At 50.1% G+C, this 57,671-nt stretch carries 53 protein-coding genes, 2 tRNA genes and 1 pseudogene (1 of these 56 running past the window's edge); 12 read left to right on the forward strand and 44 right to left on the reverse strand.

Going from position 1 to position 57,671, the window contains the following annotated elements; all coding sequences use genetic code 11:
* Positions 1–290 precede the first annotated feature (290 nt).
* A complete protein-coding gene (locus G3I67_RS09765; RefSeq protein WP_163654808.1) occupies positions 291–1,163 on the reverse strand; it encodes an NYN domain-containing protein in 873 nt (290 codons plus the stop codon).
* A gap of 606 nt (positions 1,164–1,769) precedes the next feature.
* Positions 1,770–1,846 (reverse strand) — tRNA-Met (locus tag G3I67_RS09770).
* A gap of 216 nt (positions 1,847–2,062) precedes the next feature.
* Between G3I67_RS09770 and G3I67_RS09775 the strand changes: the two genes are divergently transcribed.
* The 3 genes from G3I67_RS09775 to G3I67_RS09785 are packed head-to-tail and all read left to right on the forward strand — an operon-like array spanning position 2,063 to position 4,754.
* Positions 2,063–2,929 (forward strand): amidohydrolase family protein, encoded by an 867-nt coding sequence (locus G3I67_RS09775; RefSeq protein ID WP_163654810.1) that lies wholly within the window; start codon positions 2,063–2,065, stop codon positions 2,927–2,929.
* A 9-nt stretch (positions 2,930–2,938) separates the two neighbouring features.
* Positions 2,939–3,739 carry an SDR family NAD(P)-dependent oxidoreductase gene (locus G3I67_RS09780; protein WP_163654812.1) on the forward strand — a complete coding sequence of 267 codons (801 nt, stop codon included), beginning with the start codon at positions 2,939–2,941 and terminating at the stop codon, positions 3,737–3,739.
* A gap of 49 nt (positions 3,740–3,788) precedes the next feature.
* Positions 3,789–4,754, forward strand: coding sequence for a Bug family tripartite tricarboxylate transporter substrate binding protein (locus G3I67_RS09785; RefSeq protein WP_163655186.1), 966 nt, complete (start codon positions 3,789–3,791; stop codon positions 4,752–4,754).
* An 8-nt stretch (positions 4,755–4,762) separates the two neighbouring features.
* On the opposite strand, the gene G3I67_RS09790 is transcribed toward G3I67_RS09785, so the two are convergent.
* From G3I67_RS09790 to G3I67_RS09845, 12 genes and pseudogenes are all read right to left on the reverse strand, one after another.
* Positions 4,763–6,016, reverse strand: coding sequence for an ArgE/DapE family deacylase (locus G3I67_RS09790; RefSeq protein WP_375539313.1), 1,254 nt, complete (start codon positions 6,014–6,016; stop codon positions 4,763–4,765).
* Positions 6,013–7,275 (reverse strand): annotated as a pseudogene (locus G3I67_RS09795) (hydantoinase/carbamoylase family amidase); the annotation flags it as partial. The gene G3I67_RS09790 and the pseudogene G3I67_RS09795, both read right to left, overlap by 4 nt.
* 42 nt (positions 7,276–7,317) lie before the next feature.
* Positions 7,318–8,007 (reverse strand): GntR family transcriptional regulator, encoded by a 690-nt coding sequence (locus tag G3I67_RS09800; protein ID WP_163654816.1) that lies wholly within the window; start codon positions 8,005–8,007, stop codon positions 7,318–7,320.
* A gap of 152 nt (positions 8,008–8,159) precedes the next feature.
* On the reverse strand, positions 8,160–8,603 hold the full coding sequence (gene cynS / locus G3I67_RS09805) for a cyanase (protein ID WP_163655190.1): 444 nt from the start codon (positions 8,601–8,603) through the stop codon (positions 8,160–8,162).
* A gap of 49 nt (positions 8,604–8,652) precedes the next feature.
* Positions 8,653–9,468 (reverse strand): ABC transporter ATP-binding protein, encoded by an 816-nt coding sequence (locus G3I67_RS09810; protein WP_163654818.1) that lies wholly within the window; start codon positions 9,466–9,468, stop codon positions 8,653–8,655.
* Positions 9,469–9,525: 57 nt separating this feature from the next.
* Positions 9,526–10,368, reverse strand: coding sequence for a nitrate ABC transporter permease (gene ntrB / locus G3I67_RS09815; protein WP_163654820.1), 843 nt, complete (start codon positions 10,366–10,368; stop codon positions 9,526–9,528).
* 3 nt (positions 10,369–10,371) lie between these two features.
* Positions 10,372–11,739 (reverse strand): CmpA/NrtA family ABC transporter substrate-binding protein, encoded by a 1,368-nt coding sequence (locus G3I67_RS09820; protein ID WP_163654822.1) that lies wholly within the window; start codon positions 11,737–11,739, stop codon positions 10,372–10,374.
* A 224-nt stretch (positions 11,740–11,963) separates the two neighbouring features.
* Positions 11,964–12,818, reverse strand: coding sequence for an endonuclease/exonuclease/phosphatase family protein (locus tag G3I67_RS09825; RefSeq protein WP_163654824.1), 855 nt, complete (start codon positions 12,816–12,818; stop codon positions 11,964–11,966).
* A complete protein-coding gene (locus G3I67_RS09830) occupies positions 12,815–13,663 on the reverse strand; it encodes a carbohydrate ABC transporter permease (protein ID WP_163655192.1) in 849 nt (282 codons plus the stop codon). The genes G3I67_RS09825 and G3I67_RS09830 overlap by 4 nt, the downstream gene beginning before the upstream one ends.
* A 24-nt stretch (positions 13,664–13,687) precedes the next feature.
* Complete coding sequence (locus tag G3I67_RS09835) at positions 13,688–14,560, reverse strand: carbohydrate ABC transporter permease (RefSeq protein ID WP_163655195.1); 873 nt, start codon at positions 14,558–14,560, stop codon at positions 13,688–13,690.
* A gap of 48 nt (positions 14,561–14,608) precedes the next feature.
* Positions 14,609–15,889, reverse strand: a complete 1,281-nt coding sequence (locus G3I67_RS09840; RefSeq protein WP_163654826.1) for an ABC transporter substrate-binding protein — start codon at positions 15,887–15,889, stop codon at positions 14,609–14,611.
* Positions 15,890–15,914: 25 nt separating this feature from the next.
* Positions 15,915–16,931 carry an ABC transporter ATP-binding protein gene (locus tag G3I67_RS09845; RefSeq protein ID WP_163654828.1) on the reverse strand — a complete coding sequence of 339 codons (1,017 nt, stop codon included), beginning with the start codon at positions 16,929–16,931 and terminating at the stop codon, positions 15,915–15,917.
* Between the two features lie 99 nt (positions 16,932–17,030).
* On the opposite strand from G3I67_RS09845, the gene G3I67_RS09850 reads away from it, so the two are divergent.
* From G3I67_RS09850 to G3I67_RS09870, 5 genes are all read left to right on the forward strand, one after another.
* Positions 17,031–17,765 (forward strand): cytochrome b/b6 domain-containing protein, encoded by a 735-nt coding sequence (locus G3I67_RS09850; RefSeq protein ID WP_163654830.1) that lies wholly within the window; start codon positions 17,031–17,033, stop codon positions 17,763–17,765.
* Positions 17,766–17,838: 73 nt separating this feature from the next.
* On the forward strand, positions 17,839–18,615 hold the full coding sequence (gene pcaD / locus G3I67_RS09855) for a 3-oxoadipate enol-lactonase (RefSeq protein ID WP_163654832.1): 777 nt from the start codon (positions 17,839–17,841) through the stop codon (positions 18,613–18,615).
* A gap of 58 nt (positions 18,616–18,673) precedes the next feature.
* Positions 18,674–18,949 (forward strand): muconolactone Delta-isomerase, encoded by a 276-nt coding sequence (gene catC, locus G3I67_RS09860; protein WP_163654834.1) that lies wholly within the window; start codon positions 18,674–18,676, stop codon positions 18,947–18,949.
* A gap of 85 nt (positions 18,950–19,034) precedes the next feature.
* Complete coding sequence (locus G3I67_RS09865) at positions 19,035–20,360, forward strand: TAXI family TRAP transporter solute-binding subunit (RefSeq protein WP_163654836.1); 1,326 nt, start codon at positions 19,035–19,037, stop codon at positions 20,358–20,360.
* Positions 20,353–21,144, forward strand: a complete 792-nt coding sequence (locus tag G3I67_RS09870; RefSeq protein ID WP_163654838.1) for a bestrophin-like domain — start codon at positions 20,353–20,355, stop codon at positions 21,142–21,144. The genes G3I67_RS09865 and G3I67_RS09870 overlap by 8 nt, the downstream gene beginning before the upstream one ends.
* On the opposite strand, the gene mqo is transcribed toward G3I67_RS09870, so the two are convergent.
* From mqo to G3I67_RS09895, 5 genes are all read right to left on the reverse strand, one after another.
* Entirely contained in the window at positions 21,138–22,628 is a 1,491-nt protein-coding gene (mqo, locus tag G3I67_RS09875; protein WP_163654840.1) for a malate dehydrogenase (quinone), read from the reverse strand. The two genes, G3I67_RS09870 and mqo, sit on opposite strands and share 7 nt — an antisense overlap.
* Positions 22,629–22,641: 13 nt before the next feature.
* Entirely contained in the window at positions 22,642–23,037 is a 396-nt protein-coding gene (locus G3I67_RS09880) for a cupin domain-containing protein (RefSeq protein WP_163654842.1), read from the reverse strand.
* Positions 23,038–23,251: 214 nt separating this feature from the next.
* The gene (locus G3I67_RS15005; RefSeq protein ID WP_163654844.1) at positions 23,252–24,037 is read right to left on the reverse strand and encodes a CocE/NonD family hydrolase; all 786 of its coding nucleotides are present in this window, start codon (positions 24,035–24,037) and stop codon (positions 23,252–23,254) included.
* 25 nt (positions 24,038–24,062) lie between these two features.
* Positions 24,063–25,766, reverse strand: coding sequence for a N,N-dimethylformamidase beta subunit family domain-containing protein (locus tag G3I67_RS09890; protein WP_163654846.1), 1,704 nt, complete (start codon positions 25,764–25,766; stop codon positions 24,063–24,065).
* Between the two features lie 34 nt (positions 25,767–25,800).
* The gene (locus G3I67_RS09895; RefSeq protein ID WP_163654848.1) at positions 25,801–26,235 is read right to left on the reverse strand and encodes a hypothetical protein; all 435 of its coding nucleotides are present in this window, start codon (positions 26,233–26,235) and stop codon (positions 25,801–25,803) included.
* Positions 26,236–26,522: 287 nt separating this feature from the next.
* On the opposite strand from G3I67_RS09895, the gene G3I67_RS09900 reads away from it, so the two are divergent.
* Both G3I67_RS09900 and G3I67_RS09905 read left to right on the forward strand, forming a co-directional pair.
* Positions 26,523–27,161, forward strand: a complete 639-nt coding sequence (locus G3I67_RS09900) for a TetR/AcrR family transcriptional regulator (RefSeq protein ID WP_163654850.1) — start codon at positions 26,523–26,525, stop codon at positions 27,159–27,161.
* Positions 27,162–27,473: 312 nt separating this feature from the next.
* Positions 27,474–28,058 (forward strand): hypothetical protein, encoded by a 585-nt coding sequence (locus G3I67_RS09905; protein WP_163654852.1) that lies wholly within the window; start codon positions 27,474–27,476, stop codon positions 28,056–28,058.
* Positions 28,059–28,148: 90 nt separating this feature from the next.
* Here the strand turns inward: G3I67_RS09905 and G3I67_RS09910 are convergent, their stop codons facing one another.
* The 6 genes from G3I67_RS09910 to rpoD all read right to left on the reverse strand — a co-directional run bounded on the left by G3I67_RS09910 (position 28,149) and on the right by rpoD (position 34,625).
* On the reverse strand, positions 28,149–28,343 hold the full coding sequence (locus G3I67_RS09910) for a host attachment protein (RefSeq protein ID WP_163654854.1): 195 nt from the start codon (positions 28,341–28,343) through the stop codon (positions 28,149–28,151).
* 267 nt (positions 28,344–28,610) lie between these two features.
* Positions 28,611–29,786 carry an NAD(P)/FAD-dependent oxidoreductase gene (locus tag G3I67_RS09915; protein ID WP_163654856.1) on the reverse strand — a complete coding sequence of 392 codons (1,176 nt, stop codon included), beginning with the start codon at positions 29,784–29,786 and terminating at the stop codon, positions 28,611–28,613.
* 3 nt (positions 29,787–29,789) lie between these two features.
* Positions 29,790–31,790 carry a LodA/GoxA family CTQ-dependent oxidase gene (locus G3I67_RS09920; RefSeq protein WP_163654858.1) on the reverse strand — a complete coding sequence of 667 codons (2,001 nt, stop codon included), beginning with the start codon at positions 31,788–31,790 and terminating at the stop codon, positions 29,790–29,792.
* 53 nt (positions 31,791–31,843) lie between these two features.
* Positions 31,844–32,140, reverse strand: coding sequence for a twin-arginine translocation pathway signal protein (locus G3I67_RS09925; protein ID WP_163654860.1), 297 nt, complete (start codon positions 32,138–32,140; stop codon positions 31,844–31,846).
* Between the two features lie 80 nt (positions 32,141–32,220).
* Positions 32,221–32,299 (reverse strand) — tRNA-Ile (locus G3I67_RS09930).
* Between the two features lie 13 nt (positions 32,300–32,312).
* On the reverse strand, positions 32,313–34,625 hold the full coding sequence (gene rpoD / locus G3I67_RS09935) for an RNA polymerase sigma factor RpoD (RefSeq protein ID WP_311197082.1): 2,313 nt from the start codon (positions 34,623–34,625) through the stop codon (positions 32,313–32,315).
* Between rpoD and G3I67_RS09940 the strand changes: the two genes are divergently transcribed.
* Positions 34,570–35,232, forward strand: coding sequence for a hypothetical protein (locus G3I67_RS09940; RefSeq protein ID WP_311197083.1), 663 nt, complete (start codon positions 34,570–34,572; stop codon positions 35,230–35,232). The genes rpoD and G3I67_RS09940 overlap by 56 nt on opposite strands.
* Positions 35,233–35,298: 66 nt before the next feature.
* Here the strand turns inward: G3I67_RS09940 and dnaG are convergent, their stop codons facing one another.
* From dnaG to ndk, 18 genes are all read right to left on the reverse strand, one after another.
* Positions 35,299–37,425: a DNA primase gene (dnaG, locus tag G3I67_RS09945; protein ID WP_163654865.1), complete on the reverse strand. Its 2,127-nt coding sequence runs from the start codon at positions 37,423–37,425 to the stop codon at positions 35,299–35,301.
* Positions 37,426–37,525: 100 nt separating this feature from the next.
* Positions 37,526–37,738: a 30S ribosomal protein S21 gene (gene rpsU / locus G3I67_RS09950; protein WP_028817338.1), complete on the reverse strand. Its 213-nt coding sequence runs from the start codon at positions 37,736–37,738 to the stop codon at positions 37,526–37,528.
* A gap of 77 nt (positions 37,739–37,815) precedes the next feature.
* On the reverse strand, positions 37,816–38,379 hold the full coding sequence (locus G3I67_RS09955; RefSeq protein ID WP_203583608.1) for a phosphoribosyltransferase: 564 nt from the start codon (positions 38,377–38,379) through the stop codon (positions 37,816–37,818).
* 7 nt (positions 38,380–38,386) lie between these two features.
* Positions 38,387–39,682 carry an adenylosuccinate synthase gene (locus tag G3I67_RS09960; protein WP_163654867.1) on the reverse strand — a complete coding sequence of 432 codons (1,296 nt, stop codon included), beginning with the start codon at positions 39,680–39,682 and terminating at the stop codon, positions 38,387–38,389.
* 75 nt (positions 39,683–39,757) lie between these two features.
* The gene (locus tag G3I67_RS09965) at positions 39,758–40,933 is read right to left on the reverse strand and encodes an ATP phosphoribosyltransferase regulatory subunit (protein ID WP_163654870.1); all 1,176 of its coding nucleotides are present in this window, start codon (positions 40,931–40,933) and stop codon (positions 39,758–39,760) included.
* A 144-nt stretch (positions 40,934–41,077) separates the two neighbouring features.
* Complete coding sequence (hflC, locus tag G3I67_RS09970) at positions 41,078–41,950, reverse strand: protease modulator HflC (RefSeq protein ID WP_163654872.1); 873 nt, start codon at positions 41,948–41,950, stop codon at positions 41,078–41,080.
* Between the two features lie 12 nt (positions 41,951–41,962).
* On the reverse strand, positions 41,963–43,270 hold the full coding sequence (gene hflK, locus G3I67_RS09975) for an FtsH protease activity modulator HflK (protein ID WP_163654874.1): 1,308 nt from the start codon (positions 43,268–43,270) through the stop codon (positions 41,963–41,965).
* Entirely contained in the window at positions 43,236–44,342 is a 1,107-nt protein-coding gene (hflX, locus tag G3I67_RS09980; protein WP_163654876.1) for a GTPase HflX, read from the reverse strand. Before hflX ends, hflK begins: the two co-directional genes overlap by 35 nt.
* Positions 44,343–44,420: 78 nt before the next feature.
* Positions 44,421–44,660 carry an RNA chaperone Hfq gene (hfq, locus tag G3I67_RS09985; RefSeq protein ID WP_163654878.1) on the reverse strand — a complete coding sequence of 80 codons (240 nt, stop codon included), beginning with the start codon at positions 44,658–44,660 and terminating at the stop codon, positions 44,421–44,423.
* A 164-nt stretch (positions 44,661–44,824) separates the two neighbouring features.
* On the reverse strand, positions 44,825–45,898 hold the full coding sequence (hisC, locus tag G3I67_RS09990; RefSeq protein ID WP_163654880.1) for a histidinol-phosphate transaminase: 1,074 nt from the start codon (positions 45,896–45,898) through the stop codon (positions 44,825–44,827).
* Between the two features lie 38 nt (positions 45,899–45,936).
* Positions 45,937–47,337, reverse strand: a complete 1,401-nt coding sequence (der, locus tag G3I67_RS09995; protein ID WP_163654882.1) for a ribosome biogenesis GTPase Der — start codon at positions 47,335–47,337, stop codon at positions 45,937–45,939.
* Between the two features lie 4 nt (positions 47,338–47,341).
* Positions 47,342–48,502: an outer membrane protein assembly factor BamB gene (gene bamB / locus G3I67_RS10000; RefSeq protein ID WP_163654884.1), complete on the reverse strand. Its 1,161-nt coding sequence runs from the start codon at positions 48,500–48,502 to the stop codon at positions 47,342–47,344.
* Positions 48,503–48,507: 5 nt separating this feature from the next.
* Positions 48,508–49,140, reverse strand: coding sequence for a YfgM family protein (locus G3I67_RS10005; RefSeq protein ID WP_163654886.1), 633 nt, complete (start codon positions 49,138–49,140; stop codon positions 48,508–48,510).
* A gap of 4 nt (positions 49,141–49,144) precedes the next feature.
* A complete protein-coding gene (hisS, locus tag G3I67_RS10010) occupies positions 49,145–50,434 on the reverse strand; it encodes a histidine--tRNA ligase (protein ID WP_163654888.1) in 1,290 nt (429 codons plus the stop codon).
* Between the two features lie 67 nt (positions 50,435–50,501).
* Positions 50,502–51,791, reverse strand: coding sequence for a flavodoxin-dependent (E)-4-hydroxy-3-methylbut-2-enyl-diphosphate synthase (ispG, locus tag G3I67_RS10015; protein ID WP_163654890.1), 1,290 nt, complete (start codon positions 51,789–51,791; stop codon positions 50,502–50,504).
* The gene (locus G3I67_RS10020) at positions 51,788–52,213 is read right to left on the reverse strand and encodes a helix-turn-helix domain-containing protein (protein WP_163654892.1); all 426 of its coding nucleotides are present in this window, start codon (positions 52,211–52,213) and stop codon (positions 51,788–51,790) included. Before G3I67_RS10020 ends, ispG begins: the two co-directional genes overlap by 4 nt.
* Positions 52,210–53,409: a 23S rRNA (adenine(2503)-C(2))-methyltransferase RlmN gene (gene rlmN, locus G3I67_RS10025; RefSeq protein ID WP_163654894.1), complete on the reverse strand. Its 1,200-nt coding sequence runs from the start codon at positions 53,407–53,409 to the stop codon at positions 52,210–52,212. Before rlmN ends, G3I67_RS10020 begins: the two co-directional genes overlap by 4 nt.
* A 42-nt stretch (positions 53,410–53,451) precedes the next feature.
* Positions 53,452–53,877 (reverse strand): nucleoside-diphosphate kinase, encoded by a 426-nt coding sequence (ndk, locus tag G3I67_RS10030; protein ID WP_163654896.1) that lies wholly within the window; start codon positions 53,875–53,877, stop codon positions 53,452–53,454.
* Positions 53,878–54,189: 312 nt separating this feature from the next.
* On the opposite strand from ndk, the gene G3I67_RS10035 reads away from it, so the two are divergent.
* Entirely contained in the window at positions 54,190–57,063 is a 2,874-nt protein-coding gene (locus G3I67_RS10035; RefSeq protein ID WP_163654898.1) for a valine--tRNA ligase, read from the forward strand.
* Here the strand turns inward: G3I67_RS10035 and trmD are convergent.
* Positions 57,035–57,671, reverse strand: partial view of a tRNA (guanosine(37)-N1)-methyltransferase TrmD gene (trmD, locus tag G3I67_RS10040; protein WP_163654900.1) — the 3' portion only. 152 nt of this gene lie beyond the right edge of the window; 637 of the gene's 789 nt are visible here — the last part of the coding sequence; its start codon lies off the right edge, out of view; it ends in the stop codon at positions 57,035–57,037. The two genes, G3I67_RS10035 and trmD, sit on opposite strands and share 29 nt — an antisense overlap.

Here is a 57,671-nt window from a genome sequence, read left to right on the forward strand (position 1 = left end):
CCGTTTGGCGGGCGGTAAAGGCTCGGGCTTAGTGTCATCCAAGTTAAGTCCCCATTTAAGTTTACGTGGGGACCTATTTTGAAGATTTAGTGCACTAATAAAAAGACGGTATTAACCGGACCGTTACCGCGCAGATTATTTTCCCCTATAAAAGATTTATTCAAAAAGAATCAAACGACGCTTATAGGGAAAATAGTTACTTTCCTCTATAAAAGCATCAAATGAATTCATCAAATGGCACCAGCACAAAACGTTGGGCATTTCGCAGGGACTAGGGATTTGGCTATTTCTCAAAGAGCGGGTAACTGAGCACGAAATGCGCGTCTTAAATCTGTTTTTTCAGATTCCGTCAGGCTTCTGTTGTAGTGCCCACGTGCAGATGTTAATAATTCAGTATCAATTTCTTTTGGAATGCGCTTGGTTGTTTTATTTAATGCAAGCAATTGATTTGCATTAGGTCCGGACTTAATTTTCGTCATTGCATCCCGAGCTAAATCATCAGCGGTGATTCTGGAAGATTTGCCTGTTTCGGATGGAATTAAATCTACCGGTGGTGTTTTTACAATAGCGCCTTGCCCTGTTGTTACAGTTTGTCCGGAAAATTCTGAAGTTTTAGGCGTTGACGTGGTGCTAAGTTTCGCAAATGTCTGAACATCGCTAGCACTCCATGCTCGCTTTAGGTCAACTTCCGCTGCCAAGATTGGAGACGTTGCTTTTGAGGACCCAATACTTAGCAAGTGCACTCGCAACCCCATGCCTTGTGCTGCTATGACACCTGGTGCTATATCCGAATCACCAGATAACAATACTGCATGGGTTATTGCGCGCTGTTGAGTCAGGCTAATTAGGTCCGCAATTATTAAACCGTCGACACCCTTTTGCTGACCAGTGCCATTTCTAGTTCCTAAACGGAGCTTGAAATCGTCAAGTTGGTCTATAGCCTCATGTTCTTTTGTCTTTCCATTTTGACCTGGACCGTCGTACCAATAGACTCTAAGCAGGTGGCTAGCTGGAATTTGGCGTTCAATTTCTTGAATCATCCTGTTTCTAAGCGCAGGATAGTCAATTTGAACCTTAGAACGGGCAGTGTATTCCCCTTCAATTAGGTTCCCTACTTGAACCCGAAAATAACCAGCGTCTAAAAGTACAGCAATACGGTTCATAATTGCGCCAGAAAGTAAAAAGGGCGCCTAAGCGCCCTCGTAAGGTGTTTTTGGACACCAATGGTATAGGTGCTTTTGGGCACCAATGTAAAACACCGCATCACTGCAGTGGACTCAAAGATTACAACTTAAAGCAACGCCAGTCAACTAAATTGGTTTACAACAATCAGCTATGTTCGGCGAAACCTGCACAGCGCCTACATAAGGAAAAATTGCATAGCAAATAGCCAATATTTGAATTCCTTTTGAAAAAAAGGGAAAAAATCTCTGACTGTCTTGGATGGCGGTCTAGGATTTACAGGCTCACAGACTTTTCACCAGCCCCCTTATCAATAGTCCACGACGACAGAGGCAAGTTGAGGCGCGACCGGCACGAAGACAGACACTACCGGTAGAAGGTTTGGGTGACTCGCCAATATGAAAGGCGCTAGGCAATGTGATTTACATTTATCGAATTGGGTTACATAGTGGTTACACAGGATTTGAGCCGTTTAAAAACCGTCATTCAAAATCGCTAGAGAGCCTCATGAATACTAGGTTTATTTTATGTAACCAGCAAAATAAGAGGGTCTCAAAGCATTTCTGCCTTGAGACCCTTGGTATTTTTGGTGGCGCATCCCTGATTCGAACAGGGGACCTGCGGATTATGATTCCGTCGCTCTAACCGGCTGAGCTAATGCGCCGTGTGCATGTGACACACAATTCTTAAGTTTTGCTTTAATTTCATGCCCCAAAAGGCAAAAAAATTACAAAACCATCGAAGACAGCGATTCTAGCACTTTTTTTACTGTTCCGCAGTAGCGTACAAAGGTGTTGCGCCAAGTGCGCCGCATGTCAAAATGAATCGATAAAACATCAGAATTGACTATAAAGCCAAGAACAAAAGGGACAACACAAGAATGACTGCCCCCATCCTCACGTACATGCCCGACCCATCGTCAACCAAATTAAAACTACCGGCGGGATCTTGCGACTCGCATGTTCATATTTTCGGTCCCGCAAAACAATTCCCTTACGCACCTACCCGCAGCTTTACGCCAGTAGATGCGCCAAAGGAGGCATTGTTTGCATTGCATAAAAAACTGGGTATCGATCGATGCGTCATTGTCAATACGCTAATCCATGGACTGGACAATAGCGTGGTTGAGGATGCAATGCGTGCTGCACCGGGCCGTTACCTAGGCGTTGCGCTGGTTAAAGTCGATGTATCGGATACCGAACTCAAGCGTTTGGCAGCAGCCGGATTCAGGGGGGTGCGGTTTCATTTCATGCCAGGCCAAGCTGTGGATGAAACGCCTCAGGAAATCATCGCACTAAGTAAACGCCTTGCGCCCCTTGGCATGCACATACAAGTACAGTTACATGCTATGTATGCAAAAGAACTCATGCCGATTCTGAAAGAATCACCCGTACCAATTGTCATGGATCACATGGGTCGTGTTGATGCAAAGCTTGGCATTGAGCACGAATATTTTCAAGATTATTGTCGCCTGCTCGACCAGCCTGGCTTCATGGTCAAGGTCAGCGGCATCGATCGAATAGACTCTCAGCCACCGTACAAGCTCGGAATCGAATTCGCCCGCTATTTGGTGCGCAATTTCACCGAAAAATGTATTTGGGGTACCGATTGGCCTCATCCGAATCACACGCATATTCCAGATGACGGTATGTTGGTCGATTCATTGGCAAAGATCGCGCCTAAGCCCGATATTTTGCATCAGATCATGGTGGACAATCCACAACGCTTATATCGCTTTACAGCCTGAGGATTCGCCATGGCCGGTCGCATTGAAGGGAAAGTCGCATTGATCATCGGCGCAGGTTCGGTTGGACCGGGCTGGGGCAATGGTCGAGCGATCGCAACAAGATTTGCAGAGGAAGGCGCGAAAATTTTTGGCGTAGATTTCAAGCTTGAGCGAATGCAGGAAACCATTGAAAAAGTTCGCGCTTGCGGTGGTGAAATCGAGACCGGATTTTGCGACGTGACCAAACATCAAAGCATCATCGACACCGTAGCGACTTGCGTAAAAAAATTTGGACGTATTGATATTCTGGTTAACAACGTCGGCGGATCTGCAGCGGGTGGGCCAGTGGAAATGTCTGAAGATGTTTGGGATTCGCAGGTCGACACCAATCTCAAAAGCGTATTTCTCGCCTGCAAGCATGTGCTACCGATCATGGAAGCGCAAGGAAGCGGAGCAATCGTCAACATGGCATCCACCTCTGGGATACGCTGGACAGGATCGGCACAAGTCGCTTATGCCGCAACCAAGGCCGGCGTCATTCAGATGTCGAAGGTCATTGCAATTCAATACGCAAAGAAAGGGATACGCGTCAATACAGTCGTACCTGGTCAATTGCACACACCGATGGTAGAGGTGCGTCTTGCAGGACAACGTGCCGGCGGTGATGTCGAAAAACTTTTGGAACAACGCCAGGCACGGATACCCCTACCCTTTATGGGTGATGGGCGTGATACTGCGAACGCTGCGTTATATCTTGCCTCAGATGAGGCGCGCTTCATAACTGGCACTGAAATTGTCGTGGATGGCGGAATGTCTGTACGCTGCGGCTAGAATCTGAAGGTGAGGCAAAATGATTGCACGCAAATTTGATTGTTCGATGATGCACAAAACGCTACGAGTCGTCATCACGTCGATCTCAGCGGGATGTCTATCACTTGCAGCCCTCGGTGCAATGGCTCAACAAAAAACGACACGCATGATTGTCGCGTTTCCGCCTGGTGGACCCGTAGATTTTGTAGCGCGTAGCATCAGCGAAACGCTTGGGAAAGAACTCGGACAAACAATCATCGTGGAAAACAAACCCGGTGGCAATGGCATCATCGCTGCTGACTTTATTATCAAGTCACCTCCTGACGGATCCGTGATTTGGTTCACAAGTGTAGGGGCAGTCGCGATTAATCCCGCTTTGTACCCAAAACTTCCATACGATCCGCAAAAGGATCTGGCACCAATTTCCCTTGTCGCTCGCAATGACGAACTACTAGTTGTCAATCCGTCCAATCCGGCAACAGGCCCCAAAGATTTCGTGGAAAACGCAAAAAAACAGCGCACAACCATGGCTTCGTCCGGCACCGGAAGCGTGCCTCATCTTGCATCGGCATTATTGGCCGATGCCACAAAAGCCCAGTTAATGGACGTGCCTTATAAAGGCGCTGCTCCTGCCATCACGGATGTCATGGCAGGTCATGTGGATGCATTTTTTGGCGATGTGCCCGGATTGATCAACAATGTCCGTGCTGGAAAATTGAAGCCAATCGCAATGGCAGCAGATGCGCGTCACCCTTTATTGCCGGACGTAAAGACGTTCAAGGAGATCGGCATTAACGGGGTCGACTCCGATAATTGGTACGCGATCTTCACGACAAAAGGTACACCACCGGCCGAAATCAGCAAAATTCAACAAGCGTTGGTCAAAACACTGACCAACGATGCTGTTAAACAGAGACTATTGAATTCAGGCACCCTCCCCGCCAGCTCGACACCGCAAGAGTTGGCAGATCTGCTGAAAAAAGATTCAGCCAAATGGGCAAAACTCATCAAGGACAAAAATATTAAGCCGGAATAAATCGGGTTTTATTCCACTATCAAATCCGCACATGTTCGTGCGATCACTTTAGTCGCGCGACGTAGGTCTTCCAGGTCAAGTCTTTCATCCGGTTGTTTGGCGTGACTTTCTTCGACCGTACGGGGTCCGGCACCATACATCACGACCGGGATACCTGCTTCGCAATACAAGCGGGCGTCGGCATAAAGTGGCGTACCACAGGCCTCGATTTTTTGTCCAAACAGATGTTCGGCATGTTGTTTCAATGAGGACACGAGGGCATCACTACCCGGGAGGGGTTTTAAAGCGCGTGCCAACAGGATTCGGCGCGTTTCAACCTTCACGCCGGGAATCGTCTTCCACACTTGATCGATCGTTTCGCGAATGCTTTGTTCGACGACTGTCGGATCCTCCTCGGGAATCATACGACGATCCAGTTTGATCACTACTTTGCCGGGGATCACATTGGTATTGGTTCCGCCTTCGATCAAACCAATATTAATGTAAGGATGATTAATGCCTGGCACTTTGCTTTTGACCGATTTGTATTCATCGTTCAACTGGTACAGGGCATTCATAATTTTGACCGCAGCCTGCAGAGCATCTACGCCGGAGGTGGGAACAGCAGCGTGTCCCATCTTGCCATGCACGGTCAATTCGAGTTGCAGGCATCCGTTGTGTGCCGTGACGATCTGATAACTGAATCCAGCCGCAATGGCCAAATCGGGTTTGGTGAGATTATTCTTAAGCAACCAACCCGGCCCTAATTCGCCGCCGAATTCTTCGTCATAAGTGAACTGTAATTCGATTCGTCCCTTTAACGGCACACCCATGGCCTCAAGCGCACGCACCGCAAACACATAGGTCGAGAAATCACATTTACTAACGGCAGCGGCACGTCCGTAAAGCTTGCCATCATGTATTTCGCCTGAATAAGGCGGATACGTCCAGCCCTCTCCCGGAGGAACGACATCGCCGTGCGCGTTCAGAGCAAGCACTTTGCCGCCATCAGCATATTGACGTCGGACGATGAGATTCGTGATGGACTCCATTCCGGCAGCTTTGACTTCGGCATCTGGCACCGCGCAAGGTTCGGCAGTCATATCGTAAGCCGCTAGTAATTTGGAGGTGTGCAATGCATGTGGCGTATTGTTGCCGGGAGGCGTATCGGTCGGCACACTGATCAGAGATTGTAAAAACTGAATCTGCTCATCAAAATGCGCATCGATCCATTGATCCAATTTTCCATAAAGTTCGGTTTGATTGTTCTGGTTCATAGTCATTTGGAGAGTTCGTCGGATAAATCATTGATTAAACGAGAAAATGCTTGCACAGCAAGATCGGCATCTTCAGCAGAGATGATCTCGAGCGGATTGTGACTGATGCCACGATTGCCTCCACGCACAAACAACATAGCTTGCGGCATGATTTCATGCAATTTCATGGCGTCGTGACCTGCGCCACTGTTGAGTTTGAAAACAGGAATATCAAGCGATTGCACAGCCTTCTCCCAACGCGACTGCCATACTGGATCGGAAGGTGCAGCCGATGCTTTCATAATCACTTCGTGCTCAAAACTAACGTTTCTACGTTTCGCGATTAATGTTGCCTGTTCGAAAATATCCGATACCAAGGCGTCGCGTTGCGCATCCGTTGGCGCCCGCATGTCAAGCGTGAAATCACACTGGCCCGGAACCACATTGATCGATCCGCCAGGCACCTGCATTTGTCCTACAGTTGCCACTGAGTCTCCATCAGCCAAAGCACGCTTTTCAGCCATCAGACTGATTTCGGCCGCTGCCAGTAAAGCATCCTCGCGCATATGCATAGGTGTTGTGCCAGCGTGCTCGGCTCGACCGACTATATGACAGGTAGCGCGCAATCCGGCATTGATAGAGGTGACCACACCAAGCGGCAAGCCCTTTTCGACCAGTACGGGACCTTGTTCGATATGCACCTCGATAAAACCAAGGTATTTGGATTGATCTCGTTTAAGGGCTTGTATTGCCATTAAATCGCCCGGCAAACCTGCATCAATCATCGCCTGACGCATAGTGACACCGTTGCGATCGGTTTGCTCTAGCCATTCCGGCTTAAACGAACCGGTCAACGCGCCCGAAGCCAGAAAGGTAGCGGAAAAGCGCTGTCCTTCTTCCTCGGCAAATCCAACGACCTCAAGATGAAATGGTAAACGTCGTTTGTCACGCACAAGTTGCGCCACGCAGGCGATTGGAACAAAAATACCTAACCGGCCATCAAATTTACCGCCATTGCGCACCGTGTCGTAATGGGATCCTGTCAACAAGATGGGAACAGTCGAAACCGTCGATTCGGTAGTTGCGGCACGATACAGTCCGACTACATTTCCGACAGCATCTCGCGATACCTCATCGAAACCGACTTCACGCATCAAGCTTTCGAGAAATTGCGCGCAATCAAGATGAGCACCCGTCAAATACGTAACAGTCAATTGATCTTTTTCGGCCCATTCTGGTTCGCTAAAACGTGCGAGCAGATCCGACCAGTCTAGAATCATTCGACCTGCGCTTTTCTCCGAATCTTTAGATTTCATATAGATTGATTCCTATTGGTGCGCCACATCTTCAGGCAACAAAGCCAGGCGCATATCCGTCAAGGCAGAATCCAGTTGCAAACTGGCCTCAACGTTGCGCAGATGTTGATCCATCAACTCTCCAGCCAGATCGACTTGTTTAGCCTCGATCGCCGCAAGTAATTCAAGATGTTCGTTTGAAGAATGTTGCGCCGAAAAATTCGTCTGATACAGCATTGCCGCAAGCGATGTTCTGGACACGAGTTGAGATAAGAGTTCTGCCAAAACCAGATTGCCGGTCATCATGGCGATCTGAACATGAAAATCTGCCAACATTCTTGTGCGGCCTCGCACATCCACATACTGACATGCGCTCTGCTCCTTTTGCAGATGATTACTTAATTGTCTTATATCACCTGGGCGTGCGTTTCGAACAAACTCCCTGATCATCGGAATTTCGATGAGTCTTCGTGTTGCAAAAATCTGGCGCGTTTCTTCAACCGATGGCGTAGCGACAGAAGCACCTTTGGCGGGTTCGAGCTTGATCAGTTTTTCACGCTCCAGCCTAATCAATGCCTGCCTCACAATCGTGCGTGATACCCCAAACATCGTAGCCAGGCTTTGTTCGACCAATTTGGTGCCAGCAACAAGTCGATGCTGAATAATTGCATCAGTGATGGCTGCTGCGACTTTATCGGTCACACTGACATTTTCTTTAACCATCTCAAGCACATCTAAACATGAATGAAAGAGAGAATCTGTTTCAATTTGGATTTCATTATGACAATCCTAAAGATAAAATTTGTATACAAAATCGTATACAAAATATTTGAAAATAGCGATAGGGAAAACCCGATCGCTATAACTCATTGAAATCAATAAGTTTTATATGGCAAAAACTTACCGGACAATACCACATTGACTCGATCACCTTTGGGATCAGGCTCTCGCTTGATATCCATCGAAAAATCAATCGCACTCATGATGCCATCGCCAAACTCTTCATGGATGAGTTCTTTGATTGTGGTCCCGTATACGTTGATCATTTCGTACCAGCGATAAATCAGAGGATCGGTAGGTACTGCCGTAGGCAACGACCCCTTGTAAGGAACGGCCTGAAGTAATGCAATCGCCTCTGGGGGCAAAGAAAAAATCTTTCCGACAATCGTAGCTTGCTGTTTGTTCAATGTCATCTGACCCATGCATGCCGCAGTCACCCATTCCTTGGATAATTTGACCTTACCGGCGACATCAGCCCATTTGATTCCTTTCTGAACTTTTGTGTAATAAATCAGATCCGTTACATCTTCACGGGTCATTGGTTTTGTTACTGAACGATTAGTTGCCATGTTTAGCTCCTTTTAAAAATCATGCCGCGGCATAGGTCTTTGACCGATGAACCAAAAAATCAATCAAATGATTGCGTAACTTGTAGAAATCAGGTTCATGGTGCATCGTCGTGCGCGTGCGATCTTTTGATAGCGGGTTTTCGACGATTTCAGCCAGAACGGCGCGGGGCCCATTGCTCATCAGAAAAATCTTGTCCGATAGCAAAATAGCCTCATCCACGTCGTGCGTGATCATGAAAACCGTTTGCTGTGTCCTTCTGACTATGCCAACCAACTCATCCTGGATGTTGCCGCGAGTCAGTGCATCCAATGCACCAAACGGCTCGTCAAGCAATAACATCTTGGGCTGGATTGCGAATGCCCTAGCGATGCCCACTCGCTGCTTCATGCCTCCCGACAATTCTGAAGGTTTCTTATCCTCCGAACCTTGCAAGTGAACCATGTCTATAAACTGTTGCACATGCTGGTCGATTTGTTTTTTTGTCCAATCCGGCCATTTAGATTTGACAGCAAAGGCGATATTGCCCCTCACTGTCATCCAGGGCATGAGAGCATGCGACTGGAACACAACACCTCGATCCAAGCTAGGTCCTTTGATTTCGCGACCATCGATAAAGGCATGACCGTCTGTCGGTTCTTCAAGACCGGCTAGCACATTCAGAATCGTTGTCTTGCCGCAACCCGAATGACCAATAATGCACACAAAATCGCCACGCGATATTTCAAAGTTCACATTGTTGAAAACAATCAGTTCGTCCGTTCCGTTCGCTTTTGGATACGCCTTACGCAATCCTTGAATTTGAATAAAATTCTCAGTGAATTTTGATTCTGTCATGCTGTCGTCCTGTCTGATGAATTCTTTAACTATCGTGTTGATGCGATATCGGATGTATCAATATTTATAGGTTACGTATTTCTGTAATCGGGCGAATCCCATATCGAGCAACATCCCGATCACACCGATTAGAAACACCGCCACCAGAATGTTCGAGATCGAAAGGTTGTTCCACTCATTCCACACGAAGTAACCAATTCCAGTACCGCCCACCAGCATCTCGGCAGCGACTATGACAAGCCAGGCGATTCCGATCGAAATCCGCATCCCGGTCATGATGGTTGGCGCCGCGGCAGGCAAGATCACCCAAAAGGCTTTACGTAAAGGAGATACTTCAAGCGTGCGCGCCACGTCGATCCACTCTTTTCGGACAGCCGCAACACCAAAGGCGGTATTGATCAACATTGGCCACACCGAGCAAATGAAAATAACGAAAATCGCCGATACGCCGGAATCTTTCAATGTGAACAATGCCAAAGGCATCCAGGCCAAGGGTGAAATCGGTTTGAGCAACTGGATAAAAGGATCAAGCGCATCAAAGATCACTTTTGACATGCCGATCACAAATCCAAACGGTATCGCAACAACCGCTGCAAAACCAAATCCCAGAGCCACCCGTGCAACTGACCACGCCAATTGAATCCCGATACCCTTGTCGTTTGCGCCCTTGTCATAGAATGGATCGGATAGCTGTTCAAACAATTTCTTTCCAACTTCGAGTGGTGCCGGAAATGCAGACTTTTGTCCCGTGGATGCTGCAGCACCAACTAGCTTGGCATATTCATCATCGACAATTTGTGTGCCACTCGATGGCATTGAGGCAACCTGCCATACCGAAATAAAAATGACGAAAATCAACAAAGACAATAGAAACGAACGCAATTTTTCACTTTTCAACATGACTCAACTCCGCTTGATACCAAAACCATTCAGATACTCTTTAGGCTTAGCCGGATCGAATGTTTTTCCCATAATCACAAAGCTTTTGGTGGTGGCACTTGGCGGCACCAATCCGGCCTGTTCCATCAAACGCTTCGCATCTGTTGCTAAAAATATTTCGCTCGCGACCTTTTGATAATCGATTTCGGTTTTCAATTGACCCCAGCGTTGCATCTGCGTCATGATCCATACCGCAAATGACTCCCAGGGAAACGGATCAAATCCAACACGATCAGGTACTTTCTTGACGCTTCCCAGACCATCCGCATAGGTGCCGGTCAGCACCTGCTCAACTACGGTGAGCGGCTGATTTAGATAGTTGGGCGTTGAAATCGCGGCAGCAATTTCCTTTCGATTTTCTGTTTTTTGCGCATAGGCGGTGGCCTCAACCAGTGCACGTAGCAATGCTGCGTAGGTATTCGGATTTGTGGTGACAAACTCCTTACTCGCCGCGAACGCGCAACAAGGATGTCCATCCCAAAGTTCTTTGGATAAAAGATGAATAAAGCCAACTCCATCGTAAACGGCACGCTGATTAACAGGATCGGGGGCTAAGAATCCATCAATATTGTCTGCACGCAAATTGGCAACCATTTCAGGTGGAGGCACAACACGGATCTGCACATCACGATCCGGATCCAAGCCATTTTCAGCCAAGTAATAACGCAGCAAGTAGTTGTGCATCGAATAATCGAAAGGAACTGCCAACTTGAATCCTTTCCAATCCTTTGGATTACGCTTATCTTTGTGTTTAACGGCAAGCGTGATGGCCTGACCATTGATATTCTCGATAGCTGAGACCGCAAATGGCGTAGCACTCGCCCCTATCCCAAGTGACATGGCGATCGGCATAGGTGACAACATATGCGCAGCGTCGTATTCTTTATTTAGCGCCTTATCGCGTATCACTGCCCAACCGGCTGTTTTCACGACTTCTACATGCAAGCCCTGCTTTTTGTAAAAACCCATCGGGTCGGCCATGATGATTGGTGTAGCACAGGTGATCGGTATGAATCCGACTTTCAGTGAAGTTTTTTCCAGCTTGGCACTCGACTGTGCGAATGCTTCTTTGGCGACAGCCAACGGAAACACCGTTGAGATAGCCGCCATCGCGGTCGGCGTACCGACCGCCTGTAAAAAGCGACGGCGCATTGCATCTTGCGGAAATAGTGCTCGCATGACACCCTGCTCGACAATGCGTGAAAACCGATTTTCTTCTGAAGAAATGTTCGATTCGATCAGACTCTTCTGATGCTCCGCATCGCTTGCATGCTGGCCACAAGCACAACGAAGACGAATATTGGAATCAAATGGATTTGAAAAAATCGACATGGCACGCACCCCTTTTGAAATAGATATTGGGGTATACGCAAGTACCGTGCCAGGTTGATCAGATCACCTAAATACGCAGCGGTATACAGGATTGCACGCAACCCTGCATGCACAAATCAACTCAATGCACCTTTAGTGTGCACTCCTTGATTAGTTAGAATTCAATTCGCACCACTTGCGGGCAAACAAAGTTCTTTTGCACGCTCGGTCTTTCGGCATGAGAATTATTCGCCAAGCTCAAGCATCACCGGTTGATGATCGGACACCTTGGTTCCTTGATCAACAGCGAAACGTTTTACTCTATGCTTAAGTGATTCGCTGACAAAAAAGAAGTCGCAACCAACCGGTTCGGGACCATACTTTCGGTCATAAATGCGGAAAGTCGCAGGATGTGGTGCCCCTGCATTGAGCACATTCCAGGCATTGTGAAGCGAATGCACGGGATGTGGTCGTATCATATCTGCATGCTCGACACTGCCCTGCTCAAAATTGAAATCACCACAAAGGACAGTATCAGTAGTCAAGGGCTTGGGTTGATAAGGCGTACCCTCCTCGGTTACTGACGGAAAATCCGCTAGTGCGCAACCTTGTAAGTGCAAGTCTCGGCAAGCAACCGCCTGCGCATGTCTCATCACCTGGCTGTAATACTCGAGATGCGTAGTCATGATTCTGACCGGCCCCCATGGCGCCTGCACCGTCATCACCTGGCAGATTCTTTGCATGCTGGGCGTCGGATCTGAAATCACTGGGTTCGGATAAGGCAATGGCACATGCTCGATGGACTTAACCGCAAGCCTGGTGGCAATCAGGTTGCCGAATTTCTGTCGATAGGACCCGCAAGGCGACAATTCATCGATCGCCGCGCTGAAATAAACCTGAAATCCAGGCAGCAACTGTTGAACCTTTGCAGGCTGGTCCATATCTGTCAGGCCGCTTAGAGCAGGATAATTGACTGCAACCTCTTGCATACAAATCACGTCATAGTCGGCTAGCTCTCGCGCGACGCGTAAAACACGCTCAACTGAAACGACCTCATCCAGGCCTTTGAACCATTGCGTATTCCAGGTAACGATTTTCATTTGATCCCCGCGCGCATGAAAGACTGAACGAATTGACGTTGAAAAATCAGGAAACCAATCAATAAAGGAGCCGATGTCAGTAACGTGGCGGCAGTGATGATGGACCAGTCAATTCCTTGATCGGTGGAAGAAAAAACCTGCAAACCAACAGTTAAAGGTCGGGACTGAACAGAATTGCTCACCACCAGCGGCCAGAGAAAGTTGTTCCAGTGATAACTAACCGAGACAAGCGAAAATGCCAAATACACCGGCTTAGCGAGAGGAATATAGACGTGTCGAAGCACTTGCAATGCACTGGCTCCTTCCATCACCGCAGCCTCCACAAGCTCGCCCGGAATAGTCTTGAAGGTTTGTCGCAACAGAAATATCGCAAACGCAGACGCAAAATATGGCAGCCCCATGCCGAACAAGGTATCAACCAGACCCAAATGATTCAAGGTCTGATAATTGCGCACAATCAGAATCTCCGGCATCACCATCAGTTGAATCAACACCAGCGAAAATAAAATGTTTTTACCAAGAAATCTGTATCGCGCAAAAGCATAGGCCGCCAAAGTACAAACAACCAACTGGATCGCCAGAATACCCGTGACGAGAATCGTCGTATTTAAAAAATAACGCGCAAACGGAGCTGCGTTCCAAGCCGCAACAAAATTAGCCATCGTCAGAGGAGCATCCGGCACGAAGCGGGTTGCAAACTCGGATGGATGAATCGCTGCCCAAAGCGAATAAAGCAAAGGCATAATCCACAGTAGCGCAAGCAACCAGGCGGCACAGGTTGACAACCAGGGCCACACGGCAGATGGTTTGCCCCGATTGACTGCCGCAGATGGAGAAAGAGTCATCGCCATGAGTGAAACATCATTTCATTAGTAGTGCGTTTTACGATCAAGCACGAAAAACTGAAACAAACCGATTGAGGCCAAAATCAACAACAGAACAACTGTCAATGCAGAGGCCAGTCCCTGATCCCAAAACTTGAAGCCAACCTCGTACAAATAAAACAGAATCAGCGAAGATGCGTTATCCGGACCGCCCTTGGTCATCACAAAGATATGATCGACCATCCTGAATGCATTGATCAATGCGTTTACCAATACAAAGATTGTCGTCGGCATCAACAAAGGCCACTGAATTTTTCTGAAAAAATACCAGGCGCTGGCACCTTCGATATTGGCGGCCTCTTTATAACTCGGACTTAACGACTGTAAGGCTGCCAAATAAAAAATCATGAAAAATCCGGCTTCTTTCCAAATAGCCACGACCGTTACCGCACCCAGCGCTAGATCGGGATCGCCCAACCAATTACGGCTTTGTGCGCCAAATAGTCCGAGTACCTGGTTGATCAACCCATAGCCGGGGGTATAGAAAAAAATCCAGATATTTGCCACCGCGATCATAGGCAGCACAGTGGGCAAAAAATATGACATGCGTAAAAATTGCCGGCCTGCGATTTTGTCATTCACCCATAATGCCATTGCGATGGACAACCCGATCGAGGCAGGAATCGTCGCCAGCGCGAACCAGAGATTATTCTTGACCGACTTCCAGAAAATCGGATCGTCCAGCATCACCTGATAATTTTCCAGACCGACATACACGGATGGACGTGTTCCGCGCGGAGTCGACATAAAACTATCGATCAACGTCGCGACGGCCGGATAATGCGTAAATCCCACCAATAAAACCATGGCGGGAAGCAACAACAAATAGGCCTGAATAGTTCGTAAATCGCGATTCATCATATGGCGCGGCACCGATCAGCCGGTGCCGCCTTTTTGATACAAGTCTTATTTATAAGAACGCAGCAGACGATTGGCCTCTGCCTGAGCATCCTTCATAGCCTGCGCAGGCGTTTTAGCGCCTGTCAAAGCCGCCTGCAAGCCGTCATTCAGCGCTTTTGTGACGCGCTGATTGTCGTGCGTCGACAACTCTGCAACAGCAAAAGGCAACTGATCACGCGCAACGATTGCTTGCGGGAATCCGGCGACATACTTCTTGAGCTCATCGGTTTCGTAAGCAGCCGGTGACACGGCAACATAACCCGTCTCGATACTCCACTGGGCGGCGCGCTTAGGCTCGGTCAACCATTTGGCGAACTTATATGCACCCTCTTGCTCAGCTACCGAGGCCTTTTTGAAGATGAAGAAATTGCCGCCGCCGGTTGGGGATCCACGACGCTTACCTTCAGGCAACATCGCCACTCCAAAATCGAACTTCGCATTGGTGCGAATATTTGTGAGGTTACCGGTTGTAGTCCAGATCATCGCGGCTTTCTTTTCCATGAAGTCTCGCGGCGTGGTTCCCCACTCCACGACACCGGGAGGATGAATGCCATACTTTCTGGACAAATCAACCCAATAGCTCAACGCCTCAACCACAGCAGGATCGTCATATTTAACCTGCGTGCCTTCTGCATTGGCCAGAATGCCATTGTTTTGGGTGCTAAAGCCCTGGAACAGCCAGTACGGGAATCCGCTTGAAGGCACCTGGATACCCCACTGGGTCACGTTGCCGGCGGCATCCTTTTTGGTCAGCTTTTTGCCCATTTCAATGGTGTCAGCCCAGTTCTGTGGTGGCTTGTTCGGATCAAGACCGGCTTCCTTAAACAATTCCTTGTTCCAGTAAAGCACGACTGTCGATCGCTGAAACGGAACACCCCACGTTTTACCGCCAAACTGTCCGTTCAACATAAAGGCAGGGAAAAAACTCTTCATCCATTCACGATCGGCATCGGTTTTGACAAAATTGTCGATCGGCACGATCGCATCTTCATCGACCAGCGTAAAAGTATCGGTCGAAAGCAGGATCGATGCTGTAGGCGGCTTGCCGGATTTATGGGCCGTCAATACTTTGACGATCGTTTCCTGATAGGTGCCAGAGTAAACCGGAATCACGTTGTAATCGGGATTTTGCTGATTAAAGTCGGCGGCGTATTTATCGATGGTTTTAGTGATTGGACCGCCAACGGCGACAGGGAAATAAAACGTGATATCGGTTTTAGCCAAGGCAGCTGCGCTTAGGCATAAGCCTGCGGCAAGCACCGACATATTGGAAAGCAGTTTTTTCATAAAAGCTCCAGTGATAGAAGTAAAACTAAATACGCATTCCGTTTGCATCAAACCAATGCAAATGCAAGGGATCCCAGCCAAGCGACACTTGCGACTGTTCATCCAGGACATGCTTGCCATCGGCCCGCACGGCAAGCAATTGATCACCGGCGCGCGCATGCAGCAGCAAATCAGCACCGGTAAATTCAGTATGACTGACAGACATTTCGTATGGCCCACCGAGTCGAATATCTTCCGGACGCAATCCCACCGAAACCGCACCGAAAGGCGGGTTCAAGACGATCTGCGTACCCGCAATCCTGTTGCCGTCAAGCTTGAGGATGTTCATGCGCGAGCTACCGATAAACTGTGCGACAAAAAGCGAGGCGGGTGATTGATAAATTTCGTAAGGTGTCGCCACTTGCTGGATGTGACCATCTTTAAGCAGCACCACCCGATCCGCCATGCTCATCGCTTCAGTCTGGTCGTGTGTGACGTATACCACCGAAAGACCGAGCTTTTGCTGCAATGCTCTTAACTCATGGCGCATTTCCTGCCGCAACTGGGCATCCAGATTGGAAAGTGGTTCATCCATCAGACATAGCTTGGAATCTGCAACCAGGGCGCGCGCCAGGGCAACCCGCTGCTGTTGGCCGCCCGACAACTGGCCGGGCTTGCGCTCGCTATACTTGGACAAGCTCAATAAATCCAGAACGTGCTTGAGGCGGTCAGCCATCACGGACTTTGACACTCCCCTCACCCGTAAGCCGAAAACAATGTTTTCTGCAACAGTCAGATGCGGAAACAACGCATAATTCTGGAATACCATCGAAACACCTCGATGCGACGGCGCGATGTGAGTCACATCTTGTCCAAAAATCGAGATTTTCCCGGCCGAAGGTGTCTCCAGACCTGAAATCAGTCGCAGAGTCGTCGTCTTACCGCAGCCGGATGGCCCAAGCAGCACGGAAAACTGTCCGGCCGCCAAGCTAAGGTTAGTCGGATAGAGCGCAGTCGTGCTGTCCCATTGTTTGGTTACGTTTTCGAAAGTGACCGCTGTCATTGATAATATTGTTTTTAATGAGCTACGCTGTTAGATGGCAATCTTGACTATTAAATGAAATATTTCAAGTCATCTTAGCCTAAAGATCTTGACAAGAACATGACAACCAATCAAATTGCTGCGGCGCACACAAATTCTGCGCCAATCCGTATCTGGGACTTGCCCACGCGACTTTTTCACATGGCGTTCGCCATTAGCGTGATCGGAGCCATCGTGACAGTCAAGCTCGGTGGCTTATGGATGGACTGGCATGTTCGGCTAGGAATCATCAGCGTAGCTTTGCTGATTTTTAGAATAATCTGGGGATTGATCGGGCCGCGCTACGCCAGATTCAGTCAGTTCATTGTGCATCCGCTTCGCACCGTGCGATATTTATGCAGCCGTCGTCAAGCAAATAAAAGTTCTTTGATGCATGCCGGACATAACCCTCTGGGTGCTTGGGCCGTAATCGCAATGCTGCTGATTATCGGCATTCAGGCAATCACTGGGCTGTTCGCCAACGATGATATTTTGACTCAAGGACCTTTGGCCCAATTCGTTAGCGATTCAAACTCCGCGACGATGACAGGCCTGCACCAAGCCAATGAGCCGTTTGTCTATGCAATCATCGCGCTTCACCTGCTTGCTATTATTTTTTACGCAGCCAAGGGTCAACGCCTGATTCCTCCCATGATTCATGGCGATGTGCCCGGCAATCAGCTTGCTCCTGACACACCGGCTGCCCGGGACGACGTCGGCATCCGACTTCGCGCAGGCGTACTCGCGGCCCTGCTGGGATGGGGTGCTTGGTGGCTTATGCAATTGGCGGCCAATGCAGGTGGCAGTTTCAATTAAAGAGTTATGCAGATAAAGATTTAGTGGGTTAATTAGTTAATATTCAATAAGACCAATATAGAAGGGGACAATTATGCCTATCGTTACAAACGGATCGACCCGAATTTACTGGCGCGGTGATGGCGACCCATCCAAACCCGCACTTGTTTTGGGAAACTCCCTTGGGTGCGATTTTTCGATGTGGGACCCGATGCTCAATACGCTGATGAACGACTTTTATGTCGTGCGCTATGACATGCGCGGACACGGCGGATCAGATGCCCCTGAAGGCAACTACACTCTGAATCAACTGGCCGATGATGCGCAAGCCGTCATCGCCGCCGCGCGTCTGACCTCATACGACTTCTGGGGCATTTCGATGGGTGGCATGGTTGCGATGGAGCTTGCTGCACGCCGGGCTCCTGGATTGCGTCGCATCGTTCTATCCAATACGGCAGCCGAATTCGACCCAGGCATCTGGGACACACGCATCACTGCCATCAAGCAAGGTGGCATGCCGGCAATTGTGGATGGCGTGATCGGACGATTCTTTACTCCCGACTTCGTCGCAGAAAACAGTATTGCTCTGCGCCGCGTACGTAATACGGTTCTATCGCACGCTCCACATGGCTATGCCGGCTGCTGCGCCGCCATTCGCGACATGGATCTGTATCCACGCCTGGCGTTGATTCAAGTTCCGGCTTTGGTTGTTGTTGGCGACTTTGACATGTCGACACCACTTGCTCGAGGTCAAAAAATTGTCGATCACATTAAAGGGGCCAAGTTAATCACCGTCCCTGCTGCACATATTCCAACCACCGAAATTCCGGAAAAATACCTTCAGGCGGTACTACCCTTCCTGAAACCCTGACTCAACTGTTCAGAATTCATCCGCTTACACAATTCACAAATCTTATTTGAGGCACAACATGCTTTTCATGGTTCAAATGCAGGTCAATTTACCGCACGACATGGATCCAAAGAAGGCCGATGAAATCAAATTGGCCGAAAAAAATTACGCGCAAGAATTACAACGTCAAGGCAAGTGGTTGCATCTGTGGCGTGTTGTCGGTCGTTATGAAAATGTCAGTATTTTCGATGCGCCCGATAACGACGCGCTGCACACGATGCTATCAAGTCTGCCGCTCTATCCGTACATGGATATACATGTGACGGCTTTGGCCAAACACCCCTCGGCTATCTAACCCACACTGTCAAATAATCTGTCGACATATGAACTTCAATCCCCGGTCAGCCGTCCAGTATTTCAAAAGATACCTAACCAAGTTCTTGCCTAAAGAAGCACAAGGATGGGGGCAAGTCATCAGGTTTTACGGCTTGCCAGGGATTGTGGTTCTAGCTATTGCTATCGCTTTGGCGATACATATTTCCTTTTTACCCCCTAGCACGGTTTACCTTGCCACGGGCCAGGACGGAACATCCTATAAAGGTATTTCGGAAAAATTCGAGAAAAATTTCAGGGAAAAAGGCATTCGTCTCGAATTGGTTGCGACTTCAGGACTGGGTGAAGGGTTGCTCGACCTGAACAGTGAAAAATCGAACATTAGTGCCAGTTTTTTAACCGCTGGAGTAGAGACAGCGAAGGACTATCCTAACCTAGTGTCGTTAGGAAGCATTCAGTACGCCCCAATCTGGATTTTCTACAAAGGCGAGCCGATCGATACAAATGATCCATTCGAATACTTTTCGGACAAAAAAATCTCGATCGGCTCACCCGGAAACATCACCAACAAGATTTTTAAAAAGCTTTATGAACTGAATCAAAAAACGCTTCCCGCCACCAATAATTTTATTGAAGTTTCTTATAAAGAGGCGGCTGATCAGTTTATTGCAGGAAACCTGGACGCCGTATTCATTGTCGATAGCGTCCAATCCGAGACAGTGAGACGAATCCTTGCCACTCCAGGCGTTCAGATCATGAATTTCCCGCTTGCTGATGCATATCTAAAGAAAATGCCGGCCCTTCAAAAACTAGTTATTCCAAAAGGGTCCATTCGTCTTGACTCTGTTTATCCGCCGAAAGACATTACGATTCTCGCTTCGACAACAACTCTACTTGTAGAAAAAGATATGCACCCCGCTGTGCAGTGGGCATACCTGATATCGGCAAAAGAAGTCGGAAACCTGAACAATACATTTTTTGATACCCCTGGATATTTCCCCAAAGATATGGACGATAGTTTTCCATTAAGTCCGGTTGCAAAACGTTTTTATGCCCAAGGCACGCCAGTTATCTTTTCTTATCTCCCCTTCTGGCTAGCCAGCATCATCGAAGACGTGTGGGCCTACTTGCTCGCATTCTTTTTCCTCATTTATCCAGTCTACAAATTGCTGTACTCAATCAGAATGTACCCGGCCGAGCTCTTGATGAATAAGATGTTCGTTAATTTACGCGAGTTGGACGAAGCCATTGTTCAGGCGCAATCCGAACAAGATCTTCAAATAATTTTCGAAGCCCTCCGGATTTATGAACGAGATATTTATCAGAACTGGCTTTTCGAAAAAAATTCACGGTTTTATTTCAACTTGAAGAATGCCTTGGCGTCGGTCAAAAGAGATGCAGAATCAAAACTAGGACAAATTAAAAATGCTTGAAACCTTGTATCTCAAAACGAATTACATATCAATTATTCTGTTTTACAGCGGTTTAGGCCTCGCTGTGATGTATGGCTTTTATTTTTTATTCCGGCGGGTTTGGCCTAACCTTGTTCCCCAGGATATTGATTCCGATTTCATTGCCGGCCTGCATGCCGCCTTGTTCACGATCACGTTTTTGACGCTAGGCTACTCACTTGCAAACGTCAGCGAAACCATCGATAAATATCAGCAAGATGTCGCGAGCGAAGCCAACGATATTAAAGAGCTTGATCTATTACTCGCACTATATAGCGCAGAAAAAACGCAAAAGTTTCGGGAAGACTTGCGTGAATATGCGAATTCTATTGTTGTGGATGAATGGCCTGCATTATCCAAGCATCAAGGAAGTGATAAAACGCTTGAACTTCAAAGAACGTTACGTAAAGACATGCAGGATTTGAATCCCACTACCGGACGAGAACTTGCTGTCTACAGCGAGACTATCAAAGCGCTGGGCAAAGTCGTTCAGGATAGAAGCAACCGTATAGCAAACTCCAGCAATTCATTGAATAAACTGTTTTTCCTGACAAATAACATCGGCTATATCGGCGTTCTGATCATATCGGCACTGATGTTGACGCAATTCACCTGGATCCGTTTTGTTGCACTCAACATCCAGGTGATTAGCGTATCGTTTATTTTCGCTTCATCCATCGTTCTGGATCATCCATTCTCGGGTTCGGACAAAATATCGCCCGAACCCATTGAAATCATCGCCAAAACTCAAATACGACCTTATTGATTGTGAAGCCCTAAAACGGCTGCGGTATCGAGTCGAACTCGATTGCAAAGCGCCTCATTTTCGATAAGCGACTCACCATAAGACGGAATGATCGCTTTCATGCGATCTTTCCAGTCTGCCGGGAGCAACCCGGTTGGGGACATTTTCCCCACAACATCGATCATGATGGAAGCCGCAGTCGAGGCACCTGGCGAGGCGCCTAGCAGCGCGACAATGGATGAATCGGTCGACTCGACGATTTCGGTACCGAACTCCAGTATGCCGGTTTTCACTTTGTCTTTTTTAATGATCTGAACACGCTGTCCGGCGATCTTCAATGTCCAATCCTTGGGATCCACAGTCGGATAATATTGTCGTAGCGTATCAAACTGATCTTTTTTGGTCTGTAACACCTGCCCTACAAGATACTTCAAGAGATTCAGGTTCGAAACACCCACTGCAGCAAGTGGCAACAAGTTGCCGAAACGAATCGACTTAAATAAGTCGAGCCAGGACCCATACTTTAGAAACTTGGTAGAAAATCCTGCGTAAGGGCCAAAAAGCAAGGAACGCTTTCCGTCGATGACACGCGTATCGAGATGAGGCACAGACATGGGAGGCGAACCAACCGACGCCATGCCGTAGACCTTGGCTTCATGTTGACTTACGACATCCTGCACATCGCACCGCAACCATATACCACTGACGGGAAATCCGGCATAGCCGTCTGCCTGTGGGATGCCCGACTTTTGCAACAAAGGCAATGCCCCGCCACCGGCCCCCAGAAACACGAACTTCGCCCTGACTGTCCTAGTCTGTCCGGTCTGGGTATTTTTGATCGTCACGCACCAACGCTTGTCATAATCGCGCTTTAAGGTAGTCACCTCTTCCAGAAATGCAACTTTGAAACCACTTTGGGTCTTCAGATAGTTCAGCAAGTGGGACGTTAATGAGCCATAGCTCACATCGGCGCCCGAAATGATTCTTGTAGCGGCGATTTTTTGTTTTGGATCCCTGCCCTTAATCGTTAAAGGCGCCCACTTTGCAATCTGATCAAAGTCTTCGGAATATTCCATTCCATGAAAGCAATGATGTGCACTAAGCGCAGCATGCCTTTTCTTTAGGAAACTGACGTGATCATCACCCTCCACAAAACTCATGTGAGGGACCGGGTTGATAAAAGAAGCCGGATCCTTGATCGCGCCCTTTTTGACCAGATAAGACCAAAGCTGCCTTGATAGATCGAATTCGACATTGACCTCAAGGGCCTTGGAAATATTGACTGTGCCATCAGGCTCTAAAGGTGTGTAGTTCAACTCGCAGTTGGCGGCATGACCTGTACCGGCATTGTCCCAGCTATTGGAGCTTTCTTGCGCCTCTGAAGAGAGTTTCTCGACAAGTTCAACCGACAAGGACGGATGTATTTCTTTCAGAAACACGCCAAGTGTCGTGCTCATAATGCCCGCGCCAACCAATAGGCAGTCGACTTCAGTCACATTGTTCATCGTTTGACTCAATTTACGCCCCTTGAGCTGGTGAGGTAGTGAAGGCGATATCGGCGTCTGAATCCAGCACGACATAGACGCGTCGCCAGGGATCGTCTCCGATCAGTTTCCACGCGTGGCCGCCACCCGCGGTATCCTCGGCCAACAAGATATCGCCCGGGGTCAGAATGAAGTGTTCGCCCCTTCTCGTGACGAAATCGAGTGTGCCTCGAAGCGTAATGACGAATTGCTTAGCAGGAGCTGTATGCCAGTCAAGCGACGACCCCGCTTTGGTTTCTTCGAACGAAATGCTTTTAGTCGCGAACTTATCCGACAGAAGATTCACCGGCGAACCGGACTTCATCGCGATGCGACCTTCTTCAAAACAGGATTGACCTTCCGAATCGGTCCATAAACGGATACAGCGCATATCGAATTCCTTACTTTTGACACCATAACTGCCAAATGAGGAATATACCTGAATCCCTTTACAAAACCAGTGATGACATAGTGAGCTCTGTATCAAATAAAAGGGGGTATATCGATCGTGTATTTCATGGATGAAATTGCATTCACAACCAAACGGTGCTTGTCACCTTCAGTGTGAATTGACCAAACAGGAACCGACAGGCACAAAAAACTGATTAGTACCCTTTTCCAAAGTCATAAAATCCGGACGAAGGAATCATCGGCAGCACCAGCTTGGACGGGTACTCCCTGCCGTGATAAATAGTCTGATGCGCGATCGCCACATTGGCGGTTGTGCCGGGAGCATCGGCAACGTTTTGATTGCGCGCATACTTATCCATCTCGCTTGAAGTAATCTCTACGCGCATACGATGTCCTTTTTGAAACTTCACACCAATAGGCTGAAGCTTGAACTCGTACTTATATATCCTTCCGGGTTCGATCAACTTGCGTTCATGCAAGCCCTCGCGATACGTCACTCGCATCACACCATGAGTCAGAAATTGCGTATGTCCATCCGGATAAACATCGATCAGATTGACCATAAAGTCAGTATCTGGTGCGCTTGATGCGGCATAAAGCGTAGCTTCAATAATGCCGGTCACCTCCACATCATCCTGCAAAACCGCAGTGGTATAGACCAGCACATCGTCACGGGTTTCAATCGCATGACGATCGCCCATGTAATGATTGAAGTGCCAGATATTCAATCCCTCGAGCGAACGCACTGCATAGCTGCGTAAACATATGTTGTCGCGCATGGGCATCATGACACGCTCGATAACGATATCGTCATGCTCGACAGGCGATTCGAAGGGATAAGCGTCGTATGTCGGAAGTACTTCCTTACGCAAACGAGCCTCTTGCTGATCAGCTATTTTCTTCAGATCGTCGGCGCGTTGGTTAAACGCCAAGCGTTCCTCGCACGTTTTGGGTACGAATGTGATTTTTGTATTATTCACGCCAAGTGCCGGGATAAAATGAGAGTCAAGATGAAGACAACGTATTCAGCACATTTCGCGTAATCTGTTCGACAAACCAATTGCGACGCTGCAAACCGACAACCCAATCCGTTGTTCCGGCCACAAACATCGTGCCGTCACCTACGCCGGATCCTCTGTCGAAACTTGCGATCATGCCCGCCCCATACTTGGGATGACGCACACCCTCGTGCTCTACAAGGTGAGGCAACACCGCACCATCGCCTTTGATCGCAGGCGTCGACACCGAGTTCATCATGCTTGGGGAGGTTGCTTTGAAGTGATCTTCTTCGTGCTGGATGGCAGGTGCCATGGCAATAATTGATAGATTTTCTGGGGCCCCGTCCTTGCCTGTCGGAAAAGGAAGACCATCGCGCATCGTGAAATCGCAACCATCGATTTCGTACGCAGCGATACAGTCCGGACGACCTCCCAAAACATCGCCGTAGTACAAATCAGTATCTTTCAGACTCCAGTGCCATGGTCGATAAATCGTAAATCCTCCACTCGCTCTGGGCGCTGCGCCGCCAAACATTGCATGAATGACAGACGATCCAGTCAAACCAAACGTTTTTGTGACGGGCCACCCGCTATATGGAAGATCCCAGGCATTACTGAGAAATTTTTCTTTTTCGGTTCCCAGTACGGGATCAGTCGCTTCGTCCTTATGATTGACAAAAGTCGTACCGTTATCTTCTATACGAACCTGCCATATATTGTTGCCGGCAAAGCGACCATGATTTCCACCTGCCAAAATTTGGTTTTCAATTGCCTGACGCATATTCCAGCTGCTGTATTCGTCGTGACCGACTGCTATGGACAAGCGATAAGGAACCAGTGCTTGCGGATCCTTATCCAGATCATGTTGTGTGTAGTAATCAAGCTCATATCCATTCGCTTCTGCCCAGTCGATGAACAACTTTCCATACAGAGCCCAACTGGAATCCGCATAATCTCTGGCGAATCCGTAATGCCGGGCATATGGATGTGAAAGTAACTGCGGTGGAGCAAAAGGTGGTAACTCTGCAGTCGAAACCGCGCGTGGAGCACCAATAGGAAGCTTAATCATGCCCCGACTCCAGGGTCTGAGCAGTGAAGTGCGCGCATTGGGCTTTTTAAACCTGGGAGTACCGCCCTCGCCATGGTAGCTATTGCCGCCACCCCAATCGTTGTATGCGTTCATAGTTGCGGTCGAAACGATAAATGCAATGCTTGTATTCGCCGCAGGTTTTGAAGGCTTAACCACAAAAAAATGCTCTCGCTCGAACACGCCACCATCGTCATCCCGAACGCGCACTATCACGACATAAAATCCTGACCGCCACGAATCGGATACTTTTACCCGTAGCGCGACGGGCCATCCACATCCATTCACATGAGGTTTTTCTTGCGTCGGCACATTGGCTACGGCGATACCTGTCTCTTGAAACACCATTTCCTGCTGAGGGCCATCCCGATAGATATCGATTTCGGCATGGGCACGCGTGCTGTGCATGTGAAAGTCGATCGTCTCACCTGCAATGTAAGAGTAGCGAGGCGTATAACACCACACCTCTGCAATCTCAGGGTTATTCAACGGCTTCTCATATTCCCATCCATGTCGACTATCACTATGCGCTGCGGGCCCCGGCCCGGGTATCACACGCGGAATCCCCAGTAGGGATGGTCCATCGTTGAACAGTGAAGTTTTGTTGTTTTCGTTCGATTGCATGACATGTCCTTAAACTTTAAAAATCAATTCGCAATTATTTTTTATTACCAAGAACCGGATCAAAGATTGCGGCGAAAGGAATGACTAACCGATAATCTCCCGGCGTCCCCATTGCGGTCGCCATCCAAAATAGAACGAGATAATCCATCACCTGCAACATACAAAGCAAAACGACTCCGTATAAGGGCAGCTGAGGATAGGGTATCCACACATATTTGCTGATCAAGAAGACTGCCATGAAAAAAAGAAATAGCGAGGCTAACCACCAATCTTTTCTGGATTTTGATCTAACGCGAGGATCAAGTGCGTTTCTCTCGGCACGCCAAAGCCACCATATCTGAGTGATCAACACGCATACCAGGAAGGTCAAAAATGCGGGAGAAACATCATTTCTTAAAAATTTTCCGACATCGATTCCCGGCGCATCAAAGGCATCGTAAAAATATTTTTCGAATATGGCCGGAGCCATGATAAAGCTCCACAGCGGAGCAATGCTGTTAATGATGGTGATACGCAATAACGCTGACATATGGTTTTATTGGGTTTTATTGGGTTTTATTGGGTTTTATTGAAGTTATATCTAGGAAATAGTATACATTGTTTACTAATAAAGAGAATAAAAATCCTACTTTTATGAAGATCGGGATAACCCCCAAAATCATTTGGAAATGAGATCGTTCTATACTGGGCATATGGTGGCTTAGCTGGAAGTCAGAGAAAATCACTCACACATGACAGATAAATAAATGCACCCTCATGGCAGGTAGAAAACCCATCCTCACACGTGAGGCGTATGCTGATGCTTCGCTTAAGTTTATTGACCAGTATGGCTATGACGCACTCACAATGCGCTCGCTAGGCGAGGCGTTAGGTGTTCACGCCACCGCCTTATACCGCCACTTTCGTAACAAAAAAGAATTGATCGAAGCTGTTCTCATGCGAATGTTCGAGGTTGAAAACGTCGGCATTCCCGAATCCGGATCGCCCCGCGAACGACTTCTGGCTCTAATGAAATCGCTTAGGCGCGCTTTTTCTCGTCACACCAACTTGGCGCTACCGAATCTCACCCTTCATGACGAACAAGCTACTGCCGAATTTGTACGCGCAAGCCTATCGCTGCTGGGTGAAATGGGTCTGGAAGGTCGACAACTGATGATTGCATATCAAATGCTTGAAACCTTCTCAGTCGGCTCTAACGCATATGACTGGGTTGATTACCCGAAATCATTGGAAAACAAAAGACAAGGTCGTCGTCTTGTCGGTCACCCGGCGGCAGATCAGGCTGCTCGCAGCCTCGCATCGATGCGCAAGCTCAACGAAGAAACTTTCGAGGTTGCAGCAAACGCGTTGCTTGATGCATGCGAGTCAATGGGCCATAAAAAAATCCCTCGCTAGCCATAGCAAAAGATTGCGTTGCTTGCATCACCCTCTCATCAGGGAAAGCTAGCTGTAACAAGGTCATCTTTCATCACAGCTATACCGAAATTTTAACAATCGGTATATGTTTAAACACTTGATGATCGGTTAACTTAAAGCTGTGGGTTCGCTGGGATCGCCACAGAAAAACAATCCCGGAAGGCAGTAGTGAATGGATACCATTTCTACCGCCGGAAGCCTTGCACCTCCAACCTGCAAGGCTTCTTTTTTGATATCTATCGGTTGCACCAATTTAATTGCGGCGTTTCATAATAGCGATATCTGGAGAAAATGATGAAACCTCAACAAGTATTGCAATTCACAATTGTTTCTCTATTCTTTTTTTCTCCATTGTTTTCTAGTACTCATGTATTTGCCGCATCCGAAGCAACCGTCGACACGACTGAAACAACCGAGCTTTCTACAAAATCAAATGAACTCGGAAAGAAAGCAACCGAGGAAGCAAAGCAAGCTCTGCGGGATGCTCTCAAGGCGGCCGAGTTGATGCTTGAAAAAGCAGAAAACGCCATGATGAATACCACGCAAAAAACGGTTGAGGCCGCAAAGCTAGCCGCACAAGATAGCGAACGAGCATCAAAAAATGCAATGACAAAAATTTCTGCAACTTTAAAGCATGCGACAGAGGTATCAAAATCGCTCGCAAGCAAGACAGAAGCCACTGTAAAGAAATCAATCGTGGCAAGCAAGGAAACCATCAACAAAATGGAAGTAGCAACTGAAAGACTGGCTGATCGTGCTGAAGACGCGCTAAAGGGCGCACTCACTGAGGCCAGGAATCTGGCAAGAGAGGCTCTCGAGGATGCTAAAGATGCTGTAGAACAGAGCAAAACTTGGGGAATAAGTCCAGCCTACTGACATCTTCTGTAGTTTGTTAACTTGGTGTATGCCAACCCATACTACGTTGAGCACAGGGATGCATGTGAACAGATGTCAGACTCAGTTTGATTATCCCGGTAGATGTCGTTGATTGAGCTTGTAATCGACGGTAAAGCGCTGCTCGTCAAGATCAGTTCCGTGCAGTCGCACCTCTGGATTTAACAGACACTCCTTCTCAGTCCAATGCTTTTTATCATCTGCGCTGGACAGCAGAATTCTTGCCATTGATCCATTCGCGACGATGACCCAGTGTTTTCTTTTCACGAAAATTCCTTAAAAATGTCTCTCGACTTTTCAAAGCCAGGAAATGCCTTCCAGAGACTTATCAGGAAAAATCATAACGGCGTAGATGCTGACTGCAAATTGATCAACTGATCAGGATGTGTACATCGACTGGCATTCTGAGATAAGAACGCTTAACGTCCTGCGACACACTCTATTTGATTTGACGAAATTAAACGCTTGTCAGTAAACCGTCATTAGACGATCACAGCACCAACGGATGATACGAGTGCAAAGACTCTCAAGAACCTACAAAGTGCGTCTACTCCAAAATTTCTGGCTTTTCCATCTACACTGAGCAGTGTAATAAAAATCATGTCGCCTTAAGTATTCTAACCATAGTTGGTCTTGTTGCTCAGCATATTGCCTGATGTAAAAGTTACTCTTATCCAGTGCACTGTTTTTCTCAAGCTCTGACAACGCGTAGTGAATTAAATGACCTGCTTGACTTCCAGTCCTTAATGACTTGTCGATACCTTGCGATGACAATGGATCATATGCTTGCGCTGCGTCACCGACTGCCATCCATCCATCTCCGCAAAACTCCATTAAACGTTGACTATTCGCTGGAGCACCCCTTATTGAACCTTCGGACTGGTATCCCTTCTTTTGCAGTAAAGGACCTAGAAGGATCGATTCATTTAAAAGTAAGTCAAAACCCTTTGAGTGACTAGCCAATTTTGCTGCAGGTAAGTCTTTATCTGAGTGAAAAACAACCAATCGTTTGCTCTTGTTATTTTGTTTTGCAGGAATACGATTGGTGTACCACCATCCATTCGCCCCCGCTTCAATACGCGTATAGGTATCTTCATCCTCGACATTCGATGAAAACCATTGGGCATAAGCAAACAAACGATCATGACTCTTTATTGAAACGCCAAGTGATTGGGCTACGACCGCACGGCGACCAGAACAATCAACCAAATAATGAGCCCGATGTCTCTGGGTCTCAACATAAGAGCCTAGTGTGAGTTCCCAAAGGTAGTCTGCGCAAGTAACCTGTTGACAAGAGCGAAAACCAAAACCTCTCAACAGAGTGACACCAACCGCTTGGGCTTTAGTGCGTAAGGCTTCATCAAAGGCCAACCGATCAATACACAAACCGTAACCGGTCGTTGAAAAGAAGAAATCTCTTTGTTCGGGCTGCTCACTGTCCCATAAAGAGATGTTTCCTGATGTTTTAAAAAGACCGAAAGAGCTCTGATTTATATTTCCATCAAAATCTAAAAAATGTCTGACTAAATCAATTGAAGATGGCGGTAAAGACTCACCCAACTTGTATTGAGCGGCTACCCGCTCATCCACCAAAAGGACACTTTGACCGAGCTTCGCTAGAGTAATTGCAGTTGCTGCTCCAGCAGGACCAGCGCCAATGATGACGACATCCCATGTGACACCAGGAGAACTGATCTGCTGTGAAAACATAACTTACTTATTTTTAGCGGGTGGTCGATCTAGAATTGGACTTCGCTCTTTCTCAGTAAAAACTATCTGACCGTTGTCACGTAAAAAGTCTCCTCCTTCAGTTTTAGTCGGAAGCACCATTCCCAGCTTTGACCAAGCATAGGCCATTTGGTTGTAACCATCAGTTGCCGATAGTGGCTCACCTTTTTCATCATATCCACGGAACCATTCCCTATAGGTTCTGGACTTCGTCTTTGGATCGTAATCAAAAACCACATCCGGCCGCTGAGTTGGCCACCAGGCATCATTACATGACCAAAAATCTCCTTGCCACGGACTCGACATATACGCAGACAAGGCACCTGGTTCAATATTTTTACCTACACGGAATGCTTCAGCAAAAAAATCTCTATAAATAATGAGGTAAGGAAATTCAATACCGGGGTGAAAACCGCCACCAATGGTCGGCTCAAGGGCTGCGTAGTCTAATGCATGAGGCTGATCAGCCAAAGGCAGTTTTTCCAACGGAATCGGTGTTTGCATGGTGCCGACATCAAAATGACCATCTGCCCATTCCTTGATATGTTTTAGCTGTATTTGGGTCAATGCCAAAAATTGGTTTGGAAAATTATTTCCTAATTGTTGATTCTGCTTAGGCTTTCCAGCTGTACCCCAAAGCAGAGGCATTTTATAAACTTGCTCATCTCGTTTGAATTCATCACTCTTCCAGCTAGTTGGTCGCAGCGGAGGTGGAGGCAATAGCGAGTCCACCAACCTACCATTTTTACCTGCAGGGCTTCGCATCAAGGCATAGACCATCTGCCTCATCGGTTTACTGTTTTCCGAATTGTCCGTAAAAGCAGCCATGTACCCCTCGGACAGTAGATTACCCGGCTGATATGGTCCATGTGCTGAGTTTTTGTAAGTCTGAGTAACACCTGAGGCCTCTGCACTCACCCAACCGTAATTTACGGCGTTTGCAAATATTGGATAAACATCACGGTAAAAATTGGTTTTTTGATTTACGTAAGGATACGCCTCAGGAAATGCCTCATAGACGCGATCTGCAATCGAAACTACGTGATACATATAAGGAGAAAACTTCGGCGGTGCTGAAATAACCCACGCTCCAGCATGAGGATTTCTAATGCCTTCATCGGTCACTGACTTAACATTATCTCGAGTGCTGATGACAGTCCCATCCTTAAGTGTGACTGTGACATCAATTTCACCTCCACAAGTATCATCCCACCAACCAGGAACGTTGAAATATGCGAATTGGTTGGTTAATGGATTCTTTCCATCATCTGGACCATTAGGAGGATTTACATGTTCACTTGGATTAGATAAGGCGACCTTGGGAGTTGTCACGCACTCGCCCTTACCGGAAGCAGGAACAAACAAAAGACGATCTTCAGCATCTAAATGCAGTTGACCCAGCTCAATATCTCTTGCGGCCTTGTAGGTAACTTCAACATCTTTCGAGATATCTCTAGGTGTGAATCCTTCAAAGCGCAATTGACCCGGTAAGAAACCTTTTTCAATTCCTTCAAAGATGTCTCCCTTCATTACAACGGGACTGCGCTGTCCAGAGCCAATCGTATGGACGCCCGGATCAATGATTAACTTATCTCTCTCAATCGGTTTTTTACCAGGCTGTATAGATGGATTTCTTAACTGATCTGGATCAAATAAGTAGGCGCCCTGGAAAGCGTAATTAGCCGCTTTCATGTTGCGAACATGCACGCGCCATTGGAGTGATTTGACTGAATCTGATTTTGACGTGAGCTCCGCAATCACCTTGCCATTTTCATCATAGGCATATACTCGGTAACGTTGTGCCTGTCGCTTTAAGCGAGAATGACTATCTCGATAGGTGCCGCCCTTAGGACCAGGACCATTGCTTCCACCTGGATCAACAACCACCCCAGGTGCCTCTGGACCAATGAAAAATTCATCACTGTCACCTAATCGAGCAAGACCAATTCCTGGATGGATGCGAATACGTTTAATTTGTACGGACATCACTTAACTCCTCAACTAGCAAACTTTGACTGGTGACAAAGAAAAATAAACAATCATTTCTTTATAGAAGATTTAATAGTTTTCCAGTCGTATGAATTTTGTGAGATAACAGTAAATTGATTGCCAAAACTCTCAATCTGAGCAGTGACTAGACCATCAGATTTCGAATGCGATAACAAAACAAATCCACCGCCAAAAGCAGCCTTAATAGACTTTTCAATCTCAGTATTCGATGGTGAGTGGGGGGTGTTTTTTTGATTTTCTGCAGCAAATGCCAAATCAATCCCAGTGCCAAAAATTGCACTCGTAGTGAAGCATCCTTTAATAAAACTTCTGCGCTTTCTATCCACTTTTTGGTCCCCTGTCGCATCACATCGATAAATGCTCACTAACAAAAAACCCTCACCATTTCTGATGAGGGTTTGAATACTGGTGCCCCCCCCGTGAGTCGAACACGGCACCAACGGATTATGAGTCCGCTGCTCTAACCAAGCATGAGCTAGGGGGGCTGACTCGAAAACCTTACTGGTTTTCGAGGAAACTCTTCAACTTATCAGCACGGCTTGGGTGACGCAGTTTACGCAGCGCTTTAGCCTCTATTTGGCGAATGCGCTCGCGCGTGACATCAAACTGTTTACCAACCTCTTCCAATGTCTGATCAGTGCTCATTTCAATACCGAAACGCATGCGCAGCACTTTGGCTTCGCGTGGTGTCAGTGAATCAAGCACCTCTTTTACGACATTATGCATCGAACTGTGCAATGCTGCATCCGAAGGCGCTAATGTTAACGTATCTTCGATGAAATCGCCCAAGTGAGAATCGTCATCGTCACCGATCGGTGTTTCCATCGAAATCGGTTCTTTGGCGATTTTCAGGATCTTGCGGATCTTGTCTTCAGGCATATCCATCTTGGATGCCAGCGTTGCCGGATCAGGCTCGGCACCGGTCTCCTGCAAAATCTGGCGACTGATGCGATTCATCTTATTGATCGTTTCGATCATATGCACCGGGATACGGATGGTGCGCGCCTGATCGGCGATCGAGCGCGTGATGGCCTGACGGATCCACCAGGTCGCATAAGTCGAGAATTTGTAGCCGCGACGGTATTCGAATTTATCGACAGCTTTCATCAGACCAATGTTGCCTTCCTGAATCAGGTCCAGAAACTGCAAACCACGATTGGTGTACTTCTTGGCGATCGAGATCACCAGACGCAAGTTGGCTTCGGTCATCTCGCGTTTAGCCTTGCGGGCCTTAGCTTCACCGGTTGCCATCTTCTTGTTGACGTCTTTAAGGTCCTTCAAAGGCAACACGACACGCTCTTGCAGATCGATCAGCTTTTGCTGCAATTCCTGCACTGCGGGCACGTGACGCTTCAAGATGTTGGAATAGGAGCTCTCGGTCGCTATTTCGGTCATCACCCACTCGAGATTGGTTTCGTTACCCGGAAACACTTTGATGAAGTGTTCGCGCGGCATGCCGGCGCGATCCACGCAAGTATGCAGAATGGCACGCTCGATTTTGCGCACATCCTCAACTTGCGCACGCAATGTGTCGGCAAGACGCTCTACCATCTTCGCAGTGAAGCGAATTCCCATCAGCTCGCTCTGAATGGTCTCTTGCGCAGCCATATAGGCCTTGGAGCGATAACCATCCTGCTCGTACGCAGCCTTCATCTTGTTGAACTGGTCGGCAACAATATCGAACTTGGCCAAACCTTTCACGCGCAGATCTTCAAGCTGCTTGCTGCTCATGCCGCCTGCGGGACCATCGTCCTCTGCCTCATCGGCAACGCCGGCACCGGCATATTCTTCGCCATCATCCGGGTCGACAAGACCATCGACCACCTCGTCAATCTGTGCTTGCGCGTCACGCACACGCTGAACGTGCGCAATGATTTCGTTGATGGTGGTCGGACATGCCGAGATCGCCATCACCATGTGCTTCAGGCCGTCTTCGATACGCTTGGCGATTTCGATTTCGCCTTCGCGGGTCAGAAGCTCGACCGTACCCATTTCGCGCATATACATGCGAACGGGGTCGGTGGTACGACCAAAGTCGGAGTCTACAGTTGTCAGGGCGGCTTCGGCTTCGTCCTCGACATCGTCATCCGATGTGGCAACCGGAGCGTTTTCGCCTAGAAGCAAGGTCTCGGCATCGGGTGCCTGATCGTACACCGCGATACCCATATCGCTAAACGTACTGATAATGCCATCAATAGCTTCAGCATCGACCAGATCATCGGGCAAATGGTCGTTGATCTCGCCATACGTCAGATAGCCACGATCCTTACCGAGCTTGATCAACTGCTTGAGTCGATTGCGACGTGCTTCGTATTCTTCAGGGGTCACAGGACCGCGTGCGATCAGATCCTTGCCTTCACCCTTCGCACCACGCTTGCCCCGCTTGACCGGCTTGAAATCGGGAACGACTTCGGCTTCGCCATCGGCATCACCGACATCGAACTCGCCATCACCGCCATTATTAGGGTTCTTGGAAGGTCGGCCTGGACGTCGACCCGTACCACCCGGTGGACGTGCCGATGCCTTGACGGGCTTTTCATCGCCCTCGCCTTTGGCAGCTTTAGGGGGCTTGGTGACATCAACCTTGCCGGGAGCCTTGGCTGAAGATTGCGCAGCAGGCGCAACTTTGACGGGCGCATCGACTGCAGCTTTTTCAGCCACCTTGGCTGACTTGCCAGTCGACTTGGCAGCAGACTTGGCCGCAGGCTTTTCGCTCGCAGCCGCTGGCTTAACAGCTGGTTTCGAGGCAGGCGACTTGGAAGATTCTTTGCTTGTTTCTTTGGCCGCAGATTTGGCTGTGGGTTTAACCACCGGCTTTGCCGCAGGCTTAGCTGCGGGCTTTGCTGCAGATTTAGTTGCTGGCTTGGCGGGTGCTTTTTCAGTTGCCGCTTTTGCAGCAACCTTGGGTTTTGCCTTTGATACCGACTTCATTGATTCCTTCACTGACTTAACGACGGCAGTTTTTACTGCTGATTTTGAAACAGGCTTAACGCTGGGGGCGACCTTGGAAGACTTGGCTGCGGAAGCGGCACTTTTGCCTTTGGAGGATGCAGCAGTCTTGGTCGTGCCCTTCGCAGCGGATTTAAGCGGCGATTTGGCTGTACTCTTTGCAATCGGTTTTGGAGTTGGCTTTGCGGCTGGCTTGGCGGCGCCTTTAGAGGCGGCTTTGCCGACAGGGGCTGGTTTAGCCACAGCTTTGACAGATCCTTTAGCAGGCGTCTTTACCGGGGGCTTTGCAAGGTTTTTTGTAGGTGCTTTGGCTGGAGATTTCGCCGGAGTCTTTGATACTTTGACTGAAGCTTTCGAAGCAGATTTTGATGCTGCCATGGTTTTTTTAATGCCAGATACTTGGGTCATATTCGCTCTTTGTGGCGCCGAAAGGCTGTTAAGTCGCAGTTTTGACGAAGATTCAAACTAGTTTCAACTAGATATGCACGCCCAACCTCTGACACCATGGTCGCGCAAACCCCTGATTTTAACCGAATTAGCGCGACTTGCCTGACTCGATTGCCCTCATTAGACGGGCGATGCGTTGAGAAAGTTCCCGATATTTTTGCTGAGAATCAAAATTATTTAATCCCGACTGCACAAGCGCTTCCAACTCGAGCTTCAAATTCTGGAGTTCAATGCGTCTAAGCGCATCTTCCCACTCGATTTGGGGCGAAGGCAAGGATTCTTGAGCCATGACATCCGCAGCAAAAGAACTCAAAATGGATCCTAGATCGGTCTGCGTTCCCGCCGCTTCGATCAGTGCACCGATATGACGCGCGCCGCTCGATTGCGCTAAAACGATCAGGTCCCTGACCATTTCCAAATGGGGTCCGCGCTCGAGAACTTCAAGCTGTTGGTCTCCCATATGTTCAACCAACTCTGGGTGACTGAGCAGCAAACTCAACAATCGACGTGCAAGCGGCGTGACAGACCTGCGTGCAGGCCGTTGTGAGGGATGGATAGGCTGCTCTTCACGATTTCGATAGCCTTTACCCCCTCGTGCGCCGCTTTTGCCCGAATAAAGGCCAGCTCCGAGTCCGGAAAACCGGGGCCCCGCCTGAGCAGATGCCCTGCCCGATGGCATTCCGGATAGGCTGTGATCAGCAGATCCTTCATATCCTGCAATAGAAGTTTCATCACCGAACGGATAATCATCAGGTATGTATTGACTATCGTCGGGCGATATTTCGTCGTAACCATGCCCGCCCACATCCGGATCGGCCTGAGACACATCACGCACCGGTTCTTTGCGAACAACAATACCGTCCTGTCCTGAGGCCACTTGCGACTTACCTGCGACCACAGGCAACCCCGGCAACGCGGCAGGCGCATCTTTGGCAATCAATGCGGCCAGCTCTTCAGGCGTCAACTGCACCATCCTGGCCAATTCATTTTGCAACTGAACTTTTAGCGTAATTTCGGGGATCTGCGCCAATAATGGCTTGGCCTCATGGACAAGCGCAGAGCGTCCTTCCACTTCTTTGACTTTATGACGCGATGCCAGCTCATTCAAAAAAAATGTGGACAACGCATCCGACTCGGCAAGGCACGCACGAAAAGCCTCTTCACCAAATTCACGAATATAGCTATCCGGATCATGTTCGGCCGGCAAAAACAAAAACCGAATCGAAACGTCATCCCTCAGCAAGGGCAAACAAGTCTGAAGCGCTTTCCAGGCTGCACGCCGACCCGCCTTATCGCCATCGAAACTGAAAATAATCTTGTCGCTTGCCCGAAGCAACTTTTGAATATGCATGGGCGTAGTGGCAGTACCTAGCGTGGCAACTGCATTACCGATGCCGAGCTGAGCCAGCCCCACCACATCCATATAGCCTTCGACAACGATGACGCATCCTTCTTTACGAATCGCGGTCCGCGCCTCGTACAAGCCGTAAAGCTCGTTTCCTTTCGAAAACACAGGGGTTTCGGGAGAGTTCAGATACTTGGGCTCACCTTTGCCAATGATTCGACCGCCAAATCCGATCAGCTCACCCTTGACATTGCGGATCGGAAACATGATTCGCTCACGGAATCGATCATATCGCCTGCCGTCTTCGGACTCGATCACAAGTCCGGCTTCAACCAGAACCGGGTCGTTGTAGTTTTGAAAAACCTTGGCTAACGCCTGTCGATCGGAACCGGACCAGCCCAAACCAAAGTCACGCGCAATGGTTCCGGTTAATCCTCGCTGCTGTAAGTATCGAATTGCGGCAGGCGTTTCTCTTAACTGGGCAAGATAATGCGTTTGAGCAGCTTGCAACACCCGAGTATGCATCGAAACTTCTTCTTTGCGGCGAGCTGAAGCGGCTTTTTGCTGCGGCGAGCGCTCTTCCTCGGGTACACGCATGCCGACAGCATTTGCGAGCGTGCGGACTGCTTCCGGAAAGTTAGCCCCCGTGTGTTCCATCAAAAATGTGATGGCGCTACCATGCGCCCCGCAACCGAAACAGTGATAAAACTGTTTGGTGGGACTAACGGTAAATGAGGGAGATTTTTCGTTATGAAAGGGGCATAAACCTAGAAGGTTAACACCGCCCTTTCTTAACTGAACGTACTGGCCGACAACATCCGCTACATCAACGCGGGCAAGGAGATCCTGGATGAATGAATCAGGAATCACCGATCAGGCCGTACGAGTTTGACGCAAGTAGTTTGAGCCGGCTAATGTTTGAGCAAACGTTTGAGCAAACTTAAAACCGACGCACCACAAGCGACAATGATCAATACATGCGCGGAGGCAATTGCTGGCTGCGGATGCGCTTGTAGTGGCGCTTAACGGCAGCGGCTTGCTTACGCTTGCGCTCAGCAGTTGGCTTTTCGTAGAACTCGCGAGCACGCAATTCGGTCAACAGACCGGTTTTTTCGATTGTGCGCTTGAAGCGACGCAAAGCGGCTTCGAAGGGCTCGTTTTCTTTCAGACGAACGATAGGCATAGGATGCGTAAAGATAATAAAAAAACAGTTAAACCGAAACCGGTCAAAAATTAGCCTTTCATCATAGCACAAATACGCTATGAAGATGGGTTTTTTGCGCGAATTTCCGCTAAATCCCTGGGACGTTGATGATCGTAAGCCTCAAATGGCTGATGAATCCATGGATTGGTCGTTAAAAACCGGACGTAAAAGTCTGGAACGAACGAGGAAATCGCCTTAAACCAAATTACGGCGGACTTGACTGCAGTGATGTCCGGATACCGCTCTGGCAGCATTCGGACGACTTCGGCCAAAGTCACACCGCTATCCACCAGATCATCGACGACCAAAACCCGGCCAGACAATGGCCCCTGGGCCGAGGTCACAGAAGGAGCGACGTAAAGCTCGCCCTGCTCGGATCCTCCGGATGCCCGGTAGCTGCTCGTGGACAGAATAGCAAGGGGCCGATCCAGCACCCTGGAAATCACATCCCCTACTCTCAGGCCACCGCGTGCCAGACACAGCACATGATCGAACTCGATGCCCGATCGGGCAACAATAAGGACAAGCTGTTCGATCAAGTCGTGATATTCGTCCCAGCTAACCCACAAGTCGCGGTCGGTGCTTGGAGGAGTCTTTTGATCCTGCACAACCGAACGCAACCAGAAATCAGGATTTGAACGGATGGCGCAACATGATCGTTTCGGTACGATCAGGACCAGTGGAAACCATATCGATCGGAACGCCGCAAACCTCGGCCATACGCTTCAGATAGCGTTGCGCATTGACCGGAAGACGTTCGAACTCGGTTACACCGGCAGTCGACTCCGACCAGCCCGGCATTTCTTCAAGAATGGGTTCTGCGCGCGCCACTGCAGCCGCGCCGTAGGGCAAGACATCGACAACCTTGCCATCGAGCTTATAACCCACGCCCATCTTGATGGTTTCAAGCCCATCCAATACATCGAGCTTGGTGATGCAAAGACCGGAGATACCGTTCAAGCGAACCGAGCGTTTGAGCGCGGCGCCGTCAAACCAGCCACAGCGACGCGGACGGCCGGTGACGGAGCCAAATTCTTTGCCTACAGTTGCCAGGCGTGATCCGATCTCGTCGTGCAATTCGGTCGGGAAAGGCCCAGAACCAACTCGGGTAGCATAAGCCTTGGTAATACCAAGCACGTAGCTTAGTGTTTGCGGTCCCACACCGGCACCGGCAGCAGCGGCGCCGGCGATACAGTTACTGCTGGTAACATAAGGATAGGTACCGTGATCGACGTCCAGCAATGCGCCCTGCGCACCTTCAAACAATAGGCTTTGACCGGCCTGCTGAACCTCGTAAAGGGCGGAGCTGACATCACACACCATCGGGGCAATTGCCGGGGCCAGCGCCATAGCCTGTTCGACGACTTCGTCAACCGAAACAGCCGCGGCACCCAGATACTGGGTCAGAACGAAGTTGTGCAATTCGAGCACTTCTTCAACCTTGGTACGGAATCCAGCCGGATCAAACAGATCCTGGACGCGCAATGCGCGACGGGCAACTTTATCTTCATAGGCGGGACCGATGCCACGACCAGTGGTGCCAATCTTCGCATCGCCGCGACGAGCTTCGCGCGCCTGGTCCAGCGCAACGTGATAAGGCAAAATCAACGGACAAGCCTCGGAAATCTTCAGGCGCGAGCGCACATCAAGACCTGCGGCCTCGAGTTCGGAGATTTCTTTAAGCAATGCCTCTGGTGACAGGACAACCCCGTTACCGATGTAGCATGTCACTGAAGGATGCATGATGCCCGAAGGAATCAGACGCAAAATCGTCTTTTTGCCATTGATCCACAAGGTATGTCCGGCATTGTGGCCACCCTGAAAGCGAACGACGCCTTTCGCGGATTCGGCAAGCCAGTCAACAATCTTGCCCTTTCCTTCGTCGCCCCACTGGGTACCGATCACTACAATGTTCTTGCTCATATCAATTGATCATGTCTAAAAAAATCGGAAAACTTCCCTGACCCGCATACGGCCAATTAGCCGAAAACGCGGGGCCTAAGAAACCACTTGAACGACCCATTGACCATGGCTTTCGACAAGCTCACGGTCAAAAACAAATTCGTCATGCGTTGCCTGTTCACCCGGAAAAACCTGTACGACAATTTCACCTGCTTGACGCAAAGCGTGCATGGCTTGGCGCAGACGCACATCCTGAGCGAAATCCGCAGCCACGGGCGCACGTATGGCTGGAGCAGGAGCGGCAGGCATCAACCCACCTGCAAGTTTGCGCAAATCAAGGCTGAAACCAGTCGCCGGGCGCGCGCGGCCGAACGCGCGACCTACGTTGTCGTAGCGTCCACCTTGAACCAAGGCATCATGCCAACCTTCGGCATAGACAGAAAAAGTCACGCCCGAGTGATAACCATACGTACCGACATCAGCCAAGTCCACGCCCACAGATACATCATCCAGCGCACTCAAAAGCTTTTCAAGGGTGTCCAATGCCGACGTTACTCCCGGCAATGGGGGCAATTGCTTGCGCGCAGAAGCAATAACGGAAGCATCGCCGTACAGCAAAGGCAAGGCCGATAGAGCAGCAACGGTTTCGGATTTAAGTTTGTACTCGCCAGAAGCGAGATCGGCTATCCCCGGCAAATCTTTGTCACGCAACAAGGCCATGATCTCATCGGCTCGCGTTGCGGCCGCGGAATCCGCCTCGATCAGGCTGCGCACCAGTCCGGCATGACACACATCCAGGCGAACCGTATGAAGGCCAGCCAGGCGCGTGCTTTCAAGTGCCAGACGAATGATTTCCAGATCAGCCTCGATGCCTGCATGACCGAAAATCTCGGCGCCGATTTGCAACAGTTCGCGACTGGACAATAAACCGGCAGGCCGCGCATGCAATACAGGACCGCAATAACAAAGTCGCGTGACACCAGCGCGGTTCAAAAGATGGGCATCAATGCGCGTCACTTGCGTAGTCATATCCGCCCGGATCCCGAGCGTGCGCCCCGAAAGTTGATCGACCAGCTTGCTGGTTCTGAGATTCAAGTCTGTGCCGCCACCAGTCAAAAGCGAATCGATATATTCGACTAGCGGGGGTGCAACCAGCTCGAACCCATAGGTTCTGAATAGATCAAGCAGACCACGGCGCAAGTCTTCGATGCGTCGGGCTTCGGTCGGCAGAATATCGGCCAGACTTTCTGGCAACAACCAATTGCCTTTCATGATTGCGCAGTCAATAAGGATGAATTCATCGGGTAAGCGGCAGATACATAAATGCCGCCCAAACAAAAAGCGGCTTGGAGCGTAAGCCCGGCAAGCCGCCAAGATAATCAATAAAGCTTACATCGTATTATACCTATTTAATCATCACTTTCCCGTTGGCGATTTCAGGTATTTAAAGAAGTCTGAGCTGGGATCAACAACTAACAAATCGTTAGGCTTGCCAAAAGCGGCTCGATATCCTTCAAGACTCTTGTAGAAGCTGTAGAAGCCAAGATCTTCCCCGTAAGCTTTTGCATAAATGCCCGCGGCTTTGGCATCGCCCTCACCCATGACTGCCTGGGCACGTCCGTAGGCTTCAGCAAGAATCTGCTCGCGCTCGCGATCGGCCTCGGCTCGAATCCGCTCACTTTCTGCAGCACCCTTGGCGCGCGTTTCGTTCGCAACTTGCAAGCGCTCGGATTCCATGCGTCGATAAACCGACTCCGAAATCTCGGGAGCGAATTCGATCCGCTTAAGCCTGACATCGACAATCTCGACACCCAAGGGTTTAGCGCGACTCACCACACTATTGAGCACCTGGTTCATGACAGCAGCGCGTTCCAGCGAAACAACATCCTTAACCGTGCGCACGTTAACCGCGGCATTCAATCCATCCCGAATCAAGGCTTGCAGTCTTTCACGCGCGGCGCGCTCATTGCCTCCAAAAGTCACATAGAACAAGCGAGGATCTTCGATTCTCCATTTCACGAAAGAATCAATCAGCAGATTCTTTTTCTCTGAGGTCTGGATACGCTCGGCTTCCTGAACATCAATCGTCAGCAATCTTTTATCGAGAGTGACCACATTTTGAAAAGGCGGTGGCAGCTTGAAATACAAGCCCGGTTCGGATATCACCTTTTTGACTTCGCCCAAGGCGAAGACCAATGCATAGTCCCTTTCACGAACGATAAAAGCGGTTGATGACAGTACCCCAACCAAAACGGCCAGAGCGATCATTAAAGGTAGCAATCTTTTCATTTGAGTATCCTCTTAGCGATTCGCGCGGTCGCGGGTCAGTTGACCAGCCGATTGATTCGCACGCGATGTTGAGGAAGAAGTTACGGGAGCAACCGGAGTCGACACCGGTGCCGGCACGGACGCACCGGTGACTGGGGCGGCCTTGGCTGGATCTTGCGCGACTTGTTGCATGATCTTATCCAAAGGCAAGTAAAGCATGTTTCCGCTGCCACGCGTATCCACAAGCACTTTATTAGCGCCCGAATACATCTGCTGCATCGTTTCGAGATACATGCGCTCCCGAATCACTTGCGGTGACTTGCGATATTCGGCAAGCACGCTGCTAAAGCGAGCCGTATCACCGACGGCATTGCCTACCACTTTGGCGCGATAACCCTCGGCCTGTTCGATAATGCGTGAAGCTTGGCCACGCGCCATCGGCACAATCTGATTCAGATAAGCACGGCCTTCATTGCTTTGACGCTCGCTATCCTGCCCAGCCTTGACGGCATCATCGAACGCGGCCTGAACTTGTTCAGGTGGCTGCACGTTCTGGATCGCGACGCTACTGATCTGAATGCCGCTCTGGTAACTGTCCAGAATCTGCTGCATCAACTTCTGAACGGTGTTGGCAACATCAGTACGACTCTCATACAACACAGAATCCATCTTGCGGGTGCCCACAACTTCACGCATGCTGCTTTGGGCAGCCTGACGAACGGACTCGTCCGGATCTTTGAGCTTGAACAGATAATCCGGCGCACCATTTGCACGTAAACGGTATTGCACGACGAACTGAACATCGACAATGTTTTCGTCTTCGGTCAACATTAAGGCTTCGGGCAATACGCGGCTGCGCGCATTACCACGGAACCCGACATCCAAAGTACGCAACTGCGAAACATTGACGATCTCTTGTGACTCGATCGGATAAGGCAGGCGCCATTGAAAGCCTGCCTGAACAGTATTTTTGTATTTGCCGAACTGCGTCACAACGGCCACCTGACCGTCCTGGACGATAAAGAAGCCACTGCCGAGCCAGATGGCTGCCGCAATCAGCACGATGACACCCAGTCCAATGCGGGACTGACGAGCCGTAGGACCACCTAATCCACCGGGCCCCTGATCGCCCGAACCATGACCACCTTGTTTGCGGCCGAATAGGCTACCCAGACGCTGATTGAAATCGCGCCATACCTGATCCAGATCTGGAGGTCCGCTTTGTTGAGGCGGACGTTTAGGCGGCTGCTGACCACCCGAGGGCGGCTCAGACCCATTGGAACCTTGACCACGACCCCAACCAGGGTCATTCAGATTGAATATCTTCGTTAGAAATCGCATTGTTTTCCGGTAATAAAGCGAACTGGCTGATCGCTTGTCGCAACCCATCCAGCCCTAGACGCTGTTGGGCGCTGACAAAGACTCTGCAAATCGTACCATGTGCGTCTTGTTCAACGCGCGGATCCAACCCGACAGCATCGATTTTGTTGTAAACGAGAATTCTGGGGATGTCGGCGGCCCCGATATCAGCAAGAACTTTGTCAACTTCGGCAATTTGTTCGTCGCGCTGGGGACTTGACGCATCGACAACGTGCAAAAGTAGATCTGCGTGTATGGCCTCTTCAAGTGTTGCCCGAAAGGCCGCAATTAAAGTGTGGGGTAAATCACGAATGAATCCAACAGTATCGGAAAGCGTGATTTGTCCCGCCCCCTCAATCCACACACGTCGGGTGGTGGTATCCAGCGTGGCAAATAACTGATCGGCTGCATACGCACCGGCTCTGGTCATGGCGTTAAAAAGAGTCGATTTACCCGCATTGGTGTAACCAACAAGAGATACGGACATCGTTGCCCCTCTGGATCGGGAACGCCGCTGAGTCGCCCTTTGACGCTGGACTCGCTCAAGTCTTTCGCGAAGTACCCTTACCTTGGCGCCGATCATGCGCCGATCCATCTCAAGCTGGGATTCGCCCGGGCCTCGCATACCAATCCCCCCTCGCTGACGTTCAAGGTGAGACCACATGCGAGTCAGTCGCGTCGCCAGATGCTGTAACTGGGCAAGTTCGACCTGCAGTTTGCCTTCATGACTTTTTGCGCGTAAGGCGAAAATATCGAGAATCAAGGCGACTCGATCCACAACACGCAAATTGAATTGACGTTCAAGGTTTCGCTGCTGCGCGGGCGATAAGGGCTGATCGAAAAGAACCACTTCGGCATGGGTTTCTTGCGCAAGCAAGACGCCCTCTTCGAGCTTGCCGGTGCCGATGAAGTAAGCCGCATCCGGACGCGATCTCTTAGCAGTCAGCGTACCGACGATTTCAGCACCGGCGCCTTTTGCAAGCATGACGAACTCTTCGGCATGCGCCCCGTAGTCAGGGGAGCCGAGATCGACACTGATGATCAAAGCCCGCATGATTCATACCTCTCGTACGAGCAAACACGCCCCTCGAGGCTGCTGGTCCTGAGGGGCGCGTAATGTTCGTAAAACGAATTATTCAGCAGCGGGAATCTCCGAAGGCAGCGTGACTGCGCGAGCAGGAACCACTGTCGAAATCGCATGCTTATAAACCATCTGGGTCACAGTATTGCGAAGCAATACAACGTACTGATCGAATGATTCGACTTGACCCTGAAGTTTGATCCCGTTTACCAGATAAATAGACACCGGTATGTGCTCTTTACGCAAGGCGTTCAAGAAGGGGTCTTGCAAAGTTTGCCCTTTATTGCTCATTGGCAGGCTCCATATATTGTTGTTGTGGTTGACCCGCCTGAAGGCAGGAAATCCAATTAGCGAACTTTACAGGGTTTTCCCGAAGTCCGCCACATGAAATAACAATTTGTAACTACTTTTTAATCACTACTGCATGAACACAAACGATTCAGCACATGTATTTTTTATTGAGCAAGAATTTCTTGGCATGCCTGTAGCAATGTTTCAGTTTGCTCATCCGTTCCTACAGAGATTCGCATGAAATCGTATATGCGCTCTTTTTTGAAATGACGCACCAAAATGTTTCTGGCACGCAGTTCAGCTGCAAAGACTTCCCCGGCCACTCCCGGGGCACGCGCGAAAATGAAATTAGCTTTAGAAGGCAGTACTTCGAATCCTAGTTTTCGCAATCCTTGCGTCATGGACTCACGCGTATGGATCACTGCCTGACGCGTCTTCTCGAAGTGCGCATCATCTTCGAATGCTGCGATCGCCCCGGCTTGTGCCAGTCGATCCAATGGATAGGAATTAAAACTATTTTTGACCCGATCCAATCCTTGAATCAAATCGGGATGCCCCAAAGCAAAACCGACACGCAAGCCGGCAAGAGAGCGTGACTTGGACAGGGTGTGCACAACCAGCAAGTTCGGATATTTTGCAATCAGACTTGCCGCCGAGACACCACCGAAATCGATATAGGCCTCATCGATTACAACGACAATGTCGGGATTGGCTTTGACCACTTGCTCGATTGCATCGAGATCATGACAAATCCCCGTTGGTGCATTCGGATTGGGGAAAATGATCCCACCAGCCTTGGCTCCCGCTGAGGGCAGATAATCGTTCAATACGATTCTGAAATTTTGATCGAGGGGTACTGCCCGATATTCGATTTGGTACAGCCCGCAATAAACCGGATAAAAGCTGTATGAAATATCCGGAAATAAAACTGGAGCATCATGTTTGAGAAGCGCATTGAAAACATGCGCCAACACCTCATCGGACCCATTGCCGACAAACACGTGATCGACGCCCAGGCCAAAATATTTAGCAATCGTCTGGCTCAGCGCCAGAGAGGTCGGATCCGGATACAAGCGCAGATCTTCACCATTGGCACGGGCAATTGCCTCGATGACCTTTGGTGATGGACCATAAGGATGTTCATTCGTATTAAGTTTGATCAAATTCTGGACGCGCGGCTGCTCGCCCGGAACGTAAGGATCAAGTTTGGCGACCAGACTACTCCAGTAACGGCTCATAATGAATCTCAGGCTACAAGTAACGAACTACGTCGGCACTAATTATCGGCGTAGGGGTTGTAAGAAGATTTGAATTCGATTCTCAAAGGCGTACCGGCCAATTCGAATGCATCGCGGAACCGTCCTTCGAGATATCGACGATACGATTCGGGGATCTGATCCAGCGCGTTGCCGTGAATGATAATCAACGGCGGATTCTGGCCACCTTGATGGGCATAGCGCATCTTGGGACGGAAAATCCCCTTGCGTGGCGGAGGTTGCTGTTCGACAGCAGCTTGCAGCTCACGGGTCAATTTTGGCGTGGAAAGCTTGGCAAAAGCGGCCGCATGAGCTGCGTTCACGGAACGCAGCAACGTATTGACACCCTGACCGCGCAATGCCGATATCGTGTGCACCCGCGCGAAAGAAAGGAAACGCAACTTACGATCGAATTCGCGCTGAATTTTTTCACGCTGATCTTCGTCCAAACCATCCCATTTATTGATCGCGACAACTAGCGCGCGACCAGTTTCGAGAATAAAACCGGCGATATGCGCATCCTGATCGGACACCTCCTGCTGCGCATCGATCATCAGCAAGACTACATTGCTGGCCTCGATTGCCTGCAAGGTTTTAATGACGGAAAACTTCTCTATCGCTTCGAATACTTTTCCGCGCTTACGCAAACCAGCTGTATCGATCAGCGTGTATTGCTTGCCGGCGCGATCGAAATCGATTTCGATCGCATCACGCGTCGTGCCTGGCATATCAAAAGCGATGACCCGCTCCTCGCCCAGCAAGGTATTGATCAATGTTGACTTACCCACATTCGGGCGACCAACAATCGCTAATTTGATCCGGTGCTCATGAGGCTCTGCGTCCTCATCCGTATTCGCTTTGATCTGCTCCTCGGAGGGTTCGGCATCGTCGACATCGAATTCGTTCTCGGGCTCGGCAGGTTCGCCATAATCCCTCAACGCAAATTCGATCATATCGGCAATGCCATCACCATGCGCTGCAGAAATCGCGCAAGGCTCACCCAGACCGAGTTCGTGAAATTCAGCTACGGCACTACCGTGCTTCATCCCTTCCGCTTTGTTTACGCATAAGACGACTTTTCGACCAAGCTTTCGCAACAAACGGGCGATTTCATGATCATGAGCATTTAACCCGGCACGCGCATCAACCAGAAAAACAACGACATCCGCTTCCGCGATTGCCTGTTTGGTCTGTTGCGCCATGGCATGCAAAATTCCGCTTTTGGCAACAGGTTCGAATCCCCCCGTATCGACCACGATAAATGGCTTTTCGCCAACTCGACCCTCACCGTAGTGACGATCCCGGGTCAATCCCGAAAAATCGGCAACCAGCGCTGAGCGAGAACGCGTCAGTCGATTAAAAAGTGTGGATTTGCCAACGTTTGGCCGTCCAACCAGAGCGACTACAGGTTTAAATGACACGGAATTAATTCGTCACTATCATGATCAGGGATCCGTCGCCCGTCTGAACGAGTACACCCTGAGGGGTTGCCGTCAGCGGTGCGCGAATCGCGCCACCACCAACTGAAAGTCTTGCCAGCATGCGTCCATCTTCGCTTGAGATAAAGTGAACGAAACCATCATAATCACCGACAGCGATTGCACTACCTGTTGCAGCCGGAGCGGTCAATTTACGATTTCGTAATGCATCCTGCTTCCAGACGACTTTTCCATCCTGCAAAGCAAAAGCTGAAATCACATCCTGTGTATTTGGTGCATACGCAAACCGGTTATCGACCGCCATTCCGACATTGCTCGAGAATGGAACACTCCACACAGGTCGGCCGCCTTGCGAGATATCGAAACAGATCACGCGTCCCTGATGAGCGACCGCGCACAACAAGGGGCCGATCAAAGCGGGCGAGCCGACAACATCATTGACGCGTTCGAGATCAGTCGAGCCTTTAGGTGCAGCAACAATGCCTTCCCATTGGGTATCTCCGGACAGCGCATTCAGGGCGACAAGCTTTCCCCCCGGTATGCCGCTCAATACCAACCCCTCAACCAGCATCAGACGCGCCGGCGCACGCAAAGTAAGTGACGGTCCGGGTCGTTGCACATTCCAGATACGTTCGCCGTTTTCGGCATTGAACGCCTGAATACGATAATCACCGCTGCGCACAACCACGACACCAAAGCCCACTACCGGCGGAATCTGGACATCGCTACTTGCTTTGGTGCTCCATTTCACCTTGCCGCTATCATCAAGCGCAATGACAGTCCCATCTGTAGCGACGACTGCCGTCACCACGCCATCACTACCCGCGCCGGCGGATAACTTTTTATCGACGTTGACTTTCCATACGGGAGCACCGCTCGAAATATCGAACTTTCCTACCGTGCCATCGGCAGCAGCAGCATACACAGCATCTCGAACAACAGTCGGCGCAAATCCATAAGATCCTTTGATCGATCCGACTGACGCAGTCCATCCTATGCGGGCGGACAATCCTGCGGGATACTCCGTTAATTTGGAAGGATCGTTTCGCCCATCATCACCGGAAAAAACACTGCACGCAGTCAGTAAAGAAATGAGAGTTAAGGCGGATCCTATACGCTTGACACGCGAAAACAGTGAGACAGACATGTTAATCATGCTCCGAGTGCGTCGAGTTTGAGTTTGATCACTGGCACCAATGGATGACCTGCACCCAGAGTATCCATTGCTTTGATCCAGACTGCGCGAGCATCCGCGACCTTGCCTTGTGCCGCCAGAATGTCACCCTTGCGATCTTCATACAGGCCTGCAAACGCTTGGGGTGCATCGTTTAACTGGGCTAAAGCTGCGTCATAATCTTTTTGATCGAATAAAAGGCCGGCCAGACGCAAGCGTGCCACAGGGACCAACGCAGGATTCTTGGTTTGAATCAGCCATTCGAGTTGAGACTTTGCTCCGGCCATATCATCTCTCGCCTGAAGGGCAGAGGCGGCGACCAGGGCAGCGCGTCCCGCATAGTCGGTGGTACCGTATTCGGTTCTAAGCGTTTTTGCGGCTGCATTGATTCGGGCGATCGACTGATCGCCAGGAAGGCGCGTTGCTTCTTCCAGAGCTTCGAAGTAACCGCGAGCCTGACCTGCCTGGTGCCCCTGATACCACTGCCAACCGCGCCAGCTTGCGATCGCTACCAGGGCGATCAACAATACCGTCGTGACCAGAGTGCCATACTTGGCCCACCAGGCGCGTAACTGGTCAATCTGTTCCTGTTCTTCGAGATCGTAAGCCATTCTGTTAAACCTTATCTTTCAAAAAAGCCACCAAATCATTCAGCGGCACTTGTTGCTGCATCGACTCATTCGCCTGGTCGGATTGCCTGAGCATTTTGACCGAGGCCACACCTGCGAGGAGTTCATCGCCTGCAAGAATAACCGCAATCGCAGCCTGACTGGCATCGGCGCGCTTGAATTGCGATTTGAAACTTGCCGCTCCGGCATGAACAATCACCGAAATCCCGGTATCACGGAGATTTTCAGCTAAAACCGCCGCACGACGCTGTGCTTCGTCGCCTTGATGCACAATGTAAACATCACATTCGGCTGGTGTTTGCTCGGGTTGAAACTGGCCCCAGAGATCGATTAGTCGCTCCATGCCAATTGCAAATCCGACAGCCGGCGCGGGCTTACCACCCAGCAATTCGATCAAACCATCATAGCGCCCACCGCCGCAAACAGTAGCCTGCGCACCGAGCTTGTCGGTGATCCATTCGAATACAGTCAGATTGTAATAGTCGAGCCCACGCACCATACGTGTATTCAATGTATAAGCCACCCCGGCATCATCTAGCCGGGCGCAAACGCCTTCGTAGTGAGTCCTGGACTCGTCGCCAAGAAAATCGAATAGTTTGGGGGCAGAATCGGCCATAGCCTGCATCGCCGGATTTTTGGTATCCAGAACCCGCAATGGATTCGAATACATCCGGCGCAAGCCATCCTCATCCAGCACATCTTTGTGTTTTTCGAGATGGGCAATCAACGCCTCGCGGTGAGCTGCTCGCTCATGGGCCTGGCCAAGCGAATTGATTTCAAGTCTCACATCGGTGATACCCAATAACTTCCATAACCGGGCGACCATGATAATCATTTCGGCATCGATATCCGGACCGGTCATGCCAAGGGCTTCGACGTCGATCTGATGGAACTGGCGATAACGACCGCGCTGGGGACGCTCATGCCTGAACACAGGGCCCATGTTATAGACACGCTGAGCTCGATCATAAAGAAGGTTATGTTCGATCGCTGCACGCACCATACCTGCCGTGAACTCGGGTCGCATCGTCAGGGATTCGCCATTGAGCGAATCGGTGAAACTGTACATTTCCTTTTCAACTATATCGGTGACTTCTCCGATACCGCGCGTAAACAGTCGGGTATGTTCCAGTACAGGCGTACGCATATTGCGATAACCATAGGCTTTAAGCCAGTCCCTGACCAGAGCCTCAAGTTGCTCCCAGCGCGCGCTTGCTCCTGGCAGCGAATCGTTCATCCCGCGGATCGCGGTAAGTTTGGAAAAAGGTTGCGTCATCTAATCAACATCAATAAACAAAACGTTCATGCATCAAAACAAATCGGTCACATCAGCGCCTTTGCGCTTAAACCTGAACGGGCGCACCATAACGCCGGGCCACATAGTCCTGGACAATGACCTGAAACTCTTCAGCAATATTGTCGCCTTTTAAGGTGACGGATCGCTGGCCATCGATGAATACAGGCGCTGCAGGGACTTCACCGGTTCCGGGCAAACTGATCCCGATATCAGCATGGCGACTTTCGCCAGGCCCGTTTACCACGCACCCCATTACAGCGACATTCATGGATTCAACCCCGGGATATTGCGTTTTCCATACGGGCATCTGCTGCCGCAAAAATGTCTGGATTCGATCGGCAAGCTCTTGAAACACGGTGCTGCTCGTACGTCCGCAGCCAGGACAAGCCACAACCATCGGCGTAAAGGCCCGCAAACCCATTGTTTGCAGGATCTCCTGACCGACTACAACCTCACGGGTTCGGTCGCCACCGGGTTCGGGCGTCAGGGAAATACGAATGGTGTCGCCAATGCCTTCTTGCAGCAGCACACTCAAAGCAGCCGTGGACGCCACGATACCTTTGCTGCCCATTCCGGCTTCGGTCAGCCCGAGGTGCAAGGGATAATCGCAACGCGAGGCCAGATCTCTATAGACGGCAATCAGATCCTGCACATGACTGACCTTGCAGGACAAAATAATGGCATTGCCCGGCAATCCAAGCGCTTCAGCCCGTTGAGCATTGCTGATCGCCGAAACGACTAGCGCATCCCGCATCACAGCCTGGGCTTCGCGCGGTGCACTCAGCTTGCTGTTGTCGTCCATCATGCGCGCCAGGAGCTCATGATCCAGGCTTCCCCAGTTCACGCCGATACGAACCGGTTTTTTATGTCGGATCGCCACTTCGATCATTTGGGCGAAGTTGTCGTCCCTTTTTTTACCGCCACCCATGTTGCCCGGGTTGATCCGGTATTTGGATAGCGCTTGCGCACAGTCTGGAAATTGAGTCAGCAGCTTGTGTCCGTTGTAGTGAAAGTCGCCCACCAACGGCGTGTACACACCCATCTTGTCGAGTTGCTCGCGAATGGCAATGACCTCTTTGGCAGCCTCGGGCGTATTGACGGTTATACGGACGACTTCGGATCCGGCCAGCGCCAGCTCTTTGACCTGAATTGCCGTTGCGATCGCATCGGCAGTATCCGTATTGGTCATGGACTGGACAAGGATGGGCGCATCTCCACCAACATATACCGTTTTACCCGCCCACTCGATCGGAACCGATCGCGTGCGATGACGCGCCCCCGGACCAACAGGGACTGCGCCTTGGTCCTGCCCGACATCGACTTTTTGCTGACTCATTTAAACATTGCTCCTACCCATGCAGGCACCCAGGACTGCGGGATCATCCCCTGCCAGATCGCGACGCCTAAGGCAATTATCAGAACACCCAAGATCAGGACAAGCCAAAAAGCAGTCCCACCACCGGAAGTATGAGAAGTCTCATGCGCGCCAAGTGTCTTGATCGATGTATGTTGGGCAATGCCACCTGAAACGCTCCCGATCAGGGATTGCAATGAAGCAAGCATCTCGCTCGGATCAACATCCAGTAATTTTGCATAGTTTTTGACCATGCCTTTGAGCGCGATCCCTCTGGGCAATTTGTCGAAATCTTCCGCCTCGAGCCACTGAATCTGTCTGGCAGTAAATTTCAGACGTGTTGCCACATCTTCAACCGAGTAACCCTTAGCCTCGCGCAATGCGCGAAAAGTACCAGTACTCATGCTCGTATTTCCTTGATGGCGATCATTTTTTGTTCAGCCATTTTTTCTTTCAGGCGAGTGCGATCCTTGACTTCACCTGCCAATTGACCGCATGCGGCATCAATATCGTCACCCCGCGTTTTACGCACAGTCGTGACAATTCCGGCATCCATCAATTGTTGAGAAAAGATTCTGACTCTGGCAGCAGAAGAACGCTTCAAACCCGATTGGGGAAATGGATTGAAGGGAATCAGATTGAATTTGCAATGAACCTGACGCGCGATCTGTATGAGTTCGCGGGCATGCTGATCGGAATCATTGACGCCATCAAGCATGACATATTCGAATGTAATGAAATCACGCGGCGCAAAAGCAAGATAGCGCTCGCATGCCGCCAGCAATTCCTTAAGCGGATATTTCTTGTTCAGCGGAACCAACTCGTCACGCAACGCATCATTTGGCGCATGCAGCGATACAGCCAGAGCCACCGGGCAATCTTGAGACAACCTATCCATCATCGGGACTACGCCCGAAGTCGATACCGTGACACGACGGCGAGACAAGCCATATGCGTTGTCATCCAGCATCATCCGAACGGCAGTCAATACCGGATCGTAATTGAGCAAGGGTTCACCCATGCCCATCATGACCACATTGCTGATCACGCGCGTATCGGTCTGGGCAGAACGGTCACTCGAATGATTCACAGCAAACTGATCTGCCGAACCACTCTGGTCGGCGGGCTGCAGGCGGGACGAGGTTGCATCCTGCATCAATTCACGACGAGCCCACCAAAGCTGACCGATGATCTCGGCAGCAGTCAAATTACGGTTAAACCCCTGATGGCCCGTAGAGCAAAAACGGCACGCCACATTGCACCCGGCCTGGCTGGAAATGCAAAGCGTGCCACGGTCATCTTCAGGGATGAATACAGATTCGATCGCATTGCCCTGACCGACGTCGAATAACCACTTGCGTGTGCCATCGGTCGAGCGTTGTTGCGTCAGGACCGGAGGTGCGCACACCTCGCAATTCTGTGACAGCTGGCTGCGAAACTCGCGCGCCAGGTCTGTCATTTCGTCAAACTGGCTCACGCCCCTCTGGTGAATCCATCGCTGCAACTGACGAGCACGAAAGGGCTTGCCCCCCCACTGCCCAACCAGTTGGGTCAGTGCCGGAGCGTCAAGCCCAAGCAGATTGATCGGTTCAGCGTGCATAAAAAATGATTCACGTGAGGATTCACAAGCCAAACAACCGGATTAACGGCTGTGGATGTTGATTTCGGGGAAGAAGAATGCGATTTCAACAGCAGCGGTTTCGGGGGCGTCGGAGCCGTGGACGGCGTTAGCATCAATGCTGTCGGCGAAATCGGCGCGGATCGTGCCTTTGTCAGCTTTCTTCGGGTCGGTTGCGCCCATCAGGTCGCGGTTTTTCTGGATGGCGTTCTCACCCTCGAGCACCTGAACAAACACGGGACCGGAGATCATGAAGTCAACCAGATCCTTGAAGAAAGGACGTGCGCTGTGCACGGCATAAAAACGCTCGGCATCGGCACGCGAAAGCTGACGCAACTGAGCTGCAACGACTTTCAGGCCGGCTTGCTCAAAACGGGCAACGATTTGGCCAATGACGTTTTTAGCAACTGCATCAGGCTTGATGATCGACAGGGTACGTTGGACGGACATGTAAAACTCCAGTAGTGATTGATGCTTTGAATCCAAAGCTCGGAATTGATTCGGTGATTTAAAGCCAAAGATTGAAAGCCAACGGAAAAATCCGCGAAAACCATCTGCGAACTTCTTAACCGGACCCAAAATCCAGACAAATCATGTCTAGATAAATCCTAATAAAAACAGGGACTTTGCTTATATTCACCCTAACCCGGCATTCTAGCACGCCACACAGCCCAACAACACCCTAAAATAGAGGGCTTGAATATATATGGCACCCCCCCTTTTTTGAGGGCGGAGTTGCCGGCCCAACTACCGGACAATTAGATGAACCAACCGACGATGCCCCTTTTAGGAGAACTTTCCAAAAGCTTTGAGCCTGCCGACCTCGAGGCGCGCTGGTACAAAGAATGGGAGAGCCGGGGGTATTTTGCCGCCGGGCAACACGTCAAAGATGCCAATGCGACCGGTGCCCCTTACGTGATCCAGTTTCCTCCACCGAATGTGACGGGCACGCTTCACATGGGGCATGCGTTTAACCATACCATCATGGATGGGTTGATGCGCTACCACCGCATGCTGGGTGACGATACAGTTTTTGTTCCAGGCACGGATCACGCCGGCATTGCGACACAAATCGTGGTTGAGCGTCAACTGGACGCCCAAAAAATCTCGCGCCACGACCTTGGGCGCGAGAAATTTGTAGAAAAAGTCTGGGAATGGAAAGAGCTTTCAGGCAACACCATCACCAGCCAGATTCGCCGTCTGGGAGCATCGGCCGACTGGCCACGCGAATACTTCACCATGGACAAGCAGATGTCGGCCGGCGTGGTCGAAACTTTTGTCCGGCTTTTTAAACAGGGACTGATATACCGTGGCAAGCGCCTGGTTAACTGGGATCCTAAACTGCTGACCGCCGTCTCCGATCTCGAAGTCCAGTCCGTCGAAGCCGATGGACACCTCTGGCATATTCGATATCCCTTTGTGGACGGGCCGCAAACCATCACCCACGAAGATGGCACCACAGAAGTGATCACAGGCATGACGATTGCCACAACTCGTCCCGAGACCATGCTGGCCGACGGTGCGCTGTGTGTTCATCCCGATGACGTCCGATACAAGCATCTGGTCGGAAAATTGGTCGACCTGCCCCTGTGCGATCGTCAAATTCCGATCATCGCCGATGATTTCGTTGATCGCGAATTTGGCACCGGCTGCCTGAAGATCACCGGCGCGCACGACTTTAACGACTATGCCTGCTCGATGCGCCACAAGTTGCCGCTGATCGTTATTTTTACGCTGGATGCACGCATCAATGAGAATGGCCCCAAACAGTTCCAGGGCATGGACCGCTTTGTCGCGCGCAAGGCCGTCGTTGCCGAACTTGAAGCGCAGGGATTTCTAGTCAAGGTCGACGCACACAAAATGATGCAGCCTCGCGGCGACCGCACCAACGAAGTGCTCGAGCCCATGCTGACCGATCAGTGGTTCGTCGCGATGAGCAAGCCCGCGCCTGAAGGATCCATCCACCCCGGTAAAAGCATCACAGAAGTTGCACTGGATGTTGTCGCCAAAGGCGACATTCAGTTCTATCCACAAAACTGGACAACCACCTACAACCAGTGGCTCGAAAACATTCAGGACTGGTGCATTTCGCGTCAACTGTGGTGGGGGCACCAAATCCCTGCCTGGTATTCGGAAGATGGTCAGGTTTTTGTCGGACACAACGAAGAGGACGCCAAGGCACAGGCACTGGCAGCAGGCGTGACCGGGCTACTCAAGCGCGATCCTGATGTTCTGGACACCTGGTTTTCATCCGCTCTGGTCCCATTCACAACAATGGGCTGGCCCGAACAAACGCCCGACCTGAATCGCTACCTGCCCTCCAGTGTCCTTGTGACCGGCTTTGACATCATCTTCTTCTGGGTCGCACGCATGGTCATGATGACAACGCATCTGACCGGAAAAGTTCCTTTCAAACATGTATATGTGCATGGCTTGATTCGGGACGCCGAGGGCCAGAAAATGAGCAAGTCCAAGGGCAATACGCTTGACCCGGTTGACCTGATCGATGGCGTCGACCTTGAAACGCTCGTGGGCAAACGTACTTTCGGCTTGATGAATCCAAAACAAGCCGGACAAATCGAAAAGACGACGCGCAAACATTTCCCGGAGGGCATCCCGGCCTTTGGCGCCGATGCGTTGCGCTTTACGATGGCTGCCTACGCGACGCTTGGTCGCAATATCAATTTCGACCTGAAACGCTGCGAAGGCTATCGCAACTTCTGCAACAAGCTTTGGAACGCGACACGATTCGTTCTGATGAACACCGAAGGCCAGGACTTGTCCGAAGTCGACAATGCATCTCTGGGATTTGTGGATAAATGGATCATCAGCCAATTGCAGCTGCTTGAGCAAGATGTCGCAAAGGGTTTCGCAGATTATCGCTTCGATAACATCGCCAATGCGCTCTATCACTTCGTTTGGGACGAGTATTGCGACTGGTACCTTGAACTCGCCAAGGTGCGCATCCAGAACGGCACGCCCGATGAACAGCGCGCCACGCGCAGAACACTCATCCGCGTGCTTGAAGTTGTGTTGCGCCTGCTGCACCCGATCATGCCTTTCATCACTGAAGAACTTTGGCAAAAGGTTTCGGTTGTTGCAGGCAAGCGATCCCCCGATCAGGCAGCAAGCATTTCGGTTCAGCCTTATCCGCGCGCAAATCTGTCCGCGATCGATCAAGAGGCTTGCGCACAACTCGACCTGCTCAAGCAGCAAATCGACGCCGTTCGTGCTTTGCGAGGCGAAATGAATCTGTCGCCCGCTCTGCGTGCGCCTTTAATCGCGCAAGGCCCTCGCGAAATGTTGCTGCAAAACGCGCCCTATCTGCAATCGCTGGCCAAGTTATCCGCGGTAGATGTGGTCGATACGCTCGTCGAGGATGGCTCACCCGTTCAGGTCGTCGGAGATACCCGGTTGATGCTCAAGGTCGAGATTGACGTCGCGGCTGAAAAGGCGCGCCTGGACAAAGAAATCGCACGGCTTGAAGGCGAAATCGGTAAAGCCAGTGCCAAGCTCTCGAACGAATCGTTCGTCGCCCGTGCGCCGGCAGCCGTAGTCGAACAAGAAAAACTGAGAATGGCGCAATTTGCCGAGACTCTGGATAAGGTCAAGGCGCAGCGTGATCGCTTGAATTGATTGAAATTTCTTTCAGAAATCTCTCATCATCGCGGCTCAACAACCCGTTTTCGCGAGCCCGCGATATCAAGTCCGGGCGGTACTTTGCCGTGACCATCAAAGATTGCTGACGTCGCCATTTGGCGATGTTGGCATGATTTCCGGAAAGCAAAACGGGCGGAATCGGATCCGCCCCTTCCAGCGACTCGGGTCGCGTGTAATGCGGGCTATCCAGCAAACCTGAAAGAGAGTCCTGAAACGAGTCCTGCAAAGAAGAATCGCCATGGTGCAACGCCCCGGGCAATAAACGAACTGCGGCGTCAATCATTGCAATCGCGGCGATTTCGCCACCGGACAATACAAAATCACCCAAGGACCATTGCTCATCGACGTGCTTGTCTATAAAGCGTTGATCGATGCCCTCGTAACGACCACAGACAAAAATAGCACCGGCTGATGCAGCCAGGCGACTTGCGGTCGCTTGCTTGAACGGTTTTCCGATCGGGGATAACAAAACAACAGGCACATCCTGCGAATCGGACGCTGCCCGATCAATCCTGATCGCTTCAAGAGTCTTTTCGAGAGGCTCTGCCATCATCACCATGCCCGGACCACCTCCGTAGGGGCGA

It is taken from the genome of Sheuella amnicola (assembly GCF_010499255.1).
Lineage (GTDB): Bacteria > Pseudomonadota > Gammaproteobacteria > Burkholderiales > Burkholderiaceae_B > Zwartia > Zwartia amnicola.

Coding starts and splice junctions, on each gene's coding strand:
- pcaD (WP_163654832.1), top strand. CDS start 17,839: ATGCCTATCGTTACAAACGGATCGACCCGAATTTACTGGCGCGGTGAT.
- G3I67_RS09830 (WP_163655192.1), bottom strand. CDS start 13,663: ATGACTCTTTCTCCATCTGCGGCAGTCAATCGGGGCAAACCATCTGCC.
- G3I67_RS09775 (WP_163654810.1), top strand. CDS start 2,063: ATGACTGCCCCCATCCTCACGTACATGCCCGACCCATCGTCAACCAAA.
- G3I67_RS09780 (WP_163654812.1), top strand. CDS start 2,939: ATGGCCGGTCGCATTGAAGGGAAAGTCGCATTGATCATCGGCGCAGGT.
- G3I67_RS09825 (WP_163654824.1), bottom strand. CDS start 12,818: ATGAAAATCGTTACCTGGAATACGCAATGGTTCAAAGGCCTGGATGAG.
- G3I67_RS09965 (WP_163654870.1), bottom strand. CDS start 40,933: ATGAAAGGCAATTGGTTGTTGCCAGAAAGTCTGGCCGATATTCTGCCG.
- G3I67_RS09960 (WP_163654867.1), bottom strand. CDS start 39,682: ATGAGCAAGAACATTGTAGTGATCGGTACCCAGTGGGGCGACGAAGGA.
- G3I67_RS10020 (WP_163654892.1), bottom strand. CDS start 52,213: ATGAGTACTGGTACTTTTCGCGCATTGCGCGAGGCTAAGGGTTACTCG.
- catC (WP_163654834.1), top strand. CDS start 18,674: ATGCTTTTCATGGTTCAAATGCAGGTCAATTTACCGCACGACATGGAT.
- ispG (WP_163654890.1), bottom strand. CDS start 51,791: ATGAGTCAGCAAAAAGTCGATGTCGGGCAGGACCAAGGCGCAGTCCCT.
- G3I67_RS09765 (WP_163654808.1), bottom strand. CDS start 1,163: ATGAACCGTATTGCTGTACTTTTAGACGCTGGTTATTTTCGGGTTCAA.
- ntrB (WP_163654820.1), bottom strand. CDS start 10,368: ATGTTGAAAAGTGAAAAATTGCGTTCGTTTCTATTGTCTTTGTTGATT.
- hfq (WP_163654878.1), bottom strand. CDS start 44,660: ATGAGCAATAAAGGGCAAACTTTGCAAGACCCCTTCTTGAACGCCTTG.
- cynS (WP_163655190.1), bottom strand. CDS start 8,603: ATGACCCGTGAAGATGTAACGGATCTGATTTATTACACAAAAGTTCAG.
- G3I67_RS09905 (WP_163654852.1), top strand. CDS start 27,474: ATGATGAAACCTCAACAAGTATTGCAATTCACAATTGTTTCTCTATTC.
- G3I67_RS09845 (WP_163654828.1), bottom strand. CDS start 16,931: ATGACAGCGGTCACTTTCGAAAACGTAACCAAACAATGGGACAGCACG.
- G3I67_RS09790 (WP_375539313.1), bottom strand. CDS start 6,016: ATGACTATGAACCAGAACAATCAAACCGAACTTTATGGAAAATTGGAT.
- rlmN (WP_163654894.1), bottom strand. CDS start 53,409: ATGCACGCTGAACCGATCAATCTGCTTGGGCTTGACGCTCCGGCACTG.
- G3I67_RS09820 (WP_163654822.1), bottom strand. CDS start 11,739: ATGTCGATTTTTTCAAATCCATTTGATTCCAATATTCGTCTTCGTTGT.
- hflK (WP_163654874.1), bottom strand. CDS start 43,270: ATGCGATTTCTAACGAAGATATTCAATCTGAATGACCCTGGTTGGGGT.
- G3I67_RS09895 (WP_163654848.1), bottom strand. CDS start 26,235: ATGGCTCCGGCCATATTCGAAAAATATTTTTACGATGCCTTTGATGCG.
- G3I67_RS09900 (WP_163654850.1), top strand. CDS start 26,523: ATGGCAGGTAGAAAACCCATCCTCACACGTGAGGCGTATGCTGATGCT.
- G3I67_RS09785 (WP_163655186.1), top strand. CDS start 3,789: ATGCACAAAACGCTACGAGTCGTCATCACGTCGATCTCAGCGGGATGT.
- G3I67_RS10005 (WP_163654886.1), bottom strand. CDS start 49,140: ATGGCTTACGATCTCGAAGAACAGGAACAGATTGACCAGTTACGCGCC.
- G3I67_RS09880 (WP_163654842.1), bottom strand. CDS start 23,037: ATGCGCTGTATCCGTTTATGGACCGATTCGGAAGGTCAATCCTGTTTT.
- G3I67_RS10035 (WP_163654898.1), top strand. CDS start 54,190: ATGAACCAACCGACGATGCCCCTTTTAGGAGAACTTTCCAAAAGCTTT.
- rpsU (WP_028817338.1), bottom strand. CDS start 37,738: ATGCCTATCGTTCGTCTGAAAGAAAACGAGCCCTTCGAAGCCGCTTTG.
- G3I67_RS09840 (WP_163654826.1), bottom strand. CDS start 15,889: ATGAAAAAACTGCTTTCCAATATGTCGGTGCTTGCCGCAGGCTTATGC.
- hisS (WP_163654888.1), bottom strand. CDS start 50,434: ATGACGCAACCTTTTTCCAAACTTACCGCGATCCGCGGGATGAACGAT.
- G3I67_RS09850 (WP_163654830.1), top strand. CDS start 17,031: ATGACAACCAATCAAATTGCTGCGGCGCACACAAATTCTGCGCCAATC.
- bamB (WP_163654884.1), bottom strand. CDS start 48,502: ATGTCTGTCTCACTGTTTTCGCGTGTCAAGCGTATAGGATCCGCCTTA.
- G3I67_RS09915 (WP_163654856.1), bottom strand. CDS start 29,786: ATGTTTTCACAGCAGATCAGTTCTCCTGGTGTCACATGGGATGTCGTC.
- hisC (WP_163654880.1), bottom strand. CDS start 45,898: ATGAGCCGTTACTGGAGTAGTCTGGTCGCCAAACTTGATCCTTACGTT.
- hflC (WP_163654872.1), bottom strand. CDS start 41,950: ATGAAAAGATTGCTACCTTTAATGATCGCTCTGGCCGTTTTGGTTGGG.
- hflX (WP_163654876.1), bottom strand. CDS start 44,342: ATGCGGGCTTTGATCATCAGTGTCGATCTCGGCTCCCCTGACTACGGG.
- ndk (WP_163654896.1), bottom strand. CDS start 53,877: ATGTCCGTCCAACGTACCCTGTCGATCATCAAGCCTGATGCAGTTGCT.
- G3I67_RS09870 (WP_163654838.1), top strand. CDS start 20,353: ATGCTTGAAACCTTGTATCTCAAAACGAATTACATATCAATTATTCTG.
- G3I67_RS09800 (WP_163654816.1), bottom strand. CDS start 8,007: ATGGTTAAAGAAAATGTCAGTGTGACCGATAAAGTCGCAGCAGCCATC.
- G3I67_RS09920 (WP_163654858.1), bottom strand. CDS start 31,790: ATGTCCGTACAAATTAAACGTATTCGCATCCATCCAGGAATTGGTCTT.
- G3I67_RS09890 (WP_163654846.1), bottom strand. CDS start 25,766: ATGCAATCGAACGAAAACAACAAAACTTCACTGTTCAACGATGGACCA.
- G3I67_RS09835 (WP_163655195.1), bottom strand. CDS start 14,560: ATGAATCGCGATTTACGAACTATTCAGGCCTATTTGTTGTTGCTTCCC.
- mqo (WP_163654840.1), bottom strand. CDS start 22,628: ATGAACAATGTGACTGAAGTCGACTGCCTATTGGTTGGCGCGGGCATT.
- G3I67_RS09810 (WP_163654818.1), bottom strand. CDS start 9,468: ATGACAGAATCAAAATTCACTGAGAATTTTATTCAAATTCAAGGATTG.